This is a genomic window from Micromonospora sp. L32 (genome assembly GCF_052068055.1).
Classification (GTDB): Bacteria; Actinomycetota; Actinomycetes; order Mycobacteriales; family Micromonosporaceae; genus Micromonospora; species Micromonospora purpureochromogenes.
Window position 1 is genome coordinate 57,672 of record NZ_JBQHDD010000010.1, and the last position, 56,282, is coordinate 113,953.

A 56,282-nucleotide genomic window follows, 5' to 3' on the forward strand; every position below is an offset into this window, starting at 1 on the left:
GAGTCGCCGCCGCGCTCGTGCGCCGCGCGCAGGCCGGTGACCAGCGGGTGGGTCGGGTTGAGTTCGAGGATGCGCTTCACCTTCGGCACCTCCTGCCCCATCGCGCGGTACATCTTCTCCAACGTGGGCGTGATGTCGTGGGCGTCGCCGACGATGCAGGCCGGCGAGGTGGTCAGGCGGGAGGAGAGCCGCACCTCCTTGACGCTGTCGGCCAGCGCGCCGCCGAGGAAGGCGAGCAGGGCGGCGTACTCCTTGGCCTGCCGCTCCCGTTCCGTTTCGGCCTCCTCGCGCTCCTGCGCGGTGTCCAGGTCCACCTCGCCCTTGGCGATCGAGCGCAGCGGCCGGCCGTCGAACTGCGCGACCCGCTCCACCCACACCTCGTCGACCGGGTCGGTGAGCAGCAGCACCTCGTAGCCCTTGGCGCGGAAGGCCTCCATGTGCGGCGAGTTCTCCAGCATGGCCCGGGTGTCGCCGGTGGCGTAGTAGATCTCCTCCTGGCCGTCCTTCATCCGCTCGACGTACTCGCGCAGCGTGGTGTGCTCGGTGGCGTCGTGGGTGGAGGCGACCGAGACGATGTCGAGGATCGCCTGCTGGTTGTCCGGGTCCTCCAGCAGCCCCTCCTTGACCACCCGGCCGAACTCCGACCAGAAGGTCCGGTACCGGTCGGCGTGCTCGGTGCGCATCTCCTTGACGGTGGCGAGCACCTTGCGGACCAGCCGGCGGCGCACGATCTGGATCTGCCGGTCCTGCTGGAGGATCTCCCGGGAGATGTTCAGCGACAGGTCGTGCGCGTCCACCACGCCCTTGACGAAGCGCAGGTAGTTGGGCATGAGCGCGGCGCAGTCGTCCATCACGAACACCCGCTTGACGTACAGCTGCACCCCGCGCCGGCCGTCGGCCATGAACAGGTCGAACGGGGCGTGCGTGGGGATGAAGAGCAGCGCCTCGTACTCGAAGACGCCCTCGCCCCGCATGTGGATGGTCTCCAGCGGGTCGGCCCAGTCGTGGCTGACGTGCCGGTAGAAGTCGCGGTACTCCTCCTCGGCGACCTCGTCGCGCGGCCGCGCCCAGAGCGCCTTCATCGAGTTGAGGGTGACCGGCTCTGCGTCCGGCGTGACGAGCCGGATCGGCCAGGCGATGAAGTCGGAGTACCGCTTGACGATCTCGCGGATCTTGCCGTGGTCGGTGTAGTCGGCGAGGTTGTCCTCGCTGTCGGCCGGCTTCAGGTGCACGGTGACCGAGGTGCCCTGCGGAGCGTCGTCGACCGTCTCCACGACATAGGTGCCCTCGCCGGTGGACTCCCAGCGGGTGCCCTCGGTCTGGCCGGCCCGACGGGTCAGCAGGGTCACGGTGTCGGCCACCATGAACGTCGAGTAGAAGCCGACGCCGAACTGGCCGATCAGGTCCTGAGCGGCCGCCTCCCGGGACTCCTTCAGCTTTCGCAGCAGCTCGGCCGTCCCGGAGCGGGCGATGGTGCCGATCAGCGAGACGACGTCCTCGCGGGACATGCCGATGCCGTTGTCGCGCACGGTGAGGGTACGGGCCGCCCGGTCGGTCTCGATCTCGATGTGCAGGTCGGCGGTGTCGGCCGCCAGGTCCTTGTCGACCAGGGACTCCAGCCGCAGCTTGTCCAGCGCGTCGGAGGCGTTGGAGACCAACTCCCGCAGGAAGACGTCCTTGTGCGAGTAGATCGAGTGCACCATCAACTGCAGCAGTTGACGCGTCTCGGCCTGGAACTCCAACGTCTCGGTCCGGCTGCTCACACCAACCTCCTCATCGGCTCGTTTCGGTCCACGGGACAGGATCCGCGGGAGAAGGATACGAGCCGTCGTGGTCGCCCGGTCACCGCCGGTCGTCATCCCGACGGCGGGCCAGCAGGTAGGCCTGTGGAGTAGGTTCCCGCCACCCGCCCAGCTCCTGCGGCTCCCGTCGCATGCGGGCGTGCACGATCAGCCCGGCGGCCTCCAGCAGGGCCGCCACCCGCTCGGGCCGACGCCGGTGGAAGGTGAGCGAGACCGGTCGCCCCCACGCGTCCGTGCGGTGCACCGGCTCGTCACCGACCTGGAAGGCCAGCAGCAGGTGGCCGCCGGGGGCGAGGACCCGGTGGAACTCGGCGAAGGCGGCCGGCAGCCGGTCGTCGGGCAGGTGGATGACCGAGTACCAGGCGACCAGGCCGGCGAGCGCGCCGTCGGCCAGGTCGAGTTCCAGCATGGACCCCTCGGTGAAGCGCAGGTCGGGGTACGCCCGACGGGCGTGCGCGATCATGCCCGGCGACAGGTCGAGGCCGGCGGCGTCGAGCCCGAGGTCGTGCAGGTGCCGGGTGATCCGCCCCGGGCCGCAGCCGACCTCCAGCACCGGCCCGCCCCCGTCGGCGAGCACCAGCTCGGCGAAGGCCGCGAGCATGGCCCGGTCGAGCGGCCGGGCGGCCAGCTCGTCGCGGACGAACTCGATGTAGTCGGCGACCATGGTGTCGTACGAGGTGCGGGTGGCGGTGAGGAAGTCCGGTTCGGTCACGACCGCCGACCCTACCGCCGGGCGGCCGGCGACAGGGTCCGGCCGGACCTGCCGCCCGTACGCGTCGCGCCCCGCCGTTCCGGGCGGCGCCGGCGGGTATCCTGCATCCGGTCCGCAGCCCCACCCACAGGAGGTCGTCGTGTCCAGGGACACGGAGCGCAAGCTCATCGCCTCCAACAAGAAGGCCCGGCACGACTACACCGTCCTGAAGACGTACGAGGCGGGGATCGTGCTGGCCGGCACCGAGGTGAAGTCGCTGCGGGAGGGGCGGGTGTCGCTGGTCGACGCCTTCGCCCAGGAACGCGACGGCGAGCTCATGCTCTACGGCCTGCACATCGCCGAGTACGGCTACGGCACCTGGACCAACCACCAGCCCCGCCGGACCCGCAAGCTGCTGCTGCACCGGGTGGAGATCGCCCGGATCCTGGAGAAGCTGCGCGACGGGGGCGTGACGCTGGTGCCGCTGTCGATGTACTTCAGCAACGGCTGGGCCAAGGTCGAGCTGGGCCTGGCCCGCGGCCGCAGGTCGTACGACAAGCGGCAGGCGCTCGCCGAACGCGACGCCAACCGGGAGATCGCCCGCGAGCTGGGCCGCCGTCTCAAGGGCCGCCGCCCCGCCTGAGCCACTCGCAGGATTTGCCCCGGCGACATTTGACAAGACTTCTTGTACATCACATCTTGTACGTCTAGCCTGTCCCCATGTCCGAGGACGAGTCGACCCTGCACCTGACCGATCCGCGCGCCATGCGCGCGCTGGCCCACCCCACCCGCCTGCGGCTCCTCGGCGAGCTGCGGGTACGCGGCCCGCAGAGCGTCGGCATGCTCAGCGACCTCGTCGACGAGGCCGTCGGGTCGGTCAGCTACCACCTCGGCAAGCTCGCCGAGCACGGCTTCATCCGGGAGGCACCCGAGCACGCCCGCAACCGCCGGGAACGGTGGTGGCGGGCGGCGCACAGCCGCACCAGCTGGGAATTGGTCGAGGTGCTGCACGACCCGGAGCGCAAGCTCGCCTCGGACCTGCTGCGCCGGGCCGTCTTCCAGCGCTACGTGGAGCGGTTCCAGGCCTACCTCGACAGCGAGGCCACCCTCGACCCGGAGTGGGTCCGGGGCACCACCAGCAGCGACCAGACCATGCACCTGACCCCCGACGAGCTGCTCGAGTTGCACGGCGAGCTGGCGGAGCTGGGTGCCCGCTGGCAGGCCCGCAGCGACCCCGACCGGCCCGCCGCCCGCACCGTCACGCTGATCTGGCAGGCCTACCGGGGGCCGCAGTGACCGCCGCGCCCCGCCGCTGGGGCCCGCTGATCGGCCTGCTGATCGGCCACACGGTCTCGCTCACCGGCAACATGCTCACCTACATCGCCCTGCCGCTGTACGTGCTGGCCGAGACCGGCTCACCGGCGGCGACCGGCCTGACCGGGGCGTTCGCCGCCGCGCCCGTGGTGCTCGGCGGCGCCCTCGGCGGCGTGGTGGTCGACCGGATCGGCTACCGCCGGGCCAGCGTCGTGGCCGACCTGGTGTCCTGCGCGACGGTCGCCGCCGTCCCGCTGCTCGACGCGACCGTCGGCCTGCCGTTCTGGGCGCTGCTCGCGCTGGTCTTCGCCAGCGGCCTGCTCGACACGCCCGGGCAGACCGCCCGGACCGCGCTGCTGCCCGAGGCGGCGACCGCCGCCCGGGTGCCGATCGAACGGGCGATCGGCTGGTTCGAGGCCACCGAACGCGGCTCGCGACTGCTCGGCGCGCCCGTGGCCGGGCTGCTGGTCGCGGCCATCGGCGCGCTGCCGGTGCTGGCCGTGGACGCCGCCACCTTCGCCGTCTCCGCGCTGGTGGTGACGCTGCTGGTGCCCCGCGGCATGCGCCCGGCCGAGCCGGCGTCGGAGGAGTCCGGCGGGTACTGGCGGAACTTCGCCGCCGGGGTACGGTTCCTGGTCCGGGAGCCGCTGCTGCGCGCAATGGTGCTGCTGGTGCTGATCACCAACTGCTTCGACGCGACGAAGAGCAGCGTCCTGCTGCCGGTGGTCGCGGACCGCGAGCTCGGCGGGGCCACCGCGTTCGGCCTGCTGGTCGGCGCGATGGGCGGCGGCGCGCTGGTCGGCTCGCTGCTGTTCAGCGCCGTCGGCCACCGGCTGCCCCGCCGCGCCACCCTCGTCACCACCTTCGCGGTCGCCGGCGGGCCACCCTTCTGGGCGCTGGCCGCCGCGCCGCCGCTGCCGGTGGTGGTCGCGATCTTCGCAGTCTCCGGTCTCGCCGCGGGTGCGATCAACCCGCTGATCGGCGCGGTCGAGCTGGAGCGGGTGCCCGCGCACATGCGGGCCCGGGTCTACGGGGTGGTGGGGGCCGGCTGCTGGGCCGCCATGCCGCTCGGCGCTCTCGGCGCCGGACTGGCCACCGACCGGTTCGGCCCCACCGCCATCCTGGTTACGATCGGCACCGCCTACGTCCTGGTCGTGCTCACCCCGCTGCTTGGCGGCCCGTGGCGCCGGATGGGCCGGCCGGCGACGGTGGACGAGCGACCGGCCGACCTGGCCAGCACACCCGGCTGAGCCCTGGTCTGCCACTGGTGGCCGGGGCGGCGCCGGCCCGGACCGCCCCGGCGATGAACTCGGGACAGTCGCCGTTGCGCACGGCAGCCGCGGCGTCGCTGGCGTATCCGAGCGCGGCGGCCGCGCTGCGCGCACCCCGCCGCTGCGGCTTAGACTCCGGACATGAGGCGTGGAGCTTGACCAGCGAATCAGTGCGTTCCGTGCCGCCTGGACACGTCTGCTGGACCTTCGACGACACCGCGGTCTTCGACGCCCGGGCACAGCGGTTCCTCCTCGCCGGCCTCGACGCCGGCGAACGGGTCCGCTACGTGACCGCGGAGCCGGGGGACGTCGCCGTGGCCCGGTGGCAGGGCGTCCCGCGCCTGCGCGAGGCGCTGCGCGGTGGGGCGGCGGAGGTGGTGTCGGTGCGCGACACCTACGGCGAGCGGCACGTCGTCGACCCGGCCGCCCAGGTCGCCGCCTACGCCGCGTTGACCGACGCGGCCGTGGCCGACGGTCACGCCGGCCTGCGGGTGGCCGCCGACGCGACGACGCTCGTGGTCACCGCGGAGCAGCGCGCCGCCTTCGCCCGCTACGAACACCTGGTCGACCGCTTCATGCGGGTCCGGCCGATGTCGGCCGCCTGCGGCTACGACCGGCGGGTGCTGGACGGCCGGGCGATCGAGGAGCTGGCCTGCCTGCACCCGGCGGCCGACCCGGGGGCCACCCTGTTCCACCTGTACGCCGGGCGCGACGAGCTGGTCCTCGCCGGTGAGCTGGACCCCTCCAACCACGACCTCTTCGACACCGCGCTCGCCCGGGCGCACGTCGACGACCCCACCGGCGAGCTGGTGGTCCGCGCCGACGAGCTGCGCTTCATCGACCACCGGAACCTGATCCACCTGCACCGGCACGCCGCCCGTCGCGGCGGCACGGTGGTCCTGCACACCCCGCTGACCTCCGCCGCCCGGCTGGTCGAGCTGCTGGGGCTGTCCCGCGTCCGGGTCGCGGTGGTGGCGCGATGAGGACCGGTGCGGCCGCCGGGCACCGCGGCTACTTCCACGAGGCGGTCTGCTACGGCTCCGACGACGATCTGCTCGCCGTCGTGGTGCCCTTCCTCACCGGCGGGGTCGCCGCCGGGGAGCCGACGCTGGTCGCCCTCGGCGAGCGCACCACCGCGCTGGTGCGCGCGGCGCTCGGCCCGGACTCCGGGGTGTCGTACCTCGATGGCGGCGACGTGTACGGGCGACCGACCGCGGCGATCAGGTCGTACCGCCAACTGCTGGCCGACCACGTCGCGGCAGGAGCGGGGCAGATCCGCATCATCGGCGAGCTGCCCGCGTTCGGCCCGACCTGGGACTGGTGGGCCCGCTACGAGTCGGCAATCAACCACGCGTACGACGACTTCCCGCTGTGGGGGATGTGCGTGTACGACACCCGCACCACCCCGAGCGCGATGCTGGCGGACGTGGTCCGCACCCACCCGCGCACGGCGATGCCGGACGGGCGGCACGTGCCGAACGAGGGCTACACCCCGCCGGAGGTGTACCTGCGGGAGAACCGGCCGATCGTGCCCGACCCGTTGCAGGCGGACGCTCCGGCCGTCGAGCTGCACGACCCGACACCGGCGCGGGCCCGCGAGGCGGTGCACGAGGCAGGTCGCGGCCGGCTGAAGGTCGACGACGTCGACGACCTGGCCGTGGCGGTGAGCGAGGTGGTGACCAACGCGCTGCGACACGGGCGGCCACCGGTGCGGTTCCGGCTCTGGGTCGGCGAGGACCGGATCGTGGTGAGCGTCGACGACCGCGGTGCCGGGCCGAGCGACCCGTACGCCGGTCTGCTGCCCGCGGGGGGCGCGGCGCCGGGCGGGCTCGGGCTCTGGATCACCCATCAGTCGTGCAACCACGTCGTGATGCACCGCGGCGCGGACGCCTTCACGCTGCGCCTGACCGCCGGCAACCCGCACGTCACGCCCTGACGGCGGCGGCCGGCCCGGCGGGGCCGGTCAGTCGCGGAGCAGGGCCGGTCAGTCGCCGCGGAGCAGGTCGGCGTGGACGGCGCGCAGCCGGTCCAGGGCGCGGTCGGTGCCCGGTGGGACGCGCTGGTCCAGCTCGGCCCAGACCTCGGCGAGGGCGGCGGTGACCGCGCGCAGCTCGGCGGCGTGCCGGCGGGCGCCCTGCCGGTGCGCCTCCTCCAGGCGGCGGGCCCAGCCGGCGGTGACGGCGGCGAGGCGCTCACCGTCGGCGCGGGCCTGGGCGGCGGTGCGGGCCGCGACGGCGGGCACGATCGCGGCGACCGGGCGGGAATCGCCGTCCCGGGTGACCAGGGTGACGGTGTCGGTCAGCTCGGCCATGGCGATCAGCTGGGTCAGCCGGGTGCGCAGCTCGCGCAGCGGCAGGGAACGGGGTCGACCACTGTGGTCGGTCAGCGCGGGGGCAGCCATGCCGTCATGCTCAGCCGGGGGTACGACATTTATCGTCGTGACGCTCCGGCGGGTCGTTCGGGCGCGTGCCGTGGGGGGCGGGGCGAGCGGCGGCCCGCCCCGCCCCCGGCCGGTCAGCTGGCCTGCAGGGTCACGTCGTCGATGACGAAACTGGTCTGCAGCGACGAGTCCTCGGTCCCGGTGAACTTGAGGGTGACGGTCTGGCCGGCGTACGCGCCCACGTTGAACGAGCGCAGCGCGTAGCCGCTGGCGGCGTTGAGGTTGGAGTACGTCGCCAGGGTGGCGGTGCCCACCTGCACGGTCAGCCTGTCGTACGCGGTGCCGGTGGTGGTCTCGGCGGTGTCGATGTGCAGGTGGAAGGCGAGGGTGTACGTCGAGCACCCGGCCGGCACGGTCACCGACTGCGACAGCGTGTCGGTGTGGGTGCTGCCGTAGCCGTCGAGCCACGCCTTGTACGACCCGGTGCGGGCGGGCTGGCTGGCCGAGTTGGTGATCACGCCCGAGGTGGCGGTCCACGGGGTGGTGCCGGACTCGAAGCCGCCGTTGCCGATCACCTGGCCGCCGGCGCACCCGCCGGTGCCGGTCACGGTGAGGCTGTAGGTGGCGGTGCGGGTGACCGATCCGGTGCCGGTGACCGTGATGGTGAAGGTGCCGGTGGTGGCGGTCGACGAGGCGCTGACGGTCATCGTGGCGGAGCCGCCGGAGGTGACCGACGAGGGGCTGAACGACACGGTCACGCCGCTGGGCGCGCCGGTGGCGGACAGCGCCACCGGCTGCGCGCTGCCGCTGGTGGTGGCGGTGCTGACGGTGGCGGTGGTGGACGCGCCCCGGGCCACGCTGCCGGAGGTCGGGCTCACCGACACCGAGAAGTTGTTGGTCGGGGTGCCGGTGCCGACCGCGAGCTGCCAGATGGCGTACGCGACGCCGTCGGCGTTGCGGTTGAGCACGGTCGCGCTGATGTTGCTGGTGGTGTCGCAGGAGCGGTGGTAGCAGGGGTCGTACGCGGCGTTGGCGGTGCCGCCCCACTTGGTCGCCTGGGCGCTGGTCTTGCGGGCGCTGGCGCCGGCGGCGTACCCGGAGGTGGGGATGCCGCCCTGCTGGAACGAGTAGTCGTCGGAGCGGCCCTGCCCCTCGACGTTCTCCTCCGGCTGCAGGCCCAGCGAGTCCCAGTACGCCTTGAGCGGCGCGGCGGTGGTGGAGGTGATCCGGTTGATGAAGTAGCCGCCGTTGGTCGAGCCGACCATGTCGAAGTTGTAGTAGCCCTTGATGTAGCCGCGCTGGGTGGCGTTGAGCGAGTTGACGTAGAACTCCGAGCCGTTGAGGCCCTGCTCCTCGTCGGTCCACCAGGCGAAGCGGACCCGCTTGGTCATCGACGGGTTCTGACTCGCCAGCACCAGCGCGTTCTCCAGCAGGGCGGCCGAGCCGGAGGCGTTGTCGTTGATGCCCGGGCCGGCGGAGACGCTGTCCAGGTGCGCGCCGAACATGACGACCTGGTCGGCGGGGCCCTGCGGCCACTCGGCGATCAGGTTGTTCGACGGGTACGTGCAGGAGGAGCAGTACTGTTCGCTGACCGTGTAGCCGGCGGCCTGGAGTCTGGTCTTGAGGTAGTTGACCGACGCGGTGTAGCCGGCCGACCCGGCCCGCCGGGTGCCGCCGTTGCTGGTGGCGATGGTCTGGAACTGGGTCAGGTGGGCCTGGACGTTGGTGATCGAGATGTCCGGCGCCGCGAGGGCGGCGAGCGGGGCGGCGGCCGGTGCGGCGGCCGGCGGGGTCGCCGTGGCCGGCGGGGCGGCAAGCGTCATCGTCACGGCGGCGAACACGGCGAGGGCGAGGCCCTTCGTCGGCGTGCTACGTCTCATGCGAACTCCTCGTGGGGGTCGGCGGGCGTGGCCGGATCCCTGGCGGGGGTCAGGTCGGGGTGGACGGGATCTCGCGGCCCGGGGGTGAGGTCGCGGCGGTCACGCCGGGGATTGAAACACTGACATGTATCAATCTCCCGGTCAACCGGCCGAACGGTGTCACAATCCCGGCCCGTCGACGGGCACCCTCACTCGCCGCGTCAGGAAAGACCCGGCGACCTGCGGTGACGCCACCGTCGGCGGAGTAGCCACCCCGCGTACACACCACGCGTATACTCGGTGTGTATAGTCACCGGCATGTCCATCGGTCAGACCTTCCTCGGCCTGCTGGAGGAGACTCCCCGGCACGGCTACGACATCAAACGCCTCTACGACGAGCGCTTCGGCCACGCCCGCCAGCTGGCCTACGGCCAGGTCTACGCGACCCTCTCCCGGCTGCTGCGCAGCGGCCTGGTCCAGGTGGAGGCGGTCGAGCCCGGCGAGGGTCCCGATCGCAAGCGGTACGCGATCACCGAGGCGGGCGTGACCGACGTCCAGCGTTGGCTGGCCACGCCGGAGAAGCCCGAGCCCTACCTGCAGAGCACCCTCTACACCAAGGTGGTGCTGGCGCTGCTGACCGACCGCGGCGCGGCCGACCTGCTCGACGTGCAGCGCGCCGAGCACCTGCGGCTGATGCGGGAGCTCACCCGCCGCAAGCGCGACGGCGACCTCGCCGAGCAGCTGATCTGTGACCACGCCCTGTTCCACCTGGAGGCGGACCTGCGCTGGCTGGAGCTGACCGCCGCCCGCCTCGACGAGCTGGCCGCGGAGGTGCGCCGGTGAACCCCACCCCGCTGCTGGCCGCCGAGGACCTGCACCGTCGCTTCGGCGCCACCGTCGCGCTGGCCGGCGCGTCGCTGCGCGTCGACCCCGGCGAGGTGGTGGCCGTGATGGGCTCCTCCGGTTCCGGCAAGTCGACCCTGCTGCACTGCCTCGCCGGCATCGTCCGCCCGGACGGCGGTCGGGTCCGCTACGAGGGGCGGGACCTGGCCGAGCTGTCCGACGCCGATCGCAGCGCCCTGCGCCGGGAGAGCTTCGGGTTCGTGTTCCAGTTCGGCCAGCTGGTGCCCGAGCTGACCTGCCTGGAGAACGTGGCGCTGCCGCTGCGGCTGGCCCGGGTCGGTCGCCGGGAGGCCGAGCGCCGGGCGCTGGACTGGCTCACCCGGGTCGAGGTGGCCGAGGTGGCGGGCAAGCGGCCCGCCGAGGTCTCCGGCGGCCAGGGGCAGCGGGTCGCGGTGGCCCGGGCGCTGGTCGGCCGGCCCCGGGTGGTCTTCGCCGACGAGCCGACCGGCGCGCTGGACTCGCTCAACGGCGAACGGGTGATGCGGCTGCTCACCGGGGCCGCCCGGGAGACCGGCGCGGCCGTGGTGCTGGTGACCCACGAGGCGCGGGTGGCCGCGTACTCCGATCGGGAGGTCGTGGTGCGCGACGGCCGCACCCGCGACCTCGAGGCGGTCGCGTGAGCGCCGGCGGACGCTTCCGGGGCGCGGCGGCCGACCTGGCGATGGGCGCCCGGATGGCGGTCGGCGGTGGCCGCGACGGGTGGACCCGGGCGGTGCTCACCGCGCTCGGCGTCGGCATCGGCGTGGCGCTGCTGCTGCTCGCCGCGTCGGTGCCCGGCGCGCTCGACGCCCGCCAGGCGCGCGGCGACGCCCGTGATGACCTGCGGATGGGCCAGGAGCTGGCGCCGGCGGCGAACACCCTGCTGGTGTCCATGGTGGAGACCGAGTTCCGGGGCCGTCCGGTGCGCGGCCGGCTGGTGCGTCCGGAGGGACCGGACGCGCCCGTGCCGCCGGGGTTGACCCGGCTGCCCGCGCCCGGCGAGGCGGTGGTCTCCCCCGCCCTGCGGGACCTGCTCGACTCCCCCGACGGCGCGCTCTTCGCGCCCCGCCTGGGCGGGGCCCGGGTCACCGGCACCATCGCCGACGACGGTCTGGCCGGCCCCGGCGAGTTCGCCTTCTTCGCCGGCGACGACCGGCTGAGCACCGAGCGGGGCGCGACCCGGCTGGACCGCTTCGGCGGCGGGCTGCCCGGGGAGGGCTTCGGGCCGGTGCTGTTGCTGCTCGTCGCGGTCATCTTCGTGGTGCTCCTGCTGCCCATCGCGGTCTTCCTCGGCGCCGCGGTGCGCTTCGGCGACGAACGCCGGGACCGTCGCCTGGCCGCGCTGCGCCTGGTCGGCGCCGACGCGGTGATGATCCGGCGGATCGCCGCCGGCGAGGCCGCCACCGGCGCGCTGCTCGGGGTCGCCGTCGGAGGCGCGCTGTTCGCCCTCGGCCGCCAGCTCGTGCCGCTGGTCACCCTCTTCGACCTCAGCGTGTACGCCTCGGACGTCCGCCCGCCCCTGCCGCTGGTGGCGATCGTCGCCGTCGCCGTGCCGGCGCTGGCCGTGCTGGTGTCCATGGTGGCGCTGCGCGCGGTCGTGGTGGAGCCGCTCGGGGTGACCCGGCGCGGCGTGCCGGCACGCCGTCGGCTGTGGTGGCGGCTGCTGCTGCCCGTCGTCGGGCTCGCCCTGCTGTACCCGCTCACCGGCATCCGGGACGACGGCTCCGCCGCCACCCGCTACCAGGTGGCGGCCGGCGCCGTGCTGCTGCTCGTCGGCACGGTCACCCTGCTGCCCTGGGCGACGGAGCTGCTGGTCCGCCGGCTGCGGGGCGGGCCGGTCGGCTGGCAGCTAGCGGTGCGACGGATGCAGCTGGACAGCGCCACCTCCGCCCGGCTGGTCAACGGCATCGCCGTGGCGGTGGCCGGCACCATCGGACTGCAGATGCTCTTCGCCGGGGTGGCCCGGGAGTTCACCACCGCGACCGGGCAGGACACCTCCCGGGCGCAGGTCCAGGTGCAGCTGCCGGCCGGCCCGGACACCGCCGGGGCGGTCCAGCGGCTCGTCACCGCCGCCGGGGTCACCGGCGCCAACAGCACCCTCACCACGGTGGCCAACGCCGGCGACCTGGTGCAGTTGCGGGTCGGCGACTGCACCGCGCTGGCCGAGTTCGCCCGCCTCGACCGCTGCGCCGACGGCGACGTGTTCCTGGTCGAGACGCCGGGTACGGCGGCCGCCGTCGCGCCCCGCGCGACGCTGACCGTCGACGGGACGGCGCGGTGGCGGGTGCCGGCCGACGCCCGCCGCGTCCCGTCCCGGCCCACCCCGGCCGGATGGGAGCAGCGGGAGGTGCTGATCACCCCGGCCGCGCTGGGCGGGGCGACGCTGGGCGAGCTGCGCGGCGAGGTGTTCCTGCGGCTCGACCCGGACGCGCCGGACGCGGTAGAGCACGTCCGCAACGCCGCCGCGACCATCGACCCCACCCTCGCGGTGACCACGCTGACCGAGGTCCGGGAGAGCGACCGGTTCGCCGACGTCCGGCGCGGCCTCTACATCGGCGTGGTGGTGACCCTGCTGCTGATCGCCGCGAGCATGCTCGTCGGCACCCTGGAACAGCTGCGGGAACGCCGCCGGCTGCTGGCCATGCTGGTCGCCGTCGGCACCCGCCGCGGCACCCTCGCCTGGTCGGTGCTCTGGCAGACCGCCGTGCCCGTGCTGGTCGGCCTGACCCTCGCGGTGGCCTTCGGGCTCGGCCTGGGCGCCGTGCTGCTGCGCCTGGTGCAGGCCCCGGTGACCGTGGCGTGGCCCGTCGTCGGGCTCTCCGTCGGCTTCGGCGCCCTGACCGTGCTGGTGGTCACCGGGCTGAGCCTGCCGCTGCTGATGCGGCTGACCCGGCCGGACGGGCTGCGCACCGAGTGACCGCCGGCCCGGGGCCGCATCGCGCCACGCGGGGCGGCCCCGGGCAGGATGGGGGCATGCGCCTGGTCTCCCTGCTGCCCTCCGCGACCGAGATCGTCTACGCCCTCGGCCTCGGCGACGACCTCATCGGGGTCACCTTCGAGTGCGAGGTGCCGGCCGCCGACCGGGCCGGCAAGACCGTGGTCGTCGGCGGCACGGACACCCGGGGCATGACCCCGGGCCAGATCGACGCGCACGTCCGGGCCCGGCTCGCCGCCGGCGCCGACCTCTACACCCTGCACGCCGACGCGCTCGCCGGGCTGGACCCCGAGCTGATCCTGACCCAGGACCTGTGCCGGGTCTGCGCCCTGCCCTCCGGGCACGTCGCGGATGCCCTCGACCACCTGGGCTGCCGCGCCGACGTGCTCTCGCTCGACCCGTACACCCTGGACGAGGTGCTGGCGAGCATCCTCGCGGTGGGCGACGCCGCCGGCGTACCGGAGCGGGCGCGGGCGCTGGTGGACGGTCTGCGCGACCGGCTCGCGGCGGTCGCGGCGGCGGTCGGCGACCGGCCACGCCCCCGGGTGGCGGTGGTGGAGTGGACCGACCCGCCGTTCACCGCCGGGCACTGGATCCCCGACCTGGTACGCGCCGCCGGCGGCGAGCCGGTGGCCACCCGCCCCGGCGCCCGCTCGGTGCAGGTGCCCTGGTCCGAGCTGCGTGCCGCGGCACCGCAGGTCGTGCTGGTCACGCCCTGCGGTTTCCGCCTCGACGGCGCGGTCGGCCAGGCCCAGGCGGTGGCGGAGCACTTCCCGGGCACACCGGTCTGGGCGGTCGACGCCGACGGACTGGTCGTCCGCCCCGGCCCGCGTCTGGTCGACGGCGTCGAGGCGATCGCCGCCGTCCTGCACCCGGACGCGGTGCCCGCCCCGCCCGCCGGCGCGGTGGCCCGGGTGGCCTGACGGCCCGGCCGGCGCGATCCCCGGTCAGCCCGCCCCCGCGAGCAGCGCCTCCGCCGAGGTGGTCCGCGCGTAGAGCAGGAACCGGCCGACCCGGTGAGTGCCCACCAGACCCGCGTCCCGCAGCGCGGTGAGGTGCTGCGAGACCGTGCCGGGCGCCAGCCCGCAGCGGCGCGCCAGTTCGGTCGTCGAGGACGGCACGGCCAGCTCGTGCAGCAGCGTGGCCCGGGTACGGCCCAGCACCCGGCTCAGCGCCTCCCCCGGTGGCAGCGCGGCGCGTTCCCAGAGCGTCGCCACCGCCCCCGCCGGGTAGCGCAGGGTCGGCTGCCCGGACGCCTCCACCAGGTTCGAGAACGGCCGCGGCCAGGTGAAGACCGACGGCACCAGCAGCACCCCGCGACCGTCCAGCCGCACCGACCCGGAGGTCGTCAGGTGCTCGACCAGGAGGGTGCCGTCGTCCCAGGAGACGTAGCGGTCGAGGTGGTTGAGCAGGCCCCGCACCCCGTCGACGGCCATCCGGCGGGCGCCGAGCAGCACCTCCCGCTCCAGCAGGGTCCGCATCCGCGGCCAGTACGGGGCGAGCGCGATGTCGGCGTAGGCGCGGATCTGCGCGGCGAGGTCGGCCAGCCCGGCCTCCGGGTCCGCGCGCAGGGCGGCCGTCCGGGGCGTGGGCGGCACCGGATCCCGGTCGAGGCAGGCGCGGACCACCTCCGGCGGGGTCGCGGCCAGCGCGGCCAACTCCAGGTCGAGGGTGGGCCCGGTGGTGGTCGGCGGTGGGCAGACGAACGACGGGATCACCACGGTGGGAACCGGCACCAGGTCGGCCAGGAGCCCCCACCGCACCGCCGCCAGCCGGGGCACCACCTGGCGCGCCCAGGGCAGGTGCGCGGGAAAGCCGGCCGGGTTCTTGACGATCCGGACGCTGGCCACCACCTCCCACAGCGGTGACACGGCGAACCTGGTGTTGGCCAGGTCCGCCACCGACAGCGCGGCGCGCAGCACCCCTCGTCCCCCGTCCCTTGCGTTGCCCGCGGATTTGCCCTGGGCCGAATTCATCGACCCGGACCGGCCGTCCGGGCACCGTGACCGGCATGATCACCGACCCGCGCCCGGCCGCCCGCTGGTCCCGCGCCTTCCGTCAGTTGTACGCCGTCAGTGTCGTCGGTGGCATCGGCCAGCAAGTGGCCCTGCTGGCCGTCCCGGTGCTCGCCGTCGACGTCCTGCGCGCCACCCCCGGCCAGGTGGGCCTGCTGGGCGTGCTCGGCACCGCAGCCTTCCTGCTGATCGGCCTACCCGCCGGGGTGTGGGTGGACCGGGCCGACCGCCGCACCGTCATGATCTTCGCGGATCTCGTCCGGTCGGCGCTGTTCGCCTCGGTCCCGGTGGCCTGGTGGGCCGGTTGGCTGACCATCGGGCAGCTCTACCTCGTGGTCCTGCTCGCCGGGGCCGGCACGGTCTTCTTCGACGTCGCCGAGCAGAGCTACCTGCCGGCGGTGGTCGGCCGGGAGCGGCTGGTGGCGGCGAACTCGCTGCTGGTGAGCACCGGCGCGACCATCCAGATCGGTGGGCGGGCCCTCGGCGGATTCCTGGTGCAACTGCTCAGCGCGCCGGTGGCCCTGGTGCTCAACGCCCTCGCGTACCTGGTCTCCGCGCTGGTCCTGGCCCGGCTGCGACCGGACGTCGCGCCGGCGCGGCAGGCCGGCCGGCGCGACGGCTTCGGCCGCCAGCTCGCCGAGGGGGTACGGCACGTGCTGGGCAACCCGCTGCTGCGGCCGCTGGTGCTCTCGCTGGCGAGCATCAACCTCACGGTCAACCTGATGACCACCATGCTGCCGGTGGTCTTCCTCCGCGAGCTGGGGCTCGGCGCCGGGGCGCTCGGGCTGTTCCTTGGCGCCGGTGGTGTCGGGGCGCTGCTCGGGGCGGTGACCGCCCGGCCGCTGGCGGACCGGATCGGCCACGGTCGAGCGCTCTGGCTGCCCGGGCTGATCGTGGCGCCGCTGGGCGCGCTGGTGCCGCTGCTGGACACCGGTCCGGCGCTCTGGCTGGCCGGGTTCGGCTGGCTGGCCACCGCCTGGCGCACCGGGATCGGCAACGTCATCGGGGTGAGCCTGCGCCAGCGCTGCACCCCGGACGCGCTGCTCGGGCGGATGAACGCGGTGTTCCGCTTCCTGCTGTTCGGCGCGATCGCGGTCGGCGCCGCCCTCTCCGGCCTGCTCGGCCAGTACGCCGGTGTCCGCACGGCGCTCTGGCTCGGCGCCGCGGGTGCCGCGCTGACCTGGCTGCCGATCTTCTGCTCCCCGCTGCGCGCCCTCGCCGAGCCGCCGACGGTGGCGTCACCGCCGGGGCCGGCCACCGTCGCGGACGCCTGCGCACCGGCGGCCCGGACCGGCCGTTGAGGACTGTTACCCCGCTGTTACGCCCCGGTGGGACGGCTGTGGCGGATCGGCCCGACCGTCGAACTCGAACCGGCTCACCGGGCCGGACGGAACAGGCAGGGAGGACACCATGCGATCCACGAGGACACTGGGGGCGGTGGCGGCGGTCATGCTCGCCGTCCTACTCACCGCCGCCACGGCGGCCACCGCGGGAGCGCGGCCCACGACCACCGGCACGCAGGTCGCGCCCCGGGCGGTCACCGGCGCGCCGTACTGCGGGATCACCTGGGGCAGCGCGGAGAAGACGACCGGCCCGCTCAGCAGCGCCCCGCTGACCCAGGTGCGGACCGGTCGGCACGACTGCTTCGACCGGGTGGTGTTCGAGTTCGCCGGCCCGGTGAGCGGCTACTCGGTCGCCTACGGCGAGACCTGGACCGAGGGCGAGGGGCTGGCGCTGTCGCCGTACACCGCCGGGGACGCGCTGCTGCGGGTGTCGCTGCGGGCACCGGCGTACGACGACCAGCACGTCGCCACCGTCCCGTACCGGGTCGGCGAGCACGCCGCGAACGTGCTGCGCTACTCGACGCTGCGCGACGTCGTCTTCGCCGGCAGCTTCGAGGGCTACACCACCTTCGCGGTCGGGGTGCGGGCCCGGCTGCCGTTCCGGGTGTTCGTGCTCGCCGGCCCCGGCACGCACAGCCGGATCGTGCTGGACGTCGCGCACCAGTGGCAGGAATGACCAGCCGTCGGGGCGGGGGGCCGGCGTCGACCGGCCCCCCGTCACCGGCCGTTGCGGCAGGACCGTCCGATGACCTCCCGGGGCTACCCTGAGGACGTCATGGACGGCCGCGTGCTGCTGGTCGAGGACGATGCCTCCATCAGGGAGGTCACCGCCCTCGGTCTGCGGCGGGCCGGCTTCCGGGTCAGCACCGCGGTCGACGGCCGCGCCGCGCTGGCCGCCTGGCGGGCCCAGCCGGTCGACCTGGTGGTCCTCGACGTGATGCTGCCCGGCCTCGACGGGCTGGAGGTGTGCCGGGAGATCCGGCGCACCAGCGCGGTGCCGATCCTGATGCTCACCGCCCGCACCGACACCATCGACGTGGTCGTCGGGCTGGAGTGCGGCGCGGACGACTACCTGCGCAAGCCGTTCGACCTGCCGGAACTCGTCGCGCGGGTACGCGCCGGGCTGCGCCGGGCCAGCGCCGTCGTCGAGGAGACCATCCTGACCGTCGGCGGGCTGGAGATCGACCCGAACCGGTTCGTCGTCCGCAAGGCCGGCCGGGAGCTGACCCTGACCGCCACCGAGTTCCGACTGCTGCTGGAGCTGGCCCGCCGGCCCGGTCAGGTGTTCACCCGCGAGCTGCTGCTGGACCGGGTGTGGAACCACTCCCACCTCGGCGACTCCCGACTGGTCGACGTGGCGGTGCAGCGGCTGCGCGCCAAGGTGGAGGACGATCCCGCCGAGCCCCGGCTGGTCCGCACGGTGCGCGGTGTCGGCTACAAGCTCGCCACGGCATGACGGGAGGATGGCGCGATGGCCACGGGCGCCGTACCGCCGGGTCGGCTCCGCCGCCGGTTGACGGTGGCGTTCGTACTGGTCGCCGGGGTCTCCGCCGGGGTGCTCGCCGGCGGGTCGTACCTGATGCTGCGGCAGGCCCGGCTGGACGGCTCGGTGCAGCGGGCGGCGGCCGACGCCCGCTACCAGCTCGTCCTGGCCGGGCAGTTCGTGCCGCTGACCGACACCCGTCGCGCCGAACTGCTGACCAGCTTCGAGGGCAGCGGCCGGCACGTGCTGCTGGTCGCCGGGGACACCCGCGCGTCGCACCCCTCGTACGCCCCCACCCCCGGCCCGCAACTGCGGGCCGCCGTCGCCGACGGGCAGCTCGGCTACGAGCGGCTGGACGGCGCCGGCGGACGGCACCTGCTGGTGGTCGGCGGCCGGATCCCCGGCTCGACCGCCGAGCTGTACGCCGTCACGGACGAGAGCGACCTGGTCGGCGGGCTGGACCAGCTGCGCACCGCGCTGGCGGTCGGCTGGCTGGCGGTGGTGGCGCTCGCCGCGGGCGTCGGGCACTCCCTGGCCCGGCGCACCCTCGAACCGGTGGGCCGGGCCAGCCGGGCCGCCCGGGCCGTGGCGGAGGGGCTGCTGGCGACCCGGCTGCCGGTGCGCGGCCGGGACGAGTTCAGCGACTGGGCCGCCGCGTTCAACGACATGGCGCAGGCGCTCCAGACGAAGATCGACGACCTGTCCCGGGCCGAGGCCCGGGAGCGGCGGTTCACCGCCGACGTGGCGCACGAGCTGCGTACCCCGGTCACCGCTCTGGTGGCGGCGGCCTCGCTGCTGGCCGACCGGCTAGACACACTGCCCGACGACTCCCGCCGCGCCGCCGAGCTGCTGGTCGCCGACGTGGTCCGGCTGCGCACGCTGGTCGAGGAGCTGATGGAGATTTCCCGGCTGGACGCCGGCCGGGAGGCGGTCGACCTGGCGTCGGTGCCCGCCCTCGCCCCGCTGCGCGACCTGGTCGCCGCGCACGGCTGGGCCGGCCGGGTCGTCGTCGCCGGCGACGAGGCCGTCCTGCGCACCGACCCGCGCCGGCTGGAACGGGTGCTGGCCAACCTGGTCGGCAACGCCGTCACGCACGGCCAGGGCGAGGTCCGCGCGAGCGTGACCCGCGCCGGCCCGCTGCTCGTGTACGAGGTGAGCGACCAGGGGCCGGGGATCGCTGCCGAACACCTGCCGCACCTGTTCGACCGCTTCTACAAGGCCGACCCGGCGCGCTCCGGTCGGGGCAGCGGCCTCGGCCTGGCCATCGCCCGGGAGAACGCCCGGCTGCTCGGCGGCCGGCTCACGGTCCGCAGCACCTTCGGCGTCGGCACCACGTTCCAGCTGGCGCTGCCGATGACCCCGCCCGACTCCGAACCGGGAGGAGAACCGTGAACCGGCTGCCCGCCCTGCTCGCCGCGCTCGCGCTGCTGCTCGCCGGCTGTGGCGACGCCCGCTCGGGCACCCTCGGACCGGCCCCGCGCGCCGCCGCGCCCGGCACCGCCACCGCCCCGGTGACCGCCCCCACCGCCCCGTCGGGCACCCCGACCGGCGTCCCCGGGCCCACCGCCACCCGGTCGACCGGGCCGGTGACGCCGCCCCGGACTCCGACGCCGTCGCCGGCCGCCACGGGCAGCGTGACGGTGCAGCTCTGGTTCGCCCGGGCCGGGGTGGTGGTGCCGACCCGGCGTACGCGACCCACCACCGTCGCCACCTCCCGGCTGGCGCTGGCGGAACTGGCCGCCGGACCGACCTCCGCCGAGGCCGCCGCCGGCCTGGCCACCCTGGTCCCCGCCGGCGTCGAGATGGTCCGGATAGCCGAGGGCACCGCCACCGTCGCCCCGCCGGAGTCCTTCGCCGACACCGACGCCCGGACGCTGCGGCTGCGACGGGCGCAGGTGGTCTGGACGCTCACCCAGTTCCCCACCGTGCGCCGGGTGGCCTTCGCCGGTAGCGGCGTCGTGCTGGCCCGCACCGACCTCGCCGACCTGCTGGCGCCGATCGTGGTCACCGAGCCGGCGATCGGCCAGCGGGTCGCCGGGCCGGTCACCGTCGCCGGCACCGCCGACGTGTACGAGGCGACCGTCTCGATCCGGATCCTCGACGGCAGCGGCCGGGTGGTCGGCACCGGCTTCACCACCGCCACCTGCGGCAGCGGCTGCCGGGGCGACTACCGCGGCGGAGTCGCGTACCGGTTGGCGACCGCCGGCCCCGGCACCGTCGAGGTGTACGAGGTGTCGCCCCGCGACGGCTCCCGGACCCATGTGGTGGCCGTGCCGGTCCTGCTGGCCGCCACCGCCTGACCGGCGCCACCGCCCGACTGCGGCACAAAACGGGCTCGTTTCCCGACCGCACTGCGAGACATCTCATAAAGCTCGGCGTGGGCTCGCCTGCCCCGGCTAACGTGAGTACGAAATCGTTTCGCTTCGGGGGGATCATGCGCCAGGGGAACATCCCGGCCCAGGCGGGCACCACGGCCGGCGGGGAGCGTCACCCCGAGCTGCTCGACACCGTTCTCACGCTGATCCGCGAGGTCGGCTACGACCGGATGACCATCGACGGGGTCGCCGCCCGGGCCCGGGTGAGCAAGGCGACCATCTACCGGCACTGGCCGGGCAAGGCCGACCTGGTCGCCGCCGCGCTGCGGCACCGGCACGTCGGCGTGCAGACCCCCGCCGACACCGGGTCGCTCCGCGGTGACCTGCTGGAGCTGCTGCGCACCACCGCCGCGATCTGCACCGCCGACAGCGACCTGGTGCAGGCCCTCATCCTGGCCATGCGGACCTGCCCCGAGCTGGAGCACCTGATCCGGCAGCAGGTGCTGCCCGCCGGCCGAGTGGCCAGCGTCGCCGTCGTCGTCCGCGCCGCCGCCCGGGGCGAGATCCCCGCCGAGGCCGGCGAGCGGGACCTCTTCCACGATCTCGCCCCGGCCATGGTCATGTCCCGGATCCTCGCCCACGGCCTCCCCGCCGACGAGTACTTCCTCACCCAGCTCGTCGACCAGGTGCTCGTCCCGGTCCTCCGGTACCGCGCCGCCTGACCACGCCCGGCCGCGTCACCACGGACCCGACGCGCCCCGACCGCACCGCAACACCACGTCACGGAAGGCTGCACCATGCCCGGTACCACCTCGACCGCCCCCGGCGCGCCCCGCGCCCAGGCGGCGGCCACGCCGCACCCGCGGCGCTGGCTGGTCCTCGCGGTCATCGCGATCTCCCAGCTGATGGTCGTGCTCGACGCCACCATCGTGAACATCGCCCTACCGGAGGCCCAGGCCGACCTCGGCATCTCCGACGCGGACCGGCAGTGGGTGGTCACCGCCTACACCCTGACCTTCGGCGGCCTGCTGCTGCTCGGCGGGCGGATCGCCGACTACTGGGGTCGCAAGCGCACCTTCCTCGTCGGCATGGTCGGCTTCGCCCTGGCCTCCGCCATCGGCGGCCTGGCCACCACCGGCGGGATGCTCTTCGCCGCCCGCGCGCTCCAGGGCGCCTTCGGCGCGCTGCTCGCCCCGGCCGCCCTGGCCCTGCTCACCGTGCTCTTCACCGAGCCGAAGGAGCGGGCGAAGGCATTCGCGGTCTACGGGGCCATCGCCGGCGGCGGGTCCGCCGTCGGCCTGGTGCTCGGCGGCGTGCTCACCCAGTACATCGACTGGCGCTGGTGCCTGCTGGTCAACATCCCGATCGCCGTGGTCGCCCTGTTCGCCGCCATCCCGCTGGTGCCGGAGAGCCGCGCCCACGGCGACACCCGGTACGACATCCCCGGCGCCGTCGTGGTCACCGCCGGCCTGGTCTCCCTCGTGTACGGCTTCACCCGGGCCGCCGAGGACGGCTGGGACGCCACCGCCACCATCGGGTTCATCGTCGCCGGCGTGGTCCTGCTCGCCGCCTTCGTGGTGATCGAGCTGCGCTCCAGCCACCCGCTGCTGCCGCTGCGCATCCTGCTGGACCGCAACCGGGGCGGGGCGTACCTCGCCTCCACTCTGATCGGCGCCGGACTGTTCGGGGCGTTTCTGTTCCTGACGTTCTACTTCCAGCAGACGCTCGGGTACACGCCGGTCGAGGCCGGCCTCGCCTCGCTGCCCATCACCGCCGGCGTGCTGATCAGCGCGGGCGCCGCCAGCCAGCTGCTGCCCCGGGTCGGCGCGAAGCCGCTGATGGTGGCCGGTGCGGCGCTGGCCGCCGTCGCCATGCTGTCGCTGACCCAGATCGACGTGGACAGCTCCTTCGTGGCGCACCTGCTGCCCGCCCAGGTGGTACTCGGCCTGGGCCTCGGCTTCACCTTCGTGCCGCTGTCCAGCCTCGCCCTGGTCGGCGTTCCCGAACACGACGCCGGAGCGGCCAGCGCCACCCTCAACGCCACCCAGCAGATCGGTGGCTCGCTCGGTACCGCGCTGCTCAACACCTTCTTCACCAGCGCGGTCACCGCGTACCTGGCCGGCCGGATCCCCGACCCGACGACGGTGGCCCAGGCCACCATCCACGGCTACTCCGTGGCCTTCGCCTGGGGTGCCGCGCTGATCCTGGTCGCCGGCCTGACCACCATGCTGCTGATCAAGGTCCGCAAGGAGGACCTGGCCACCGGCGCGGTACACATGGGCTGAGCGTCGCTGTCGCGGCGACACGGCTTCCGCCGTGTCGCCGCGGCGCGGTCGGTCGTCGCCGGACCCGGGGTCGAACCGGGCGGGCCACCGTCATGAGCAGCGGCTGGGCCCACGTCCTCCGGCGGCACCATAGTGGATGGCAGTCGAGACCAAGACGGGAATCGAACCCGTGTGTACGGTTTTGCGGACCGTCCCCTGGCCACTCGGGCACTCGGTCGAGGTGGAGCAGTGCCCCCGGCTGGATTCGAACCAGCGGTCCCCAGATTCGGAATCTGATGCGCTCTCCACTGCGCCACGGGGGCATGAGCAGCGCGGACGGGATTCGAACCCGCAACGTGTCCCGGGTGAAAGCCGGGCGACTCTCCCACTTCGTCCACCGCGCCATCCGCGTGCCCGGGCTTGGGCCACGAGGGTTCGTGCTGCGAGCGGAGGACTCGAACCTCCATCGACCGATCCAGAGTCGGCTGTGCTGCCGGTTGCACCAGCTCGCAAGGGTTCCGTTCCGCCGCTGGCGGATACGGACCGTGCCCCGACCAGGATTCGAACCTGGGATCTCCGGCTTCGTAGACCGGCGCTCTCTCCGCTGAGCCATCGGGGCGTACGACCGGCGCCTCCCCCCAGGGGCGCCGGCCGGCCTAACCCTTCACGCAGACCACCTGCTTGAGGTGCGCCACCACCTCGACCAGGTCGTCCTGCTGCGCCATCACCTTGGTGATGTCCTTGTACGCGCCGGGGATCTCGTCGACCACCCCGGCGTCCTTGCGGCACTCCACCCCGGCGGTCTGCCGGACCAGGTCGGCGGTGCTGTACGTCCGCTTCGCCTGTCCCCGCGACATCCGCCGCCCGGCGCCGTGCGACGCCGAGCAGTACGCGTCCGGGTTCCCCTTGCCGCGCACGATGTACGAGCCGGTGCCCATCGACCCCGGGATGATGCCCAGGTCCCCCCGACCAGCCCGGATCGCGCCCTTGCGGGTCACCAGCACGTCCACCCCGTCGTAGCTCTCCTCCGCCACGTAGTTGTGGTGGCAGCTGATCGGCTCGCCGTAGGCGACCTGCGGAAACTGCTCCCGGACCACGCCGCAGAGCAGCGCCAGCATGACGGCCCGGTTGCGCCGCGCGTACTCCTGCGCCCACCAGAGGTCCCGACGGTAGGCGTCCATCTCCGGCGTGCCGGCGAGGAACACCGCCAGGTCGCGGTCGGGCAGGTCGACGTTGTGCGGCAGCTTCCGCGCCACCCCGATGTGCCGCTCGGCGAGTTCCTTGCCGATGTTGCGGGAGCCGGAGTGCAGCATCAGCCAGACCTGGCCGGCGTCCGGCCCGCCCTGCTCGACGCAGACCTCGATGAAGTGGTTGCCGCCACCGAGGGTGCCCATCTGGTGCTGGGCCCGACTCTCCAGCTGCGCCACCCGGCGGTCCAGCTCGCCGAACCGCTTCCAGAAGGCGTCCCAGCCGGCCTGCTCCAGGCCCCGGATCCGGCGCGGGTCGACCGGGTTGGCCCGCTTGGCGAAGCCGACCGGGACGGCCGCCTCGATCGCCGCGCGCAGCGGCGCCAGGTCGTCCGGCAGGTCGGCCGCGGTGAGCGAGGTACGCACCGCGGACATCCCGCAGCCGATGTCCACGCCGACCGCCGCGGGCGAGACGGCCTGCCGCATCGCGATGACGGAGCCGACCGTGGCGCCCTTGCCGAAGTGCACGTCGGGCATGACCGCGACGCCCTGCACCCAGGGCAGCGCGCCGATGTTACGCAGCTGCTGCGCGGCCTGCGGCTCGATGCCGTACGGGTCGGTCCAGACCCGTACCGGCGCCCGGGTGCCCGGCAGCGGGGTGAATGCCATCGTCTTCTCCTGGTGTCGTGGGGGTGCCGCCCCGGGTGGGGCGGCGGGAAGGCTCGTGGACCGCCCGGGAATCGAACCCGGCCGGAGTGGCTTGCAAGGCCTCTCTGCGCCCCAGCGCGCAGCCCGTGGGATGGGAGTGTTCCGAGCGGCTGGCCGGATTCGAACCGGCGATCTTCGCCATGGCGAGGCGACGCGCTACCGCTGCGCCACAACCGCGTGTCGTCACTACGTAGGCCGTACGGGGCTCGAACCCGTAACCTCCCGGCTGAGAACCGGGTGAGCTGCCAACTTGCTCCAACGGCCCGTGCGGGGTGCTGGTCGCACCCCGTGTCGTCCCCCCGGCCGACACGGTCGCGGCGCCGGCCGGGTTCGTACTCATGCCATCCACTGTGGAGTTGAGAAGAAGCGACGTCGCCGGCCGTGCCGGGACATGAGGCAGGGGTGACAGGACTCGAACCTGCAACCATCGGGTTTGGAATCCGGTGCTCTTCCGGGTTGAGCTACACCCCTCGGACGGGTGCCGGGTGACGAAAAAGCCGCCCGTACCCCGGTGGGGTGGGCGGCTGCGCTGTCGCGCTGGCGCTATCCGCGCCGCCGCCCTCGCCGCCAGCCACACCGGCCCTGGAGCAGGCCCCGGGCTCGTTCGCCCGCGGGCAGCATGGCACCGCCGCGCGGCATGGACCGCGTGGTCTCGGTGCTGGTCTGCTGCTGCACGGCGGGCTCCCCGGAGTGATCGGTGTGACGTTGCGGCATTGACGGTAGGCGAGGCCTCCCGGGGCCCGCAACGGATATTCCGAGAATCCTTCGGCGGTTGCCGAAGGATTCCGCCGCTACCGTCGCAGCCCGATGCGAGGAAGGAGACGTCGATGGGGTTGGCGGAGCAGGTGGCCGAACGCTTCCGGGAGGTCAACGGGGAGCATCCGATGACGGCGGCCGATGACGCGTACGTCGACGCGCAGTTCGTCGTCCTCGAGGAGCTCTGCGCGGCGCACGGGCGCGCCGTCGACGCCGTACGCCGGCTGATGCTGGACCGGCGGTTGCCGCTGCCGGGCTACCTGCGCTCGGACGGCGCGCAGATGGTGCCGGCGGACCTGTTCTCGCTGGCCGACCGGGCGGGCGGGCCGGCGGCGCTGCGGGCCTGGTTCACCGCGCACTGGGCGGACCCGAGACAGGGCGCGGCGGAGTGGGACGCCTACCTCAGCGGCCGGTACGTATGCCTGCGGTCGGTGACGCCGGAGACGATCCGGCGCAAGGACGAGCTGACCGCGGCGATCCGCGCGGCGGTGGACCGGCCGGAGCCCGGCGCGGGGTGGGCGCGACGGTTGCACGCGCTGGTGGACGAGTTGGACGGATTGGAGCCGGCTTTCACCGGCTACGACCGGCTGCGCTTCGGCGGCCCGACCTCCCGGGACAGCTGCATCGACGCGGTGCAGGCTCGCGTCCCGTTCCCGCCGGCCGGAGGGCGCGCACCCGGCGCGGCCGGCTCAGCGGGGTGATCGCAGGACCTCGTCACGGACGAGCCGGACCAGGCCGGGCTTCACGGCGGTGGTAGCCACCCCCATCGCCCGGCGCAGGAAGCGCCGCTCGTCCAACTCGCGCAGCATGGCGGCGGCAAGGTCCGCCCGGGCGGTGAACACACCGTCCGCGCTGCCGTCGGCGACGAGATGGTCGGTGACCGTGGGATGTTCGAAGAGGCCGGACGGGCGGACGATGGTCCAGTCCAGGTCGCTGGCCCGGACCACCTCCTCCATCCGCCGCATGTCCTGGTGCACCTGCCGGACCAGCACCCGGTTGACGTACGGGTCGAGGACGTGGTTGAAGAAGAACGCGTTGCTGGGTCGCCAGCCGGGGTCCAGCACGCTGGAGCTGACCACCATCAGCCGCCGTACGCCGTGGCGTCGCATCGCGGTGACGACGGCGGTGGCCGCCGCCGAGTAGGTGGTGACCGGTTTCCGGCTGGGCGTGACGCCGAGCGCGGAGAGCACGGCGTCGGCGCCGGCGACCGCCGGTTCGATCGCGGCGGGGTCGGTGGCGTCGGCGGCCACCACGGTGAGGTGGTCGTGCCGGGGCAGTCCCCGGGGGCGGCGGCTCACCGCCGTGACGTGCTGGCCGGCGGCGAGGGCCTGGCCGGTGAGTTGCCGGCCGGTGGGTCCGCTGGCGCCGATGACGACGATGCGCATGTGTCTACTCCTCCTCCGGGACCCGGGCGGTCCGGGTCGCTCGGTACGCGTTGACACTGCGGGTCCCGGGCGGCATGTTCAACGTTGATGAATAATTCCCGAGGACGTCCACGCGGCAATCCGCCGACCCGCGCGCGCATCGCGGAGGCGGCGCGGACGCTGTTCCTGCAACGGGGCTACCAGGGCACCACGCTGCGGGCGGTGGCCGCCGCGGCGGGCGTCGACCAGGCCCTCGTCAGTTACCACTTCGGCTCCAAGCAGGGCCTGTTCGGCGAGGTGATGCGGGTGCACTGCGCGCAGTCCCGGGCGCTGGCCGAGGCGCTGCCGGGCGACCCGGCCGGGCTGGCCGACCGGCTGCTGCAGGCGGTGGTGACCCTGTGGGACGACGCCTCCGCCACGGGCGAGCCGGCGCCGGACGACCAACTGCTCGGCCTGGTGCGCGAGTACCTGGACCGGGAGGTGCTGGTCCGGCTCGCTGAATTCCTCGGCGGCCCCGACGCGACCGAGCGCGCCACCGCGGCGGTCACCGTGATCGGCGGGATGATCTACACGCGGTACCTGAATCCGCTCCCGGCCGCGTCCGGCCTCTCCCCCGCCGACGTCCGGCGGATCCTCGGTCCGGCACTGCGCGCGGCGCTGGCGCCCCGGCACCGGTCCGGCCGTCTCCGGCCGCCCGTGCGCGGCGCGACGGGGCACCCGCTCAGCCGGGAATCGCGTTCCCGACCGGTGGGGTGAGTCCAGGTAGTGCGGGTTGGTCATCACGCCCAGCACATTTCCGAACGGGACCACGGACGCCGTGACGAACCCGGCACCCCGCTCCCGGATCGGGTCGTGCTCGCGGGCGCCGGCCGCCAGCAGCCGGGCCACGGTGGCCAGCAGGTCGTCGACGTGCCAGTAGACCATCGCCCCGCCCGGGCCGGTGGTCGCGCCGGGCGGGGCGTACCGGCTGTCGATCAGGCCGAGTTCGTGCTGGTGGTCGCCGAGGCGGAACTCGTAGTACCCGGGCCTTGCCGCTACAGCCGCAACCTCGGCATTCTCCGCCCCCACGCTCACGTCTGAACTTGTTTGCTTACGGTGGGTCAACCAGCGGCAGAACATCGCTGATGTGGCCGTCTTCGAAACTTTTCTGTAGCTACCGACCCGACGCCTGCGCCGGTGCTGCCGGAATAGGGGATCTCGCCGTCCCGCGCTGCGCCGCTCCGGCCAGCGCTGCAGTCGTCGCCGAAGTGCTAGCGACGACCGACTTGGCCGACGTTGGGTACGCACGCGCCGCGGCGTGGGCGGCGCGTATGTATTGCTCGACGGCTCCCGCAGAGGTTCGCCCGACTCCGACGGACTCGCTCCGCGCACGTTCCTCGGCAGTGGCACCGCAATCGTCCCGCCACTCACCTTCAATGGTGGCCGAGCTACCTTCCTCAGCGGGGTCGGCATCAGCGGCAGGTCGTTCTCCGGCGGCTTGGTCCGTGGCGTAATCGACCATCTGGAACGCGTACGCGGCGGGGGTGTGGGCCTGGTCGACGAAGCCGGGCACCTGCCGCAGCAGGTCACGCACATCGTGCCCGGCGCGCTCCAACTGGTCGAGCTTGTACGCCAGCGCCGGCCACGCCGCCGAGCCGATGACCCGCTCCGCCCGGTCGGCGGTCCACACCTCCCGCACATGCACCGCCAGCGCCTCCTGGCGCTCCTGGGCGGTGCGGCGTCGCTCGCCGACGTCATCGGGCCGGGCGTCCGCTGGCCTGTCGCCGTCGTCCAGGGCGGCGCGGTCGAGCTGGTCGGACAGCCACGCCCCATCTCCCGGCCAGGCACCGGTCTGCGGGTCGACGCGGACACCGCGCTCGGCGAGCCGCACCACCATGACCCGCTGCGCGGCACCGGCGCGCGGGTCGACGGCCGCCCACCCGGCGCTGGCCCGCCAGGCCCGCGCGATGTCGTCGACCGACGCCTGCCGCCACCACGACGCCCGGGTCGCCGGCCGCCACACCGCCGCGTCGGCCTGCTGTGCCGCGCGCACCTGGGCGCGGATGTGACGGGCCTGTTCCTCGCTGGCCCGGGCGGTGCGTTGCAGCTGGGCGATGCGGGCGTCGATGAGCACCTGCGCCAGTTGCCCGGCGGCCCGGATCGCGGCGGTGACCGCCGCGGTGGCCCGCTGGTGGATCTCGGCCATCTCGTTGTCGGGCACTACCTCGTCCTCCTCAACGCTGCGGATCCCGGTCGACGCTCGGGTCGACGCGGGGCCGGACCGGGCCCGGCACGGTGTGGACCGGCCGCTGCGGCGGCCCGCTCTGGGTCGGCACATGCACCTGGTCGACGAGCTGGGCGCCCGACTGGAGCAGGGGCATCAGGTGCGCGGCTGCCGCCGCCGCCGCGCCGGCGGCGTGGGCCTGTTGCTGCGCGGCGCGTAGCTCGGCCAGCGCCACGACCAGCCGGGCCGCCTGGACGACCACGGCGAGCAGGATGGCCGCCTCACCACCGTCGCGGGCGTGTCCGGCCACCAGCAGCGCGTCCGCCACGCGACCCAACTCCCCGGCCACGGACGACGCCGCGGGCGCCGGCGCGCGACGCGGCGGCGCCGCCGCGCGAGCCAGGGCATCGGCGGTCCGGCTCACCGGACCCCGCCCCGACGGTTCGGTGGCCGCCGCCACGCGCGCAGGCGTAGCTTCCGCGCTGGCACGTCGATGGCCTCCTCCGCTGCGGCGGGGGAGGTCATTGCGCTGTGCCCGTTCACGTGGCCGGCCCTAGCGGAGCGCCCTGGGCGCGCATGAACGGCACCGGGTTGACCGCGTTGCTGCCGTTGGCGTGGTACGGCCCGGGCGACACGTTGAGGTGCACCTCGAAGTGCAGGTGCGGTCCGGAGCTGCCGCCACTGCTGCCTACGAACCCGATGACCGTACCGGCGGTGACCTGCTGGCCGATGGAGACCTCGGGACGCTGGATCATGTGGCAGTAGCGAGTGACGACGTTGCCCGGGTGACGGATGTCGACGTACCAGCCGCAGCCGCGCTCACGGGTGTTGCCGTCCCGGTCACAGGTGGTGTACCAGTCACACTTGACCTGCTCCACCACCCCGGTCGCCGCCGCGCGGATCGCGTCCCCTCGGATATCGGCCTTCGACAGGTCCACGCCGGCGTGCAGCCGGCCTCCCCGCGGCCCGAACGAGCTGACGATGGCAGCGCGGATCGGCTGTACCCATCCGCCCGGGCCGACCGGCACCGGCCCCAGGTCGTCGACGCCGCACGGGGCGGTCGGTGGGCCGCCGCCGATGTCGTCGATGTTCGGCAGGCCGAGCACGGTCGCGGCGAGCTGCTCGGCGTCGTCCTCCCACTTCTGGTACGCCTCCGGCAGGCCGGAGCCCTGCACCGCCTGCACCGCGTCGGTAAGCCGCATCCGCTGCCAGCCGTCGACGCGCAGCAGCGCCTCGTAGAACTTCCCCGCCGCGTAGGTGGGCGTCATCCGCTCGCGGACGCTGCCCCACCCAGGCCGCTGCTGGAACAGCCCGACAGAGTCGTGGTCGCGGCCCACCCCCTCGTGCGGCAGCCTCAGCGACTCCGGCACGTTGGCGTTGGCCAGGTTGCGCAGCTCGGACTCCTGCATCGCGGTCGCCAGCGCGATGACGTAGCCGCGCGGCGGGACCTGACGCTGCCGGCCGACGGCGACGATGGTGGCGGCGTTGGTCGTCTCGACACTGCCCCACGAACCGGTGCCCGGGACCGGCGAGGCCCCCGGCAGGGACGGCACCTCGCACGCCGCCGCTTCCGCCTGCGCCTGGCCGAACATCAGCAGCGGCAACCCCACGGTGCCGCCGCATACCAGCGTGATGACCGACAGCACCGCCGCGCCGAGCGCAATCGTTCGACGGTTCATCGGCTCACCGACCGAGCGAAGTCGTTCCCGGTTACCACCCACCGGCCGTCCACGCCGGCGAGGGTGACGCTCAACGTGCCCGCGTCGGTGGCCACCTCGTACACCGCCGTGCCGCCCTTCGGTGCTTGCTTCGCCACCGGACGGCCCGTCACCTGTGTCGCCGGCACCTGCGCCGGATCAACCGTACGCAACACCCGAGCGAACCCCTCGTCACAGGTCGCCGCCACTCCCCGCCACCACACCTGCGGCGGCAGGTCCGGACGCGCCCACGCTGCAGCGAACGCCGCCGCCACGAAAGTGGCCTGCGCCGGCGGCGGGGCCGCAGGCGACTGGTCGTGATGGTGGTCGTCGCGGCCCGGCTGTTCCCCCGCCGACGACGGTGAACCGCCGTCGGCGCCGCCTGTCGGATAGACCGGGCCGCTGCGCTCCGGCGCGGGAACGCCCGCCTCGCCGATGGGCGCGCAGCCGACCACCAACAGCCCGGCGAGGACGACGCCGTAGACGACAAGAACCGGCCGACTGACCCGATCAATGTGGGCGGATGAGCGTGTTCTGCGTGCCAATCGACGCCTCCCCCGTGGTGCCTTTCGCGTCCTATCGCGGCAGAGCAAACACCATAGATCCATTTGCAAACACAGTGCTACTGTCTGGTACTTGTCGGTGACCTTGAAACACGGGGGAGGCATCGGATGGCGGGAACCATCTGCGCGCGCTGGTGGGGCCGCCGGTGAAGGCAGCGGCTATCGCGCCCTCGCGCACACGTCCCGGTCCCGCTCCCGAGATGCCCTTCGCGCTGATTCCGCAGAATCTCGACGCCTGGCCGCCGGTGTGGTGGGTCGGGTGCCACGGCGGCGCCGGGGTGAGCACCCTGGCCCGCCTGGTCGGCTTCGGACTGGACTTCGGCAGCAGAGGGTGGCCCACGGTGACGCCAGCGATGCCGGCAACCAACCTGGTCCTGGTCTGCCGGGCGTCCGCCTCCGGCACCTGGGCGGCGACCGGCGCGATCGAGCAGTGGCGTCGCCGCTCTGGGATGTCCGGCCTAATGAAGGTCCTCGGGGTAGTCGCCGTCGCCGCCTCGCCCCGCCGGCCGCCGCGCATCGCCACCGAACGACTGCAACTGCTAGGCGGATGGGCACCGGAGATCTGGCGCGTCGGCTGGGTCGACGCGCTGCTCGCCGCCGACGACCCACGCGACGTCGGCGCTCCCCCCGACATCGAGGCGCTGCGCACCGCGATATGGCAGAAGCTACACACACCCCGGGAAGGGAAACGATGACCCTGATCGACCACCTCGACCAGCTCCAGACCGCGCTGGCCGCGGCGCCCGTGCCCGACCCGGGCGGCGGCGAGGCACCCCCCGGCGTGGGCGACAAGATCCTCACCATCCTGAAGTGGGTGGCCTATCTCGCCACCGCCGCGTGCGTCGGCGGGGTGCTCTACACCGCGGCGAAGATGGCCCTGGCCCACCGCCGCGGCGACGACACCAACATCTCCCAACTCGGCTGGGTGTTCGCCGCCTGCATGCTCATCGGAAGCGCGTCCGCAGTGGTCTCCGCGCTGATCTAGGAGGAACGCCGATGCCGCGCTCGTCTGCCCCTCAGGACTTCGCCGACCGTCCGCCGTGGACACGGCCCGTCTTCATCGCCTCCGCGGCGCTGGTGCTGATCGTCGTCATCGCCGGAGTGCTCGTCGCGGTGTCGTCGCGCGACAGCGACGACGGCACCGGCAGTGGCACCACCAGTGCACCGTCGCCGAGCTCCGCACCGACCGAGACCACTACGCCGCACACCCTGCCCACCGCCGTGCCGACCGCTGCACCGGCCGGGGTGCGGTGGGATCTGGTCGGCCAGACCGCCGTGCCGGTCAGCGCGTCAGCCGGCCCGACCCGCGTCGCAGGGGGGAAGGCCGCCGGCTACGCGCACACCCCCGAGGGCGCGCTGATCGCCGCGGCGCAGCTGAGCACGCGAGCCGGGTACTCCGCCGGCCGGCAGTCGTGGGAGCCGACGATCGAGCAGCAGTTCGAGCCCGGCGCCGACCGAGACCGGCTCCTGGCGACGCTGCGCGAGGTCGGGGACGCCCCGGCGCAGCCCGGCGAGCTGAGCCAGATCGCCGGCTTCAGCTACCAGTCCTACACCCCAGAAACGGCGGTCATCGGATTGGCGTTGCGGGCGCCGTCGGCGGGCACGCCCCGCTACCACGTGCTGTCGCTGACGCTGCGCTGGCGCGACGGAGACTGGCGCATGGTCGCTCCGCCCGGCGGCGCGTGGACATCGATCAACCGGCAGACCTCCGAGCTGACCGGCATCGTCGAGTGGGGTGCCCGCTAGTGTGCGTGCCCGTCGTCGACCCGCTTTGCATCCCGGGCAAGGTCATCGACAACACGGCCAGCCGGTTCCTTGACGAGCTGGCCGAGCAGGCGTCGCAGGCCGCCGCCGAGATGCTCAAGACCCTCGTTGCGGGGTGGCTGTCGATTCCCACCCCCGAGGTGTCGCAAGAGTCTGGCGTGGTTGGCAGCCTGCGCGCCTACACCAACTGGGCGGTCACCGCTATCGCGGTCGGCGCGGTGTTGTTCGCCGCCATCCGGATGGCGCTGGAACGCAACGGTCGGGAGGCGGGCTCGTTCGCCAAGGGACTGGTGACGATGGTCGTGCTCGCCGGCGCCGGCGTGCCGGCCATCCAGCTGCTCATCGCCATCGGTGACGCCTACTCCGGGTGGATTCTCGACGCCTCCGCCAACGGCGATCTCGGTAAACGGCTCCTGCTGCTCGCCCCGGCAGCCGCCACCAACGGCCTGTCCTCGCTCATGGTCATCGGCATCTCGATCATGCTGTTCCTGTCCACCATGGTGCAGTTGCTGCTGCTGCTAGCCCGCAACGCGGGACTGGTGCTGCTGGCCGGGCTGCTGCCCTTGGCCGCGTCGGCCGGTATTTCCGGCGCCGGCCGGTCGGTGCGTGACCGGTACCTCACGTGGCTGCTCGCCCTGGTGCTCTACAAGCCGGCCGCGGCCACGATCTACGCCGCGGTGTTCTGGCTCGGTCAAGGCCAGACCCTGACCGACGTGCTGACCGGTCTGGTGATGTTCTGCATGGCGATCGTGGCGCTGCCCGCCCTGATGCGGCTCATCGCCCCGGCGGTGTCGGTACTGTCCAGCGGCGGGTCCAGTGGCGTCGCGGTCGCCGCCGCGTCCGGTGCCGGGCAGCTTGCCTCCGGCGCGGTGCGGCTCAGCGGCGCCAACGGCGGTGGATCCAGCGGCGCGGGGGCCAGCGGCGGCCCGGGCCGCCCCGGAGGCGCGGCACCGTCAGCGCCCGCGCCCCGTCCCTCCGGCGGCAGCACCGCCGGCGCGACCGGCTCCGGCAGCGCAGCTGGTACCGGGACAGCAGGGGCGGGCGCGGCAGGGGCGGGCGCGGCAGGGGCGGGCGCGGGAGCAGGGGCCGGCGCCGGTGCGGCCGGTGCGGGTGCCGCCGCCGCGGGGCCGGTCGGTGTCGCCGCCGCCGCGGGCGTCGCGGCGGCGAAGGCCGGCCCGGCGGCCGTGCGCAAGGTCGGCGGGACGGCGTCCGGAGCGACCGACGGTGAGGGATCGTGAGCACCGGAGTGCAGGAACGGGCCAGCGAGCAGCAGCGCACCTACGGCAACTGGCGGCTCGGCCGCGGGGCCGGCTTGTTCGGGCTCGGCCCGGCTGGCACCATCGCAGCGTTCCTGGTCATGGTGCTCGCCGCCGCGATGCTGCCGGTCTCCGTGCTGGCCGCGCTGATCACCGCCGTCACCGGTGTCCTGGTCCTCGCGCCCCTGGCGATCAGGATCAACGGGCGCACCGGATTCCAGGTCATCACCGCCCGGGTAGCGTGGTGGCTGGCCCGCTCCCGCCGCCACCACGTCTACGTCTCCGGGGTCGCCTCCCGGGTCACCGCCGCCCACCAACTGCCCGGGGTGCTCGCCCGCTCCGAGGTGTACGAAGTGGAAACCGGCCGCTCCGGCGTAGTGGCCGTGGTCGTGGTGCCGCAGAGCCGGCACTACACCGTCACCCTGCGCTGCGCACCCGAGGGCATGGACCTGGTCGACCAGGCCGTCATCGACGCCCGCGTCGGGCACCTGGCGTCCTGGCTGGCGGCGCTGTCCCGGGAGCCGCAGCTCGTGCAGGCCCAGGTCACTGTCGAGACCACGCCGGACCCGGGCACCCGACTGGCCGCCGAGGTCGCGGCCACCAGCCGGCCTAACGCGCCGGCGCTGGCCCTGCAGGTCCTGGACGACGTCGTACAGTCGTACCCGGCCGGGTCGGCGACCGTGGACACCCGCGTGTCGCTGACCTACACCGCCCCAACTGGGCGGTCCATGTCGCACGAGGACGTCTGCCGAGAGGTCGCCGCCCGGCTGCCGCACCTGCACGCCGGCCTCACCGGTGCCACCGGTGCCGGGATCGTGCCGATGTCCGCCCGCGGCCTCGCCGGGGTGGTGCGCGCCGCCTACGACCCGGGCGCCGCCCTGGACCTCGCCCGAGAGCCGCAGCTCACCCCCGACTGGACGCAGGCCGGACCGGTCGCCACCCGGGAGAGCTGGGATGCCTACCGGCACGACTCCGGGGTGTCGCGCACCTGGTGCATGGTCGAGGCGCCCCGCGGGGTGGTGTACTCGCGGCTGTTCGCCCGGCTGACCGACCCGGACCCGCAGTTGCTACGCAAGCGGGTCACGATGATCTACCGGCCGTACTCGCCGGGCGAGGCGGCCCGGCTGGTCGAGGCCGACAAGCGCGACGCGCGGTTCCTGGCCGGAAAGAAGCACCGGCCCAGCGCCCGGGACCTGACCGACCTGGCCGCCGCCGAGCAGGCCGCGGAGGAGGAAGCCACCGGCGCCGGGGTCACCCGGTTCAGCGTGTTGGTCACCGCGACCGTCGCCGACGAGAGGCAGCTCGACGAGGCCGGCGGCATCATCCGGGCCCGCGCCGGGGAGGCCCGCCTGGTGCTGCGGCCGATGTACGGCTGCCAGGCCGCCGGGTTCGCCGCCGGCCTGCCCGCCGGCGTGGTCCTGCCCACCCACGCCACCATCCCCTTCTAGGACGCCGGCATGACGATCAGCCCCCGCGAGAACATCTCACCCCCGCCGCGTCGACCAGCCGGCCGTCGGCCCGGCCGCCTCGGCCACGCCGCACCCGGCGGCGGCCGGTGGTCGTACATCGAGCCGCCGACGGAGTACAGGGGCACCACCGTGCAGGTGTGCGGCCTGTTCCCGTTCGGCACCGGCGCGTCGACGCCGATGATCGGCGTGCCGGTCGGCCGGCACCTCTACACCGGCAGCGCGGTCTGCTTCGACCCGATCTCCTGGTACACCCGCGCCCGACTGATCAACAACCCGTCGGTGTGGATCGAGGGCGAGCCCGGCATGGGCAAGTCCACGGCGGTGCGGCGGATGGTCCTCGGGCTGACCGCCCAGGGCGTCACCCCGCTGATCCTCGGCGACCTCAAGCCCGACTACGCCGAGCTGGTCCGTGCCCTGGGCGGGCAGGTGCTGCGGGTCGGGCCCGGTCTGGACCGTATCAACCCCCTCGACGCCGGCCCGTGGCGGCAGGTCCTCGACCGGGTCGACGAGCGCACCGGCGCCGTGGTGCGCGCCGCGGTCACCGACCGGCGGCTGAACATGCTGGTCGCCCTGGCCACCCTCATCCGACGCGGGCCCGTCAGCTCCGATGAGACCACCGTGCTGTCCGCCGCGCTGCGCTACCTCGCCGAGCGGGAAACCGACACACAGCCGGTGCTCTCCGACGTCCTGCGTGTCATCCGCGACGCCCCTGCGGAGGTCCGCGCCGTCACCCTCTGGCAGGAAGAGGAGGACCTCCCTCGGTTCCGGGAGGACACCGCAGGGCTGCACCGCACCCTGCTGGCGCTGCTGCACGGCCCGCTCGGCGACACCTTCGAGGGCCAGACCACCACCGCGATCCGCCTCGACACCCCAGCGGTGTGCGTGGACATCTCCAGCATCGACGACACCGACGAGCTACGCACCGCCGCGACCCTACTTTCGACCTGGTCCTACGGCTTCGCCCAAGTGGAGGCCGCACACCTGATGGCCGACCTCAACCTCGCCCCGGCCCGCACGTTCTTCACCGTGCTCGATGAGCTGTGGCGGGCGCTGCGCGTCGGGCACGGCCTGGTCGACCGCGCCGACGGCCTGACCCGTCTCAACCGGCAGAAGGGCACCGGCACGGCCTTCATCACCCACAGCCTCGCTGACCTGGAAGCGCTGCCCACCGCCCACGACCGGGCCAAGGCTCGCGGCTTCGCCGAGCGGTCCGCGGTGCTGATGATCGGTCCCTGCTCGGAGCAGGAACTGGACGCCGTCTCCCGGGTCCGGCCGCTGTCGCAGGCCGAGCGACGGGAGGTGCTGTCCTGGTCGGCGCCGCCGTCGTGGACGGCCGCCGAGGGCAGCGAGACTGTTGGCCGCGGGAACTTCCTGATCAAGGTCGGTTCCCGGCCGGGCATCCCGGTGCACCTGGAACCCACCGAGACGGAGAAGCGCCTCGGCAACACCGACTTCCGCTGGACGATGACGTGAGCCGCCCCGCCGGGCCCCGGGGCGGCCACGACGACGTCGGCCTGATCGTCGGCGGCATCGCCGCCCTGGCCCTGGCCCTGGCCAGCGCGGCGTGGCTGCCGGTCGTGCTCACCAGGCCGCCCGGATACACCGGGGGCGGCCCGATCCGGGTCGCGGTCGCGGTGCTGCACGGTGAGATCACCTGGACCACCGCCTGCACGCTCGTCGCCGCCAGCGAGGTCGCCGTCCTGGCGCTGTTGATCACCGCGGCGGTGGCGGCCTGGCGGTGGGCCCGCCGGCGGCGCACCCGCGTCGACCCGGCTGCCCGGCGGATGGCCACCCGCAAGGACCTCGCGCACCTCGGACCCAAGGGCGTCGCGGACAGCGGCCGGCGGCTACGGCCCAGCCTCGCCGACGTCAACCGCCCCGAGCCGGACCAGCTCGGCGTGCTGATCGCCTACACCGTCGCTGGCGGGATGCCGCTGCGCCAGTCCTGGGAGGACATGGCCATCGACATCTGGGGCCCGCGCACCGGCAAGACCACCAGCCGGGCCATCCCCGCCGTCGTCGCCGCCCCCGGGCCGACGCTGGTCACCAGCGTCAAGGGCGACATCGTCGACGCCACCCGCGAGGTCCGCGCCGCCTGCGGCACGGTGTGGGCATTCGACCCCCAACACATCCTCGGCGCCGAACAGGGCATGTGGTGGAACCCGCTGCGCGCCGTGGCCACGGTCACCGACGCCCGACGCCTCGCCGAGCACTTCGCCGCCGCCGAACGTGAACCCGGGGTCAGCCGCGACGCCTTCTTCGACCCCAGCTCCGAGGAACTGGTCGCGAACCTCCTGTTGGCGGCCGCCGTCTCTGGTCGGGACATCCTCGCCGCGTACCGGTGGGCGGTCAGCCCCCGCGACGACGAGCCGGCGATGCTGCTGCGCGAGCACGGCTACGACCTGCCCGCCGACGCGGTCGCCGGGGTGGTCAACATGCCCGACAAGACCCGAGGCGGCATCTACGCCGGCGCCCAGAAGATGCTCATGTGCCTCACCGAGCCCGCCGTCACCGCCTGGGTCACCCCACCCACCCGCGGCGGCGTACTCGAATTCGACCCGGCCGCATTCGTGGCCTCCACCGACGTGCTGTACCTGCTCTCCCAGGGCGGACCCGGATCTCCTGCCCCGCTGGTCGCCGCGCTCACCGACGCGGTTCTGCGCGCCGGCGAGCTACGCGCTAGGGCCTCGACCGGGCGGCGCCTGGACCCGCCGCTACTGAGCATCCTCGACGAGGCCGCCAACATCTGCCGGCTGCGCCAGCTTCCCAGCCTCTACTCCTACTACGGCTCCCACGGGCTGCCGATCATCACGATCCTGCAGTCCTACCCACAGGGCGTCGACGTGTGGGGCCGCGAGGGCATGCGCAAACTCTGGTCCGCGGCGAACGTGCGCACCTACGGCGGCGGCGTCGCCGACCCCGACTGGCTGGAGGAACTCTCGAAGCTGATCGGCGAGCACGACGTCACGACCCGCTCGACCAGCAGCAGCGGATCCGGGTGGGGCCAGCGGTCGGTTTCGCACGCCACCCGCCGGCAGCGCATCCTCGACGTCTCCGATCTGCACGCCCTTCCCCGCGGCCGGATGGTCGTCTACGCCTCCGGCGCCCCACCGGCCCTCGCCCGCACCGCCCCCTGGCAGGACGGCCCGCACGCCGCCGCGATCCGCGCCTCGATAGCCCGCTGGGACCCCGACAGCCGCACTGACTGGACCCTGTCCCCCGACGCCCCGCCGGAGCCAACACCATGACCACACCAGCCACCGGGCCCGGGCCAGTCAGCGACCCAGTCGCGGACCTCAACGCTCTGCTCGGGCAGCTCGTCGGCGACCAAGCCCCGACCTCAGTCCAGCCGCCGGCCGAGGACCCGGCAGAGCCGGAGCCGGCCTATCGCAACGTCGAAGCGTTCATCCAGGAGTACCTCGCCCACGTCGTTGAGCGGCGCCTCGCCTCCGGGCCTACCTCCGGGGTGAATTGGTGTCCGCGTTGGTGGGCACACCCGGAGGCGATCTCCCGCCTGTACGCGCTGTGGCGGGCCTGGGAAACGCTACGGCTCAGCGACCCCCAAACTGGCATGAGTATCTGGTGGCGCGACCACCTGGACCCGCACCTCGCCGCACTCGGCGCCGAGTACGGACCGTTCAGCCGGTGCAGCCCGGAAAAGCACACCGAACCGCGGCCTCTACCCGTGGAGCAGGCACCACCGGAAGTGCTCGCGCAGTTCCTTGATGCCGACAGCCTCTAACGAACGTCGCCTCTCCGGCCTCTTGACCATCGGTCAAACCTTGATTGTCAATCTTGATGGGATATCTTGAAGGTATGTCTGGCGAGTCGGGTCAGCCTCTCCCTCGGTTGCTCCCCACTGGGAGTTGCTGGTGTGGATGCGGTAGGGACACTGCCGTCGGCTCCTTCTTCATCCGCGGTCACGACAAGATCGCGGAAGCCGCGCTGATGGCGCTTGAGTACGACAGCTCTGTGCCCCAGCTTCTCCACCGCCATGGCTTCGGTCCTCAAAGATCCGTGACTGACGCCGCCGTCGACGCCACCGACTGCCCCTGGATGCGGTGCAGGCACTGCGGCTACGCAGGCGCACCTGACAGTGTCCGCCGGCATGAGGCCAACCACAGCACGCGATGACACCCGCAGCAGCCACCTGAAACGAGGACACGTGACCGACGGGCGATGCACGTGACTTTCCCCTTCAATGAGCCCGGTCGCTTCTGGCGGGGCAATCTTCACACCCACTCCGACCGCTCAGACGGAGCCCTACCTCCCGAGGAGATCGCGCGCCGCTACCGAGAAGCGGGCTACGACTTCCTGGCCATCACCGACCACTTCCGAGCCAAGTACAACTTCCCGCTGACGGACACCCGGCAGTTGCGCACGTCCAGGTTCACCACCCTGCTGGGTGCCGAACTGCACCCTCCACGCACGGAATTTTCCTCGGAGTGGCACATCCTGGCGGTGGGGCTGCCACTCGGCTTCCCTCCACCCGAGCCCGACGAGAGCGCGCCGCAGCTAGCCCGCCGAGCCAGAGGCGCTGGCGCGTTCATTGGCATGGCCCATCCCGCAGCGTCGCTACTTACGACCGCCGATGCCGAGAGCCTCGATGCGGCCCACGCGGTCGAGGTCTACAACGCGCTCTCAGCACGTGAGGACCGGGGCGACAGCTGGCACCTGGCCGACGTTCTGATCAACCGAGGACACCGGCTGAGCGCTTACGCTGCCGATGATGCCCACTTTCAGCCCCACGACCCTCCAGGCTGCGCGGCCTGGGTTCAAGTGCGCGCCGAATCCCTCGACCCGCAGGCACTTCTCGCCGCCCTCAAAGCCGGCCACTACTACTCCAGCACCGGGCCCGAACTGCACGACATAAAGCTCGATGACGACCTCATCACGGTGCGCTGCTCACCCGTGCGCAAAGTGCTGATCACCGGCGGGGATCCGGGCGCAAAGGTTGTCCAAGGCGAGGCACTGACCGAGTGCTCCCTGCCGCTCGCGATGTTCAAGCGCAGGTGGTGCCGAGTCACGGTCGAGGACAGCCACGGCCGGCGCGCCTGGAGCAACCCGATCTACCTTCCACCAGGCCGCACCCCCTCCATCACGGCGTAATCGTCAAGACCGAGAGAAGGACGCTCTCATGCTTTGGCCCGCGCTCCGAGTGCTCTCTCAGGGAGAGCTGGCATCTGACCAACTACAACGACTGGTCGGCACACTCCAGCTTGAAAACGCTCCTCGCAGCGACGGACCCGCAGCGGCGAAGAGCATCGCTCACCGCTCCTTCACCGATACCACTGGCACACGTCTCGTCCTGGACCTCGCGCGCACTGGCGAGTCCGGCTGGGTGTTCACCCTGTTTTTTGAGGGAGAGCCACCCTCCACCGATACGGTCGAAGGCCACCGGGCACTGCTCCGGGGCGTCGTCGAACGACTCGGCCTCACCCTCATCGAAATCACTCCTGCCGTCACCGCCGACGAAGTACACGTCACGCCTCGGCAGCCGGCCGGCTCCGCAGAGCCGACCATCGGTCACTCCTGGGACCTCCCATACACCGAACTTGATCAACTATGGCCGCACGTCGGCCTGCGCAAGAACGCTCCCAAGGAAGTGAAGGCAGTCAAGCTACGCGAGGTGATGCGCAGCCCTGCATGGTGCGCTGCTCCCGCGGATCTTCAGCAGGAAGCTGAGTCCTTCCTCGAAGACGCCGAACGCGGCACAGCCAAGTAAATCCAGCAGCGCTAGAACGAGACGCGGTTTCACCTCTGGACGGGGGCCAGGTGAGCGAGCAGCCGATCAATGAGGCGGCCAGGCGAGAACTCGTCCTTCCCGCGATGGCCGGCGACAGTTGGGTCAACTGCGCACAGGGGCACGCGCATTGGGGCCGATTCGGCGCCGCCGGGTTGCTGCCCGTCTACCGTGCCGCGGACGGCGAGGTGCACGTCCTGATGCACTATCGAGGCGCGAGCACCGACCAAGGAGGAACCTGGGCGCTTCTTGGCGGCGCACGGGACAGCCACGAGTCGGCGGCCGAGGCCGCACTCCGCGAGGCAACGGAGGAGAGTGACTTCGATCCCACCCATGCCCGTATCGAGCGTGTGGTCCGAGACGACCACGGCGGCTGGTCGTATGACACCGTCATCGTCTCGCTCGACCGACCCGAGCCGGTGCAGGGGGTCGAGGGCGAGTCGGTGGCACTGGCCTGGGTGCCGCTCTCGGAAGTCCAGGACCTGAATCTTCATTCTGGCTTTTCGGGGAGCTGGCCGAAGGTCCGGACGGCGCTCGACGCGGTGCTGGCCGTCGAGTCGCCTACGCCGCCGGCCGCCCCTGCCGCACGGCCCGACGGGGAACTTCCGCTGCCGACGCATCCGGCGACTGGCGCCCAGGTGCTCGCGCGAGAAGCGCTTGACAGTGGTGAGGGCATCTCACGCAGAGAGCTGGTCACCTTCAGCGACGGCACCTTCGCTCTGTATGAGGAGTACCTACGGACCGAGGACGCCAGGCTCAAGGTGCTCGACGCGTACGTCGGCCGAGCGGTAGGCGCCCGAGTTCCGCTTTCGTACCCGCTGGGGCCTCAGGAGCTCTACACCGATCACATGCCCGGCCAGCCGGCGTCCGCCCGTTACGGAAGCCTCACTGACCTGGCAGATGGAGGGATGCCGGCCACCCGCGACGGCGTGTTCCTCGGCCTCTACTACGCGTTGACCGCTACTCATGGCCTCACCGTCGACCAGGTTCTCGTCGGAGAACAGCAAAGCCTCATCACGGCAACCAAGGCAGCCACCTCGCACGGCGCTTTCCCCGACGCTGACAACCCCTTTGTCCGCGTCTTCTACCGCCAGGTTGAGCCGCACGTGTTCTCCTGGGTGGACAACCCGATCCCTCCTGCAGATATCGAGATCATGGGACGGCAGCTCGACGGCCTACGCCCCCTCTTCGAGCAGCTCGGTCGGCCCGACTTGCACGACGCTGTCATGGAGCGATTCGGTCAGGTCTCCGAGCACGCCGTCGGCACAGCTCCCCTGCTGCCCCGGCCACCTGGCGGCAAGGTCACACTTCCCGACCCGATGCCTGAGCGGCACTACCCTCTGGCACCGCCACCCGACTCGCAGGAACGGACCCGGCATCAGCAGATCGCCGAGGCGCTGCTGACCGACAACGGCCGTATCACCGACACGCCTCAGGCCAAGACCATCGCCATCCAGGCCCTCGCCGACCGGATGCGGTCGTCCACGCCCGAACTCGTTCTTGCGGCGTTCGGCCTGGTCGTCGGTACCGACATGGGACACCGGTTAGGAGACGGCCGCTACGTGCTCGTGCCGCACAACGAGCAGTACCCGTCGATGGGAGCTGATGTCCTCCTTTTCGACGAGCTCAACCCGGCGGACCCTCGGCACGCCCCGAGCAAGGTGGTGCGCATGGACGATCCGCGCGCCGAAACCCTCGTCCGCTGGATCGCGGTCAGCGAGCTGATGAGTTCCTGGTCGTACGGCTCCAACAACAACGTGCGGGTGCTGGCCCTGCAGGAAGCCGCCAAAGAGGAGTTCGGGCTGGCGGGTGTTCTGGAGTGGCGGATGGATCCCAAGACGCGCGACGCTGTCGCCCTGGAACTCGACTACAACCGCGACGCGCTGCGGGACTTCCTACGCAGCCAGTACGAGATGACGCAGGAGACCCTTGCCAGCCGCGGCATCACCGAGGTCATCGCCTACCGGGCGCTGACCTGGGAAGAGGGATCAGCGCAGCCAGACTGGGCTGGACTCAACGTCGGAGACACCTTCGAGGCACGTCAGCGGCCGCTAGCGAGCTGGGCCGCAGACCGTCAGATCGTCGCCGACTGGCTGGAGAAGCGTGGCGGCCGTGCAGTGATTTTGGTTGATCGCAAGCCGGCGCAGGACGTCCTGTCCATCCCCATGACGGGCATAGGCTACTTCGCACAGAAGGAGCTGGTCACCCTGCCGGGCGACAGCCTCGTCACGCTAGACGGCGTCTTCACCGGCAACACCCCGGCAGCAGCGGCAGAGCAAACCACAGCGAGCAGCGTCGCCCTCGGCGCCCCTTCCCTGGAAGGTGCTGCGGAGACCCCTCCGAGTGACGCAGAGAAGGAGCCGGTGTCGGACGCTCCTGATCATTGGCGTCCCCTCACCATTACGGCCCAGCTGGACCCTGCGGACCCCATCGACAGCCAGATCATTCGGATCCTCGACGGCGAGGAGGAGCTGCCAAGCTGGTGGCCGCGGGATGACTCCGGTTACGCCATCACAAGGCGTGACCTCGACTTCCTGGGCATCAACCCGGTCCAGGTGAAGTGGATGCTCACTGGTGAGGCGCCCATGGGCATGACCCCGGAGCTCTACCAGCGGTTCGGCACGGAGATGCTGAAGGCGCTCGAGCGCGACGGCATTGACCCGTCTCAGGTCGACATCCGCCTGAAAGGAACCGGCGCTGGCTTTTTCTCCGGAGGCCACAAAACGATGCCACGTGAGGAGGACTTGACTGCCAGGCCGATGGCGGCGCAGCGTCTCCGAGACTGGTTCGGCGAGAGCCTCGATCGTCCCCTGCGCCGTCCGTACGACGCCATGTGGCGCCTCGGCCTCGAACGAGCGCCCAGCGACTTCGATCTAGACATCAACAGCACTGCCATAGTTCGGGCTGCTCGAACGTACTGGCGGACCCATCACTCCCACCGCTACCTGGGCGATTTCATGAACGGCCACGGATATATAGACAAACAGGCCGCGATCGGCACCCTCCCAGCGCTGGCCGCCTGGGCGCGTAGGTGGGAAGAGACGCTGGGCAGACCGCTGTCCCTGGGGATCTTCGAGTCCAGCGGGCCGTTTGATGCCACTGTGCTCGGCCGAACCCTCTCCTCCCACTTCCGCGAGACCGACTGGATCATCCACAGCCCTGACGTACCCATGGCTTGGCGTACGTCAAGATCCAGGATCACCACACCGCCGCGTTCGCCAGGGGAAGCCAGCCGGTTGGAGGCTTCCTCTCGGCCACGAATTGGCTCCCAGAAACCCCTGCCCCGGCTCACCGGGCGATCCGCGTCGGCTGCTGCAGCGAAAGCGTTCCCGACAAGCACACGACAATCCCTGCCCAGGCAACCTTCCGAAGGTTACGCCGACCAACCGACAGCCCGACGGGCGACGAGCCGGGAAGCCGGCAAGGATGAGGAACCGACCCGGTAGCCGAAGGCACTGATCAACCACGGGGGGTGTCCCTATGGGTTTCGTCAAGCGGGGATGGGGGTCGTTGGGCGTGGCTGGTAGGGGATCTTGTCGCGGAGCATGGCGAACAGGACGTCGCAGCGGCGTCGGGCGAGGCAGATGAGGGCGGCCTTGTGGCGTTTGCCTTCGGCACGTTTGCGGTCGTAGTAGGCGCGGCTGGCGGGGTCGGCCAGGGCGGCGAACGCGGCGAGGGAAGAACGCGCGTTTGAGCTGCTTGTTGCCGCCTCGGGGTGGGTGTTCGCCGCGGATGCTGCTGCCGGAGCGGCGGGGGACGGGGGCCAGGCCGGCGTAGGCGGCGAGGTGGCCGGGGTGGCTAAGGCGGTGCCGTCGCCGACTTCGAGGAGGATCCGGGCGGCGGTCCTGACGCCGATGCCGGGCATCGAGGTCAGGACCGAGGCGAGAGGGTGCGCATCGAGCATCCTCTCGACCTCGCCAGCGACCTGGTCGCGTTGCCGCAGGATGTCGCGGAGGCTGTCGGCGAGGCGGGGCAGGATCGTCTCCGCAGCCTGGGTGCCGGGGACGGTGACAGTCTGCTCGTCGAGGGCGGTCATGACCTGCTCGACCAGTCGTTCGCCCAGGCGAGGAGCGTGGGATCCGGCGATGGACAGCAGTTTTGCGTCGGCCTGCCTTGCGCATCCCTGCTGGTCCCCCGCAGCGGGACAGCAGCTCCAGGACGGCCTTGTGCTGCACTTTCGGGCCGAGGACCCGTTCCAGAGCGGGGTGGATCTGCGTGAGCAGTCCCCGGATCCGATTCGAGACCCGAGTGGCCTCGCCAGCGAGGTCGTCATCGAAACCGACCAAGACTTCCAGCTCAGCCAAGGTTTCGTCGCCGACATCGACCCGCCGCAGTGTGTGCGGCAGGTGCGGGCGGCGTCGGCGATGACGTAGGCATCGCGGGCGTCGGTCTTCGCCGCACCGGGATGCAGGTCAGCGATGCGCCGCATCGCCAGGCCGGGCAGGTATGCCACCTGATGACCGCACGCCCGGGCGACCACGATCGGCAGGGCGCCGATCGAGGCCGGCTGGTCGACCACCACAAGAATCCGAGCGTGACGGCCGAGTTTGTCGAACAGTTGCCGCAGCCTGACCTCAGTGTTCGGCAGCGGCCCGTCGTGCAGCCGCTTGCCGTCCGCAGACAGCCCGACCGCGTGATGACCTTCCTTGCCGACGTCCAAACCGAGGAACACGCCGTAGTCGCCGTGCACCCCACGCCTCCTCACCCGCGTCGCCTCCTCGGCTGCTGGTCCAGGCGTCGGACCGGTACTGGACGTTCCTCAGCGAGGAGCTGCCGCAGGTGTGCCGGTCGTTCTTCCGGCTCTCCGAGCGCCGGGAGGACACCTTCGTCGCCGGCCTTTCGATGGGTGGCTACGGCGCGGTGAAGTGGGCGCTGCGCCGGCCGGACCGGTTCGCCGCCGCGGCCAGCCTCTCCGGCGCGCTGGACGTGGCCAACCGCCGCGACCACCCGACCCGGCCGGTGGACCGGGCCGTCTGGCACACCGTCTGGGGCGACCGGGAGGTGCCGGGCAGCGACGACGACACGGTCGCGCTGCTCGACCGGGTCGGCGGCGAGCTGCCCGCGCTCTACGTCGCCTGCGGCACGGAGGATTTCCTCTACGAGGACAACCTGCGCTTCGTCGAGGCGGCCCGGGCGCGCGACGTCCCGGTGACCGTGGACTTCTTGCCCGGCGACCACGACTGGGCGTACTGGGACGACAAGATCCGTGACGTGCTGGCCTGGCTGCCGCTGGACGGCGCGCGACCCACCGGCGGCGAGGCCCCTGCGCCGGGCAGCGCCCGGCACTGAGCCGGGTACGGCCGCGGGTGTCAGACCCCGACGGAGCCGTCGATGCCCTCGCGGAGGAAGTCGGCGTGGCCGTTGTGCCGGGCGTACTCGTGGATCATGTGCAGCATCACCAGCCGCAGCGAGACGTCCTCACCCCACCGCGCCTGGTGCCCGGTGACGTCGAGGGACTCGGCCTCCCGCTCGATCCGGCGGGCGTGCTCCACCTCCCGCTGCCACACCTCGAACGCGTCCGCGCCGGTCGAGCCGGTCGGGTCGTACGCCTCCTGGAAGTCGCCGGTCGCCGACCAGATCAGCGGCACGTCCTCGGCGTCGATCACCCGCCGGAACCAGGTCCGCTCCACTTCGGCCATGTGCCGCAGCAGGCCGAGCAGGGTCAGCGTCGAGGGCGGCATGGACCGACGCCGCAGTTCCTCGTCGGACAGCCCCTGGCACTTCATCACCAGGGTCGCCCGGTGGAAGTCGAGGAACGCGCGCAGCGTCTCCCGCTCCCCGGCGCGCAGCGGCGGGCCGATCCGTTCCATCTCCACAACGGCTCCTCGGACGCGGTCGACGGGCCGGCGGTGACCGGCCCGTCGAGGGTTGGCAGGGGTCGGCGGGAAGCCTAGTCCCGGCGGGTCGACCCCCCCTCGAAGGGATCATGGGACGCCTCCGGCCCGGGCTCAGCGCGGGCGCAGCGACGACACCGCCACCGGGAAGTCGAAGTACGTGTCCGGGTACGGCTCGTCGGCGAACCGGTAGTGCCACCACTCCCGGTCGTAGTTGACGAAGCCGGCCTGCTTCATCAGCCGGCGCAGCAGCTGCCGGTTCTGGCGCGGCGTGCCGGTGACCCGCGGGTCGTCGGTGTGGGCCCGGGGGTCGAAGCAGTCGAAGCCGGTGCCCATGTCGACGCCGCCGTCGGCGAAGCGTTGACCGGCCGGCGCGGTGCAGGCCACCAGCGGCTGCCCCGGCCGGTACGTGGCCCCGGGCGACGCCGGCACCGGCTCCAGGGTCAGGTCGAGGGTGCTGCCGCTGCTGTGCGAGGTGGGCGAGCCGATGTAGCCGTCGTCGAAGAGCTTCGACTTGGCGACGTGGGGATAGAACTCGGCCTTCGTCTTCTCGTCGGCGGGGTCCTTCGCCCAGCGGACGAAGTCGTCGGCCGCCCGTTGGGGTCGGTAGCAGTCGTACACCCGCAGGCTGCGGCCCTGGGCGCGGGCGGCGGTCTGCACCCGGCGCAGCGCCTCGGCCGCAGTGCGGGTGAGCAGGCAGAGCGGTTCGGGGTAGCCGTCGATCGGCCGGCCGACGAAGTTGTGCGCGGTGGCGTACCGGATGTCCACCGTGATGCTCGGGTCGACCTCGGAGAGCAGCACGAAGTCGGCCGGGGCGGGTGAGCCGCTCGGCGACGGCGTGACCGCGCTGGGCCGCGGTGCCGGGCCGGGAGGTCGCTGGCAGCCGGCGACCGCCGCCACCGCCAGCAGCAGGGCCAGCGCCCGGGCGAACCGCCGCGCGCCGGACGGCGGCACCGCGCCGGGCCGCTCCCGGGACGCGGGTGTCACCGCGCGGGTGCGGGCCCGGGCGGACGTCACGCCCGGCGCCCCGCGGCCGCCCGCCGGCGACGCCGCCCGGCCAGCGCGCCGACGACCGTCGCCCCGAGCAGCAGCAGCGCCGCCCCGGCGAGCAGCCCGGGCCGCGCCCACCGGTGTCCGAGGGGGTCCACCCGCGTCGGTCCGCCCGCCGCGGCCAGCGGCGGCGGGGTGCCGGTGGCCGTGGGCAGCGGCGAGGCCAGCTCACCGGGGCGTACCAGCCGGCCGACGGCGGCGGCGCGGGGCAGCGCGAAGCCCCAGTCCAGCAGCGCGGCGCCCTGCTCCCAGCCGCGCCGGTCGGTCGCCTCCGCGCCGAGCAGGGTCACCACCAGCCGCCGCCCGTTGCGCTCCGCGGCGCCGACATAGGTGTGCCGGGCCAGGTCGGTGTAGCCGGTCTTGCCGCCGAGCGCGCCCGGATAGCGGTAGAGCAGCTGGTTGTCGTTCTGGATCTGGAACGCCTTCTCCCGCAGCGCCGGCTGCGCGGGCACGACCGCCTCCCGGGTGGCGTCGTAGCGGCGGAAGTTGGCGTCGGCGAAGCAGGCCCGGGCGATCAGGGCCAGGTCGTAGGCGCTGGTGAACTGGCCGGGACCGTCCAGCCCGGAGGGGGTCACCGCGTGGGTCTGCAACGCGCCCAGGCGGTGGGCCTCCGCGTTCATCGCCCGGATGCCGCCGGCCTGTCCGTCGGGGCCGCCGCCGAGCCGGGCGAGCGCGTTGGCCGCCTCGTTGCCGGACTTCAGCAGCAGCCCCAGCCAGATCGTCTCGATCCGGTAGCGACCCCCCTCAACGAGCCCCACCGCGGAGCTGCCCGGTTCGATGTCGAGGTCCCCGGCGGTGACGGTGACGACCTGCCGGGGGTCGAGTCGGGGCAGCATGGTGGCGGCGAGCAGCAGCTTCTGCACGCTCGCCGGGGTGGCGTACTCGTGGGGCCCGCAGCCGCCGAGCACGGCGCCGCTGTCCAGGTCCGCGACCAGCCACGAGGTCGCCGGCACGGCCGGCGGTGCGGGCGACCCGGCGGGCGTCACCAGGCCCGGGGTGGCCAGGGCGGCCCCGCCGACGGCCCGTTGCGCCGGGTCCGCCCGGGGCGGCGCCGGCCGGGGCGGCCGGGACACCGAGGGTACCGGCGGGCACGGGCCGGTCGTGACGGCGCCGGTCCCGTTGGTGGCGGGGGCGGTGCGGGCGGGGGCGGCGACGGGCGGGGTGCCGGCCGGCGACAGCAGGACGGCGGCGACGGCGGCGACGATCCGACTGGTGACTCTCACTCTGTCGCACGGTAGTGAGGCGCGGCGGTCCGCTCCCCCCTTCCGCGGAATAACCGCCGGCGGGTGGGGCCGGGCCGCTAGGATCCCGGCCCCGCCGCGTCCGGGTCAGTGCCGCCGGGCGACCTTGCAGATCTCCACCGGCTGGGCGGGCGCGCCGTCGACCGGCGCCGGGTCCTCCGGGGTGGGTGCGATCCCGCCGGCGGCGATCCGGTCGAGGGTGGCGAGACCGGCCGCGTCGACCGAGCCGAAGACCGTGTAGTTGGGGCGCAGCGCCGAGTCGGCCTGCACCAGGAAGAACTGGCTGCCGTTGGTGTCCGGCCCGGCGTTGGCCATGGCCAGGGTGCCGCGCGCGTAGAGCCGGCGGACGCCGGTCGGGTCGGTCGGCGCCGGCGGCAGGTCGGTGGGGAGTTCGTCGGCGTACCGGTAGCCGGGGCCGCCCTCGCCGGTGCCGGACGGGTCACCGCACTGGAGCACCTTGAGCGTCGGGTACGCGGTCAGCCGGTGGCAGGGCGTGCGGTCGTAGAACCGGTGCCGGGCCAGGTGCAGGAAGCTCTGCACGGTGCATGGGGCCTGCTCCCGGTCCAGGGTCAGCCCGATCGGGCCCTGGTTGGTGCGCAGGGTGACCCGCACGGTGCCCCGGTCCGGCGTACGCCGGGGGTCCGGGGGCAACGGCACCGGCCGGGCCGCGGGCTCGTCGGGCGTCTCGGTGTACGCGCACGGCCCGTTGGTCGTCCGCGGCGGGGCGGACGCGTCGGTGCCCGGCGCGGCGACCGCGGCGGTGCCGCCGGCGACGACCAGCGCGGCCGAGGCCAGCGTCACGCCGGCGAGTCGGCGCAGCGTCGGGGCCACGGACAGCCGCGGCGGGGTGGCGGGCGGTCGGGGTTCGCTCGACACGTGGGGTCCTCCCTGGACTCGTGGTACCAGAAAGACCGGAGTCTATGGAGGTGTCGGCCGGTTGTCGACGCCGGTCAATGCCACTGGACCGCGCGCCGCCGGGGCCGGCGACGGCGTCGCCCGACCGCCAGCAGGGCGGCGAGCAGCCCGACCAGCCCGGCCGAGCCGCCGACCACCGCCCCGCCGAGCCACTCCGGGGCACCACCGGACGACCGGCCGGCGGCCACGGCCGCCCCGGCGTCCGGGGCCGCCGACGGGGTCGCAGCGGCACCGTCCTCGCTGACCTCCCCCGGCTCCACCAGCCGGCCCACCGAGGTGTCCGGCGGCAGCGAGAAGCCCCAGTCGAGCAGCCGGGCGCCCTGCTCCCAGGCCCGTACCGGCCGTCGTTCGGCGCCCAGCAGGGTGACCACCAGCCGCCGGCCGTTCCGCTCGGCCGCGCCGACGTAGGTGTGCCGGGCCAGGTCGGTGAAGCCGGTCTTGCCACCGAGCGCACCCGGGTAGTCGTAGATCAGCGGGTTCTCGTTCTGGATCTGGAAGCCGCGCTTGCGCAGGGCGGGCTGGGCGGGGATCTGGGCGCGTTCGGTCAGCGCGTACCGCTGGAAGGTGGGGTTGGCGAAGCAGACTCGGGCGATCAGCGCCAGGTCGTAGGCGCTGGTGAACTGGCCCGGGCCGTCCAGGCCGGACGGGGTCACCGCGTGGGTCTGCAACGCGCCCAGCCGGCGCGCCTCGGCGTTCATCTCCCGTACCCCGGCCTCCGCGCTGCCGGCGCCGAGCCGGGCCAGCAGGTTCGCCGCCTCGTTGCCGGACTGGAGCAGCAGCCCGAGCCAGACCGTCTCCACCGGGTACCGGCCGCCGACCAGCAGGCCCACGGCGGAGCTGCCGGGCTCGATGTCCAGGTCCTCGCGGGTCACCGTGGCCACCTGCTTCGGGTCCAGCTTCGGCAGCATGGTGGCGGCCAGCAGCAGCTTCTGCACGCTCGCCGGGGTGGCGTACTCGTGCGGGCCGCAGCCGCCGAGCACCGCGCCGCTGTCCAGGTCCGCGACCAGCCAGGAGGTCGCGGTGACCGGCGGGGGCGCGGGCGTGCCGGGCGGCACGACCAGGCCGGGGGTGGCCAGCGCCTCCCCGCCCACCGCGCGCTGCGCGGGCACCGGTTCCGGCGGGGTCGGGCGGGGCGGGCGGGTCACCGCCGGCGTCGGCAGCTTCGGGCAGGGCGCGGCCACGCCGGGAGCCACGGCCGTCGGCGGCGCGGCGTCCGCCGGGACGGCGGTCCCGGTGCTGAGGAGTACGGCGACGGTGGCGGCGGCCAGGACCCGGGCTCTCATGGTGAGGCACCATACCGAGGCCGGCCGGCGGGCCCGGCACGCCTCACCCGGGCAGCCCGGAGCCGGCGAGCCCGATCTCGGCGAGGTAGTCGTACAGGGTGGCCGAGGCGCGCAGCCGCCGCAGGCTGCGCCGGTGCAGGTCCTGCTCGCGCCGGGCCAGCTCGGCGTGCACCCGTTGGGGCCGGCCGCTGGTGCGCATCTCGTCGAGGACCGCCGTCACGATCTCGAAGGGGTAGCCGCCCCGGCGCAGCAGCGCGACGACCTGCGCGGCACGCAACTCCGCGGCGTCGTACAGCCGGTAGCTCGTGCCCGGTTCGCGCGCCGGCCGCAGCAGCCCCCGCTCCTCCCACAGCCGGAGCTGCGAGGTGCGGACGCCGACCAGGTCCGCGACCTCGCCGATCCGGGCGCCGCGCCGGGGTGCGGGCACCACGACCGGCGGGCTGACCACCACCGTCTCGAAGGCGCCCAGGACGCGACGGATCTCGGTCCGCTCGCGGTCCAGTTCGGCGTGGCCGGCGTCCAGCGCCGTCAGCGCCGCCGCCAGGTCGCCCCGGTGGACCGCGAGCATCACCTCCCGGGTACGCGCCCAGCCGTGCCCCTCGGCCATCCGGCGCAGCACGGCGAGCGCGCGCACGTGCGCGACGGTGAACACCCGGTAGCCGCTCGGGGTGCGCTCGACCGGAGGCAGGACCCCCTCGTCGAGATAGTTGCGCACCTGCTGGGTGGAGATCCCGGCGGTGGCCGCGACGTCGACCACCCGCAACCGCCCGTCCTTCACCGGGTCACCCTATCGCCTGCCACGCCGTTTGAGACTTTCCCTCCCACATCTCGCGACGCTGCTCGGCAGATTGGCGCCGGAGTTTACATAAGAACATTAATGAGACGATCGAACCCATGGAGCAGCCAGCGCGGAACGCCGCCGACAGCCACGACGTCATCGAGGTACGAGGTGCCCGGGAGAACAACCTCACCGGGGTCTCGGTCGACATCCCCAAGCGCCGACTCACCGTCTTCACCGGGGTCTCCGGATCCGGGAAGTCGTCCCTGGTCTTCGGCACCATCGCCGCCGAGTCGCAACGCCTGATCAACGAGACGTACAGCGCCTTCCTGCAGACCTTCATGCCGAGCCTGAGCCGGCCGGACGTGGACGCGCTGCGCAACCTGAGCGCGGCGATCGTCGTCGACCAGGAGCGGATGGGCGCCAACTCCCGCTCGACGGTCGGCACGGCGACCGACGCGTACGCGATGCTGCGGATCGTGTTCAGCCGGCTCGGGCAGCCGCACGTCGGGCCGGCCGGCGCGTTCAGCTTCAACCTCCCCGAGGGGATGTGCCCGACCTGCGAGGGGCTGGGCCGGGTCGCCGACCTCGACGTGCACGCGTTGGTCGACGTGGAGCGGTCGCTCAACGACGGGGCGATCCTGGTGCCGAACTTCGCCGTCGACTCCTGGTACTGGCAGACCATCGTCGGCTCCGGCCTGTTCGACCCCGACACCAAGCTGCAGGACTACAGCCCGCAGCAGTGGCAGGACTTCCTGCACAAGCCGGCCACGAAGATCAAGGTGGGCAGCAACAACTGGACGTACGAGGGGCTGGCGGTGAAGGTGCGCCGGATCTACCTGACCAAGGACCGCGAGTCGATGCAGCCGCACATCCGGGCGTTCGTGGACCGGGCGGTCACCTTCACCACCTGCGCCGACTGCGGCGGCGCCCGGCTCAACCCGGCGGCGCTCTCCTCGCGGATCGCCGGACGCAACATCGCCGAGTGCTCCGCCATGCAGATCAGCGACCTGGCGGAGTTCATCCGCGCCGTGGACGACCCGTCGGTGGCTCCGCTGGTGGCCACCCTGCGCGAGACGCTCGACTCGCTGGTGGAGATCGGGCTCGGCTACCTCAGCCTCGACCGGGAGTCGGCGACCCTCTCCGGGGGCGAGGCGCAACGGGTGAAGATGGTCCGGCACCTGGGCTCCAGCCTCTCCGACGTGACGTACGTCTTCGACGAGCCGACCGTCGGGCTGCACCCGCACGACATCGCTCGGATGAACGACCTGCTGCTGCGCCTGCGCGACAAGGGCAACACGGTGCTGGTCGTGGAGCACAAGCCGGAGACCATCGCGATCGCCGACCACGTCGTCGACCTCGGGCCCGGCGCCGGCTCGGCCGGCGGCCGCATCTGCTACACCGGCGACGTCGCCGGCCTGCGCCGCGCCGACACCCTCACCGGGCGTCACCTCGACCACCGGGTCACCCTCCGCGACCCGGTACGCCGTCCGACCGGGCAGCTGCCGATCCGCGGCGCCGACCTGCACAACCTGCGCGACGTCGACGTCGACATCCCGCTCGGGGTGCTCACCGTGGTCACCGGGGTGGCCGGCTCGGGCAAGAGCTCCCTGATCCACGGCTCGCTGCCGCGCCGCAGCGGGGTGGTCGTGGTGGACCAGTCCCCCATCCGGGGTTCCCGACGCAGCAACCCGGCCACCTACACCGGGCTGCTCGACCCGATCCGCACCGCCTTCGCCAAGGCCAACGGGGTCAAGGCGGCCCTGTTCAGCGCCAACTCCGAGGGCGCCTGCCCGACCTGCAAGGGCATCGGGCTGGTCTACACCGACCTGGCGATGATGGCCGGCGTCGCCTCGGTGTGCGAGAGCTGCGAGGGGCGCCGCTACACCGACGAGGTGCTGACGTACACGCTGCGCGGGAAGAACATCAGCGACGTCCTCGCCATGTCGGTCACCGAGGCCCGGGAGTTCTTCCCCGGCGGCCAGGCCCGCGCCGTGCTGGACCGGCTGGCCGACGTGGGCCTGGGCTACCTCAGCCTCGGTCAGCCGCTGACCACCCTCTCCGGGGGCGAGCGGCAACGGTTGAAGCTGGCCATCCGCATGGCGGAGAAGTCGAGCACGTACGTGCTGGACGAACCCACCACCGGCCTGCACCTGGCCGACGTCGACCAACTGCTGGCCCTGCTGGACCGGCTCGTCGACGACGGCAACACGGTGATCGTCATCGAGCACCACCAGGCGGTCATGGCGCACGCCGACTGGATCATCGACCTCGGCCCCGGGGCCGGGCACGACGGCGGCCGGATCGTGTTCACCGGCACCCCCGCCGAGTTGGTCGCGCAGGGCGACACCCTCACCGCTCGCCACCTGCGCGAGTACGTCGGCGGGTAGCGCTGCGGGCGGACCGGTTCAGCCCGTGGTCACCGGCTCCTCGGCGCCGGCCCGGTCCCGCCACCGCTGCACGACCAGCACCACCGGGCCGACCATCAGCATGGACAGCGCGGCGGTCACCAGGAAGACGTCCAGGAACAGCGTCGCCAGCACGCTGAGCACCGCCAGCGAGAGGGTGACCCGTCCGAGGTGGCCGGGGGTGGGCAGCGGGCGGCGGTGCGTACCCCGGTAGCGGGGGTCGGCTGCGGCCATGGTGGTACCTGCCTTGCGTGGAGAGCGACCAGGGACGGCGACCGTCGCCCGCCGCCGGCCCTGGTGCCGCGCCGACCGGTGGCGCGGCTGATCATCGTGGCCCGGTTGTACCCGCCCTGAGCTGCGGGAACCGCCGAGGTAACCAGTACCACAGCCGATGCACCGCCCGCCGGGTCACGCGCCGACGTCATCCAGCCGGCGCAGCCAGCGCCGCTGCCAGGGGGTCTCCACCGCCCGCGGGTGGTACCGCTCGCGTACCCAGCCCACCGCCCGGTCCGGCGGGAGGCCGTCCAGGATCGCCAGGGCGGCCAGCGCCGTCCCGGTCCGGCCGACACCGCCCCGGCACGCCACCTCGACCCGTGCGCCGTCGTGCGCCCGGCGCAGGGCCTCGGCAAGCGCGTCGAGGGCGTCGGCGTGGTCGAGCGGCAACCAGAAGTCGGGCCACCGGATCCGGCGGTGCGGCCAGGCCGGTGCCGGGCCCGGGGCCAGGAGCAGGGTGAAGTCGGCGGGCGAGGCGGGATCGCCGACGCGGCGACCCCGCACGGTCGCGCCGCTGGGCAGTACGACCGCCCCGGTCGTCTCGGACCAGTCCACCCGGGTGATTCTGCCGTCCGGGGCGTACGAAACAGCGGCCCTGGTGGGTCGGGGGCGGCGCTGGGGTGTCGGTGTGCAGGTCGCCTCTCGGCGAGTGGCACGACGCGGCTCCAGCCGAACGGTATTCCGCGAAGGCAATTTAGGTGAGGCCCGGGGACACTGGACACACCGACACCTGACTCAACAGGCTACCCGGTCCCGGTCTTCCACCCGCCCTGGTGACGCGCGCCACCTGCTTGTTCCGGCCGTGGGTTGCGGTGGTCGGTGGGTGGTGTGGCCCGCCGTGCCCGGCTCCGGGCGGTCAGGCTTGATCCCTGCGCCGGTCACGGCGGGCCACACCCCCGCCGCGGGCAGCCTCCGCGCAGGCCTCGCCGGCCCGAACTCCCAGAGTTGTCGTTCCGACGGGACGGTAAGTGTCCAAGATTCCGTCGGACGGGGTTGGCTCCCGGGCGGACATGCCGCTGGCCGGCACCCCGCTCGGGGGTGCCGGCCAGCGTGTCGTTCACGTGTCAGTTGTTCCAGTGCTTGGCGACGAGGTCGGCGGCCTGCTTCTCCCACTGGGCGTAGTGGTCCGGGTAGGCCGAGACCTGCACGGTCTGCGCGGCCTTGGTCAGCGGCATGTCCTTCCAGCCGTCGACCTGCTTCAGACCCTTGAGGAACGCCATCGTCGAGTACTCGGGG

Annotated in this window: 50 protein-coding genes, 8 tRNA genes and 2 pseudogenes (2 of these 60 cut by a window edge); 31 read left to right on the top strand and 29 right to left on the bottom strand. The window is 73.1% G+C overall.

All coding sequences use genetic code 11. The features are described 5' to 3' along the window. Window positions 1–1,763, bottom strand: partial view of a molecular chaperone HtpG gene (htpG, locus tag ACTMTB_RS24720; RefSeq protein ID WP_441148614.1) — the 5' portion only. Its footprint begins 124 nt before the window's first position; the window shows 1,763 of its 1,887 coding nt (coding positions 1–1,763); its start codon is at window positions 1,761–1,763; its stop codon lies off the left edge, out of view. A gap of 79 nt (window positions 1,764–1,842) precedes the next feature. Further along, window positions 1,843–2,514 (bottom strand): class I SAM-dependent methyltransferase, encoded by a 672-nt coding sequence (locus tag ACTMTB_RS24725; protein WP_441148615.1) that lies wholly within the window; start codon window positions 2,512–2,514, stop codon window positions 1,843–1,845. A gap of 139 nt (window positions 2,515–2,653) precedes the next feature. Here ACTMTB_RS24725 and smpB point away from each other — a divergent pair, with 139 nt between their 5' ends. The 5 genes from smpB (at window position 2,654) to ACTMTB_RS24750 (ending at window position 7,014) form a co-directional block, all read left to right on the top strand. Further along, window positions 2,654–3,136 (top strand): SsrA-binding protein SmpB, encoded by a 483-nt coding sequence (gene smpB, locus ACTMTB_RS24730; protein ID WP_441148616.1) that lies wholly within the window; start codon window positions 2,654–2,656, stop codon window positions 3,134–3,136. Window positions 3,137–3,213: 77 nt separating this feature from the next. Next, on the top strand, window positions 3,214–3,789 hold the full coding sequence (locus ACTMTB_RS24735) for an ArsR/SmtB family transcription factor (protein WP_441148617.1): 576 nt from the start codon (window positions 3,214–3,216) through the stop codon (window positions 3,787–3,789). Then, window positions 3,786–5,057 carry an MFS transporter gene (locus tag ACTMTB_RS24740; RefSeq protein WP_441148618.1) on the top strand — a complete coding sequence of 424 codons (1,272 nt, stop codon included), beginning with the start codon at window positions 3,786–3,788 and terminating at the stop codon, window positions 5,055–5,057. The genes ACTMTB_RS24735 and ACTMTB_RS24740 overlap by 4 nt, the downstream gene beginning before the upstream one ends. 200 nt (window positions 5,058–5,257) lie before the next feature. Then, on the top strand, window positions 5,258–6,061 hold the full coding sequence (locus ACTMTB_RS24745; protein WP_441148619.1) for an MEDS domain-containing protein: 804 nt from the start codon (window positions 5,258–5,260) through the stop codon (window positions 6,059–6,061). After that, window positions 6,058–7,014 carry an anti-sigma factor RsbA family regulatory protein gene (locus ACTMTB_RS24750; RefSeq protein ID WP_441148620.1) on the top strand — a complete coding sequence of 319 codons (957 nt, stop codon included), beginning with the start codon at window positions 6,058–6,060 and terminating at the stop codon, window positions 7,012–7,014. Before ACTMTB_RS24745 ends, ACTMTB_RS24750 begins: the two co-directional genes overlap by 4 nt. Window positions 7,015–7,062: 48 nt before the next feature. Here the strand turns inward: ACTMTB_RS24750 and ACTMTB_RS24755 are convergent, their stop codons facing one another. After that, window positions 7,063–7,479: a type II toxin-antitoxin system Phd/YefM family antitoxin gene (locus ACTMTB_RS24755; RefSeq protein ID WP_441148621.1), complete on the bottom strand. Its 417-nt coding sequence runs from the start codon at window positions 7,477–7,479 to the stop codon at window positions 7,063–7,065. 113 nt (window positions 7,480–7,592) lie between these two features. Beyond that, window positions 7,593–9,338 (bottom strand): M28 family peptidase, encoded by a 1,746-nt coding sequence (locus ACTMTB_RS24760; protein ID WP_441148622.1) that lies wholly within the window; start codon window positions 9,336–9,338, stop codon window positions 7,593–7,595. Window positions 9,339–9,635: 297 nt separating this feature from the next. Here ACTMTB_RS24760 and ACTMTB_RS24765 point away from each other — a divergent pair, with 297 nt between their 5' ends. From ACTMTB_RS24765 to ACTMTB_RS24780, 4 genes are read left to right on the top strand one after another with little or no spacing between them, the layout of a single operon-like run. Then, a complete protein-coding gene (locus tag ACTMTB_RS24765; protein WP_441148623.1) occupies window positions 9,636–10,160 on the top strand; it encodes a PadR family transcriptional regulator in 525 nt (174 codons plus the stop codon). Further along, the gene (locus tag ACTMTB_RS24770; protein WP_441148624.1) at window positions 10,157–10,840 is read left to right on the top strand and encodes an ABC transporter ATP-binding protein; all 684 of its coding nucleotides are present in this window, start codon (window positions 10,157–10,159) and stop codon (window positions 10,838–10,840) included. The genes ACTMTB_RS24765 and ACTMTB_RS24770 overlap by 4 nt, the downstream gene beginning before the upstream one ends. Further along, entirely contained in the window at window positions 10,837–13,116 is a 2,280-nt protein-coding gene (locus tag ACTMTB_RS24775; RefSeq protein ID WP_441148625.1) for an FtsX-like permease family protein, read from the top strand. Before ACTMTB_RS24770 ends, ACTMTB_RS24775 begins: the two co-directional genes overlap by 4 nt. Before the next feature lie 56 nt (window positions 13,117–13,172). Then, window positions 13,173–14,057, top strand: a complete 885-nt coding sequence (locus ACTMTB_RS24780; RefSeq protein WP_441148626.1) for an ABC transporter substrate-binding protein — start codon at window positions 13,173–13,175, stop codon at window positions 14,055–14,057. Between the two features lie 24 nt (window positions 14,058–14,081). On the opposite strand, the gene ACTMTB_RS24785 is transcribed toward ACTMTB_RS24780, so the two are convergent. Beyond that, window positions 14,082–15,056, bottom strand: a complete 975-nt coding sequence (locus ACTMTB_RS24785; protein WP_441148627.1) for an ArsR/SmtB family transcription factor — start codon at window positions 15,054–15,056, stop codon at window positions 14,082–14,084. Window positions 15,057–15,145: 89 nt separating this feature from the next. Between ACTMTB_RS24785 and ACTMTB_RS24790 the strand changes: the two genes are divergently transcribed. The 7 genes from ACTMTB_RS24790 to ACTMTB_RS24820 all read left to right on the top strand — a co-directional run bounded on the left by ACTMTB_RS24790 (window position 15,146) and on the right by ACTMTB_RS24820 (window position 22,575). Beyond that, window positions 15,146–16,450, top strand: a complete 1,305-nt coding sequence (locus tag ACTMTB_RS24790) for an MFS transporter (protein WP_441148628.1) — start codon at window positions 15,146–15,148, stop codon at window positions 16,448–16,450. A gap of 109 nt (window positions 16,451–16,559) precedes the next feature. After that, complete coding sequence (locus tag ACTMTB_RS24795) at window positions 16,560–17,168, top strand: AMIN-like domain-containing (lipo)protein (RefSeq protein ID WP_210775237.1); 609 nt, start codon at window positions 16,560–16,562, stop codon at window positions 17,166–17,168. Window positions 17,169–17,267: 99 nt separating this feature from the next. Then, window positions 17,268–17,948, top strand: coding sequence for a response regulator transcription factor (locus ACTMTB_RS24800; RefSeq protein ID WP_210775238.1), 681 nt, complete (start codon window positions 17,268–17,270; stop codon window positions 17,946–17,948). A 15-nt stretch (window positions 17,949–17,963) separates the two neighbouring features. Then, window positions 17,964–19,367, top strand: a complete 1,404-nt coding sequence (locus tag ACTMTB_RS24805) for an ATP-binding protein (RefSeq protein WP_441148629.1) — start codon at window positions 17,964–17,966, stop codon at window positions 19,365–19,367. Further along, window positions 19,364–20,275 (top strand): Gmad2 immunoglobulin-like domain-containing protein, encoded by a 912-nt coding sequence (locus ACTMTB_RS24810; RefSeq protein WP_441148630.1) that lies wholly within the window; start codon window positions 19,364–19,366, stop codon window positions 20,273–20,275. The genes ACTMTB_RS24805 and ACTMTB_RS24810 overlap by 4 nt, the downstream gene beginning before the upstream one ends. Before the next feature lie 134 nt (window positions 20,276–20,409). Beyond that, window positions 20,410–21,012: a TetR/AcrR family transcriptional regulator gene (locus tag ACTMTB_RS24815; RefSeq protein ID WP_441148631.1), complete on the top strand. Its 603-nt coding sequence runs from the start codon at window positions 20,410–20,412 to the stop codon at window positions 21,010–21,012. A 75-nt stretch (window positions 21,013–21,087) separates the two neighbouring features. Continuing rightward, window positions 21,088–22,575, top strand: a complete 1,488-nt coding sequence (locus ACTMTB_RS24820; RefSeq protein ID WP_441148632.1) for an MFS transporter — start codon at window positions 21,088–21,090, stop codon at window positions 22,573–22,575. A 146-nt stretch (window positions 22,576–22,721) separates the two neighbouring features. Here ACTMTB_RS24820 and ACTMTB_RS24825 read toward each other — a convergent pair. From ACTMTB_RS24825 to ACTMTB_RS24865, 9 genes are all read right to left on the bottom strand, one after another. Further along, window positions 22,722–22,792, bottom strand: a tRNA-Cys gene (locus ACTMTB_RS24825). 12 nt (window positions 22,793–22,804) lie between these two features. Further along, window positions 22,805–22,877, bottom strand: a tRNA-Arg gene (locus tag ACTMTB_RS24830). A gap of 5 nt (window positions 22,878–22,882) precedes the next feature. Beyond that, window positions 22,883–22,958, bottom strand: a tRNA-Glu gene (locus ACTMTB_RS24835). A gap of 36 nt (window positions 22,959–22,994) precedes the next feature. After that, window positions 22,995–23,066 (bottom strand) — tRNA-Gln (locus ACTMTB_RS24840). A gap of 34 nt (window positions 23,067–23,100) precedes the next feature. After that, a tRNA-Arg gene (locus ACTMTB_RS24845) sits at window positions 23,101–23,173 on the bottom strand. A gap of 37 nt (window positions 23,174–23,210) precedes the next feature. After that, window positions 23,211–24,410, bottom strand: coding sequence for an RtcB family protein (locus ACTMTB_RS24850; RefSeq protein ID WP_441148633.1), 1,200 nt, complete (start codon window positions 24,408–24,410; stop codon window positions 23,211–23,213). A gap of 144 nt (window positions 24,411–24,554) precedes the next feature. Continuing rightward, window positions 24,555–24,626 (bottom strand) — tRNA-Gly (locus ACTMTB_RS24855). A gap of 14 nt (window positions 24,627–24,640) precedes the next feature. Further along, window positions 24,641–24,714 (bottom strand) — tRNA-Glu (locus ACTMTB_RS24860). Between the two features lie 132 nt (window positions 24,715–24,846). Continuing rightward, window positions 24,847–24,920, bottom strand: a tRNA-Trp gene (locus ACTMTB_RS24865). A 356-nt stretch (window positions 24,921–25,276) separates the two neighbouring features. On the opposite strand from ACTMTB_RS24865, the gene ACTMTB_RS24870 reads away from it, so the two are divergent. Continuing rightward, the gene (locus ACTMTB_RS24870) at window positions 25,277–25,906 is read left to right on the top strand and encodes a DUF6058 family natural product biosynthesis protein (protein ID WP_441148634.1); all 630 of its coding nucleotides are present in this window, start codon (window positions 25,277–25,279) and stop codon (window positions 25,904–25,906) included. On the opposite strand, the gene ACTMTB_RS24875 is transcribed toward ACTMTB_RS24870, so the two are convergent. Then, window positions 25,895–26,590, bottom strand: a complete 696-nt coding sequence (locus ACTMTB_RS24875) for an NAD(P)-dependent oxidoreductase (RefSeq protein ID WP_441148635.1) — start codon at window positions 26,588–26,590, stop codon at window positions 25,895–25,897. The genes ACTMTB_RS24870 and ACTMTB_RS24875 overlap by 12 nt on opposite strands. Before the next feature lie 87 nt (window positions 26,591–26,677). Between ACTMTB_RS24875 and ACTMTB_RS24880 the strand changes: the two genes are divergently transcribed. Beyond that, window positions 26,678–27,325, top strand: a complete 648-nt coding sequence (locus ACTMTB_RS24880) for a TetR/AcrR family transcriptional regulator (RefSeq protein ID WP_441148636.1) — start codon at window positions 26,678–26,680, stop codon at window positions 27,323–27,325. 397 nt (window positions 27,326–27,722) lie between these two features. On the opposite strand, the gene ACTMTB_RS24885 is transcribed toward ACTMTB_RS24880, so the two are convergent. The 4 genes from ACTMTB_RS24885 to ACTMTB_RS24900 all read right to left on the bottom strand — a co-directional run bounded on the left by ACTMTB_RS24885 (window position 27,723) and on the right by ACTMTB_RS24900 (window position 30,924). Next, window positions 27,723–28,769: a hypothetical protein gene (locus ACTMTB_RS24885; protein ID WP_441148637.1), complete on the bottom strand. Its 1,047-nt coding sequence runs from the start codon at window positions 28,767–28,769 to the stop codon at window positions 27,723–27,725. A 13-nt stretch (window positions 28,770–28,782) separates the two neighbouring features. Further along, on the bottom strand, window positions 28,783–29,100 hold the full coding sequence (locus ACTMTB_RS24890) for a hypothetical protein (RefSeq protein WP_441148638.1): 318 nt from the start codon (window positions 29,098–29,100) through the stop codon (window positions 28,783–28,785). Between the two features lie 211 nt (window positions 29,101–29,311). Further along, complete coding sequence (locus tag ACTMTB_RS24895) at window positions 29,312–30,451, bottom strand: M23 family metallopeptidase (RefSeq protein WP_441148639.1); 1,140 nt, start codon at window positions 30,449–30,451, stop codon at window positions 29,312–29,314. After that, window positions 30,448–30,924, bottom strand: coding sequence for a hypothetical protein (locus ACTMTB_RS24900; RefSeq protein ID WP_441148640.1), 477 nt, complete (start codon window positions 30,922–30,924; stop codon window positions 30,448–30,450). The genes ACTMTB_RS24895 and ACTMTB_RS24900 overlap by 4 nt, the downstream gene beginning before the upstream one ends. A gap of 308 nt (window positions 30,925–31,232) precedes the next feature. Between ACTMTB_RS24900 and ACTMTB_RS24905 the strand changes: the two genes are divergently transcribed. From ACTMTB_RS24905 to ACTMTB_RS24955, 11 genes are all read left to right on the top strand, one after another. Next, on the top strand, window positions 31,233–31,727 hold the full coding sequence (locus tag ACTMTB_RS24905; protein ID WP_441148641.1) for a hypothetical protein: 495 nt from the start codon (window positions 31,233–31,235) through the stop codon (window positions 31,725–31,727). Beyond that, complete coding sequence (locus tag ACTMTB_RS24910; RefSeq protein WP_441148642.1) at window positions 31,724–32,017, top strand: hypothetical protein; 294 nt, start codon at window positions 31,724–31,726, stop codon at window positions 32,015–32,017. The genes ACTMTB_RS24905 and ACTMTB_RS24910 overlap by 4 nt, the downstream gene beginning before the upstream one ends. 11 nt (window positions 32,018–32,028) lie before the next feature. Beyond that, entirely contained in the window at window positions 32,029–32,778 is a 750-nt protein-coding gene (locus tag ACTMTB_RS24915; RefSeq protein ID WP_441148643.1) for a hypothetical protein, read from the top strand. Between the two features lie 5 nt (window positions 32,779–32,783). Then, window positions 32,784–34,034, top strand: a complete 1,251-nt coding sequence (locus ACTMTB_RS24920; RefSeq protein ID WP_441148644.1) for a hypothetical protein — start codon at window positions 32,784–32,786, stop codon at window positions 34,032–34,034. Further along, window positions 34,031–35,500 (top strand): SCO6880 family protein, encoded by a 1,470-nt coding sequence (locus ACTMTB_RS24925; RefSeq protein ID WP_441148645.1) that lies wholly within the window; start codon window positions 34,031–34,033, stop codon window positions 35,498–35,500. The genes ACTMTB_RS24920 and ACTMTB_RS24925 overlap by 4 nt, the downstream gene beginning before the upstream one ends. Window positions 35,501–35,509: 9 nt before the next feature. Next, complete coding sequence (locus ACTMTB_RS24930) at window positions 35,510–36,994, top strand: ATP/GTP-binding protein (protein ID WP_441148646.1); 1,485 nt, start codon at window positions 35,510–35,512, stop codon at window positions 36,992–36,994. Then, a complete protein-coding gene (locus ACTMTB_RS24935; protein WP_441148647.1) occupies window positions 36,991–38,769 on the top strand; it encodes a type IV secretory system conjugative DNA transfer family protein in 1,779 nt (592 codons plus the stop codon). The genes ACTMTB_RS24930 and ACTMTB_RS24935 overlap by 4 nt, the downstream gene beginning before the upstream one ends. Beyond that, window positions 38,766–39,263 (top strand): DUF4913 domain-containing protein, encoded by a 498-nt coding sequence (locus ACTMTB_RS24940; protein WP_441148648.1) that lies wholly within the window; start codon window positions 38,766–38,768, stop codon window positions 39,261–39,263. Before ACTMTB_RS24935 ends, ACTMTB_RS24940 begins: the two co-directional genes overlap by 4 nt. A gap of 437 nt (window positions 39,264–39,700) precedes the next feature. Beyond that, window positions 39,701–40,630 carry a CehA/McbA family metallohydrolase gene (locus ACTMTB_RS24945; protein WP_441148649.1) on the top strand — a complete coding sequence of 310 codons (930 nt, stop codon included), beginning with the start codon at window positions 39,701–39,703 and terminating at the stop codon, window positions 40,628–40,630. 28 nt (window positions 40,631–40,658) lie between these two features. Continuing rightward, a complete protein-coding gene (locus ACTMTB_RS24950; protein ID WP_441148650.1) occupies window positions 40,659–41,246 on the top strand; it encodes a hypothetical protein in 588 nt (195 codons plus the stop codon). 50 nt (window positions 41,247–41,296) lie between these two features. Next, a complete protein-coding gene (locus ACTMTB_RS24955) occupies window positions 41,297–44,710 on the top strand; it encodes an NUDIX domain-containing protein (RefSeq protein WP_441148651.1) in 3,414 nt (1,137 codons plus the stop codon). A 44-nt stretch (window positions 44,711–44,754) separates the two neighbouring features. Here the strand turns inward: ACTMTB_RS24955 and ACTMTB_RS24960 are convergent. Then, a pseudogene (locus ACTMTB_RS24960) lies at window positions 44,755–45,954 on the bottom strand (IS110 family transposase). A 50-nt stretch (window positions 45,955–46,004) separates the two neighbouring features. Here ACTMTB_RS24960 and ACTMTB_RS24965 point away from each other — a divergent pair. After that, a pseudogene (locus ACTMTB_RS24965) lies at window positions 46,005–46,553 on the top strand (alpha/beta hydrolase); the annotation flags it as partial. 20 nt (window positions 46,554–46,573) lie between these two features. On the opposite strand, the gene ACTMTB_RS24970 reads toward ACTMTB_RS24965, so the two are convergent. From ACTMTB_RS24970 to ACTMTB_RS24995, 6 genes are all read right to left on the bottom strand, one after another. Next, the gene (locus ACTMTB_RS24970; RefSeq protein WP_441148765.1) at window positions 46,574–47,074 is read right to left on the bottom strand and encodes a DinB family protein; all 501 of its coding nucleotides are present in this window, start codon (window positions 47,072–47,074) and stop codon (window positions 46,574–46,576) included. A 138-nt stretch (window positions 47,075–47,212) separates the two neighbouring features. Continuing rightward, complete coding sequence (locus ACTMTB_RS24975) at window positions 47,213–48,115, bottom strand: M15 family metallopeptidase (RefSeq protein WP_441148652.1); 903 nt, start codon at window positions 48,113–48,115, stop codon at window positions 47,213–47,215. Further along, entirely contained in the window at window positions 48,112–49,371 is a 1,260-nt protein-coding gene (locus ACTMTB_RS24980; RefSeq protein WP_441148653.1) for a D-alanyl-D-alanine carboxypeptidase family protein, read from the bottom strand. Before ACTMTB_RS24980 ends, ACTMTB_RS24975 begins: the two co-directional genes overlap by 4 nt. Window positions 49,372–49,476: 105 nt before the next feature. After that, window positions 49,477–50,265 (bottom strand): peptidylprolyl isomerase, encoded by a 789-nt coding sequence (locus ACTMTB_RS24985; protein ID WP_377611616.1) that lies wholly within the window; start codon window positions 50,263–50,265, stop codon window positions 49,477–49,479. Between the two features lie 74 nt (window positions 50,266–50,339). Further along, window positions 50,340–51,587 (bottom strand): D-alanyl-D-alanine carboxypeptidase family protein, encoded by a 1,248-nt coding sequence (locus ACTMTB_RS24990; protein WP_441148654.1) that lies wholly within the window; start codon window positions 51,585–51,587, stop codon window positions 50,340–50,342. A 43-nt stretch (window positions 51,588–51,630) separates the two neighbouring features. Next, entirely contained in the window at window positions 51,631–52,365 is a 735-nt protein-coding gene (locus ACTMTB_RS24995; RefSeq protein ID WP_154936576.1) for a MerR family transcriptional regulator, read from the bottom strand. Between the two features lie 116 nt (window positions 52,366–52,481). Here ACTMTB_RS24995 and ACTMTB_RS25000 point away from each other — a divergent pair, with 116 nt between their 5' ends. Continuing rightward, entirely contained in the window at window positions 52,482–54,755 is a 2,274-nt protein-coding gene (locus tag ACTMTB_RS25000; protein ID WP_441148655.1) for an ATP-binding cassette domain-containing protein, read from the top strand. Window positions 54,756–54,773: 18 nt separating this feature from the next. Here ACTMTB_RS25000 and ACTMTB_RS25005 read toward each other — a convergent pair whose 3' ends face one another. The 3 genes from ACTMTB_RS25005 to ACTMTB_RS25015 all read right to left on the bottom strand — a co-directional run. Next, window positions 54,774–55,007 carry a hypothetical protein gene (locus tag ACTMTB_RS25005; protein WP_441148656.1) on the bottom strand — a complete coding sequence of 78 codons (234 nt, stop codon included), beginning with the start codon at window positions 55,005–55,007 and terminating at the stop codon, window positions 54,774–54,776. 174 nt (window positions 55,008–55,181) lie between these two features. Next, window positions 55,182–55,601, bottom strand: a complete 420-nt coding sequence (locus ACTMTB_RS25010; RefSeq protein ID WP_441148657.1) for a protein-tyrosine phosphatase family protein — start codon at window positions 55,599–55,601, stop codon at window positions 55,182–55,184. A gap of 509 nt (window positions 55,602–56,110) precedes the next feature. Beyond that, window positions 56,111–56,282: the end of a hypothetical protein gene (locus ACTMTB_RS25015; RefSeq protein WP_441148658.1), read on the bottom strand. Its footprint extends 422 nt past the window's final position; only the last 172 of its 594 coding nucleotides appear in the window; its start codon lies beyond the right edge, outside the window; the stop codon is at window positions 56,111–56,113.

Excerpts from the sequence above, each read along its gene's own strand:
- ACTMTB_RS24735 (WP_441148617.1), top strand. The coding sequence starts at position 3,214 with ATGTCCGAGGACGAGTCGACCCTGCACCTGACCGATCCGCGCGCCATG.
- ACTMTB_RS24750 (WP_441148620.1), top strand. The coding sequence starts at position 6,058 with ATGAGGACCGGTGCGGCCGCCGGGCACCGCGGCTACTTCCACGAGGCG.
- ACTMTB_RS24755 (WP_441148621.1), bottom strand. The coding sequence starts at position 7,479 with ATGGCTGCCCCCGCGCTGACCGACCACAGTGGTCGACCCCGTTCCCTG.
- ACTMTB_RS24760 (WP_441148622.1), bottom strand. The coding sequence starts at position 9,338 with ATGAGACGTAGCACGCCGACGAAGGGCCTCGCCCTCGCCGTGTTCGCC.
- ACTMTB_RS24765 (WP_441148623.1), top strand. The coding sequence starts at position 9,636 with ATGTCCATCGGTCAGACCTTCCTCGGCCTGCTGGAGGAGACTCCCCGG.
- ACTMTB_RS24780 (WP_441148626.1), top strand. The coding sequence starts at position 13,173 with ATGCGCCTGGTCTCCCTGCTGCCCTCCGCGACCGAGATCGTCTACGCC.
- ACTMTB_RS24790 (WP_441148628.1), top strand. The coding sequence starts at position 15,146 with ATGATCACCGACCCGCGCCCGGCCGCCCGCTGGTCCCGCGCCTTCCGT.
- ACTMTB_RS24795 (WP_210775237.1), top strand. The coding sequence starts at position 16,560 with ATGCGATCCACGAGGACACTGGGGGCGGTGGCGGCGGTCATGCTCGCC.
- ACTMTB_RS24800 (WP_210775238.1), top strand. The coding sequence starts at position 17,268 with ATGGACGGCCGCGTGCTGCTGGTCGAGGACGATGCCTCCATCAGGGAG.
- ACTMTB_RS24805 (WP_441148629.1), top strand. The coding sequence starts at position 17,964 with ATGGCCACGGGCGCCGTACCGCCGGGTCGGCTCCGCCGCCGGTTGACG.
- ACTMTB_RS24815 (WP_441148631.1), top strand. The coding sequence starts at position 20,410 with ATGCGCCAGGGGAACATCCCGGCCCAGGCGGGCACCACGGCCGGCGGG.
- ACTMTB_RS24820 (WP_441148632.1), top strand. The coding sequence starts at position 21,088 with ATGCCCGGTACCACCTCGACCGCCCCCGGCGCGCCCCGCGCCCAGGCG.
- ACTMTB_RS24850 (WP_441148633.1), bottom strand. The coding sequence starts at position 24,410 with ATGGCATTCACCCCGCTGCCGGGCACCCGGGCGCCGGTACGGGTCTGG.
- ACTMTB_RS24870 (WP_441148634.1), top strand. The coding sequence starts at position 25,277 with ATGGGGTTGGCGGAGCAGGTGGCCGAACGCTTCCGGGAGGTCAACGGG.
- ACTMTB_RS24875 (WP_441148635.1), bottom strand. The coding sequence starts at position 26,590 with ATGCGCATCGTCGTCATCGGCGCCAGCGGACCCACCGGCCGGCAACTC.
- ACTMTB_RS24880 (WP_441148636.1), top strand. The coding sequence starts at position 26,678 with ATGAATAATTCCCGAGGACGTCCACGCGGCAATCCGCCGACCCGCGCG.
- ACTMTB_RS24895 (WP_441148639.1), bottom strand. The coding sequence starts at position 30,451 with ATGAACCGTCGAACGATTGCGCTCGGCGCGGCGGTGCTGTCGGTCATC.
- ACTMTB_RS24905 (WP_441148641.1), top strand. The coding sequence starts at position 31,233 with ATGCCCTTCGCGCTGATTCCGCAGAATCTCGACGCCTGGCCGCCGGTG.
- ACTMTB_RS24910 (WP_441148642.1), top strand. The coding sequence starts at position 31,724 with ATGACCCTGATCGACCACCTCGACCAGCTCCAGACCGCGCTGGCCGCG.
- ACTMTB_RS24915 (WP_441148643.1), top strand. The coding sequence starts at position 32,029 with ATGCCGCGCTCGTCTGCCCCTCAGGACTTCGCCGACCGTCCGCCGTGG.
- ACTMTB_RS24930 (WP_441148646.1), top strand. The coding sequence starts at position 35,510 with ATGACGATCAGCCCCCGCGAGAACATCTCACCCCCGCCGCGTCGACCA.
- ACTMTB_RS24940 (WP_441148648.1), top strand. The coding sequence starts at position 38,766 with ATGACCACACCAGCCACCGGGCCCGGGCCAGTCAGCGACCCAGTCGCG.
- ACTMTB_RS24945 (WP_441148649.1), top strand. The coding sequence starts at position 39,701 with ATGCACGTGACTTTCCCCTTCAATGAGCCCGGTCGCTTCTGGCGGGGC.
- ACTMTB_RS24950 (WP_441148650.1), top strand. The coding sequence starts at position 40,659 with ATGCTTTGGCCCGCGCTCCGAGTGCTCTCTCAGGGAGAGCTGGCATCT.
- ACTMTB_RS24970 (WP_441148765.1), bottom strand. The coding sequence starts at position 47,074 with ATGGAACGGATCGGCCCGCCGCTGCGCGCCGGGGAGCGGGAGACGCTG.
- ACTMTB_RS24990 (WP_441148654.1), bottom strand. The coding sequence starts at position 51,587 with ATGAGAGCCCGGGTCCTGGCCGCCGCCACCGTCGCCGTACTCCTCAGC.
- ACTMTB_RS25000 (WP_441148655.1), top strand. The coding sequence starts at position 52,482 with ATGGAGCAGCCAGCGCGGAACGCCGCCGACAGCCACGACGTCATCGAG.
- ACTMTB_RS25005 (WP_441148656.1), bottom strand. The coding sequence starts at position 55,007 with ATGGCCGCAGCCGACCCCCGCTACCGGGGTACGCACCGCCGCCCGCTG.